Source organism: Pedobacter sp. GW460-11-11-14-TSB4, assembly GCF_059423705.1.
Map to the genome: position 1 here is coordinate 115344 of NZ_JBWKYI010000013.1, position 45600 is coordinate 160943.

35 protein-coding genes (1 of these 35 cut by a window edge) are annotated in these 45600 nt (G+C 39.6%); 6 read left to right on the top strand and 29 right to left on the bottom strand.

Annotation, left to right across the window (positions count from 1 at the left end):
• The 19 genes from AC07YT_RS14645 to AC07YT_RS14735 all read right to left on the bottom strand — a co-directional run.
• Positions 1-61, bottom strand: partial view of a YdeI/OmpD-associated family protein gene (locus tag AC07YT_RS14645; protein ID WP_086544703.1) — the 5' end (the start) only. 533 nt of this gene lie to the left of the window's left edge; the window shows 61 of its 594 coding nt (coding positions 1-61); its start codon is at positions 59-61; its stop codon lies beyond the left edge, outside the window.
• A gap of 140 nt (positions 62-201) precedes the next feature.
• On the bottom strand, positions 202-669 hold the full coding sequence (locus AC07YT_RS14650; protein WP_086544702.1) for a putative immunity protein: 468 nt from the start codon (positions 667-669) through the stop codon (positions 202-204).
• 29 nt (positions 670-698) lie between these two features.
• Positions 699-3182 (bottom strand): mechanosensitive ion channel family protein, encoded by a 2484-nt coding sequence (locus tag AC07YT_RS14655; protein WP_494945381.1) that lies wholly within the window; start codon positions 3180-3182, stop codon positions 699-701.
• Between the two features lie 74 nt (positions 3183-3256).
• Positions 3257-4993, bottom strand: a complete 1737-nt coding sequence (locus AC07YT_RS14660; RefSeq protein ID WP_086544701.1) for a peptidase associated/transthyretin-like domain-containing protein — start codon at positions 4991-4993, stop codon at positions 3257-3259.
• Positions 4993-5952: a FecR family protein gene (locus tag AC07YT_RS14665; protein ID WP_086544700.1), complete on the bottom strand. Its 960-nt coding sequence runs from the start codon at positions 5950-5952 to the stop codon at positions 4993-4995. The genes AC07YT_RS14660 and AC07YT_RS14665 overlap by 1 nt, the downstream gene beginning before the upstream one ends.
• Before the next feature lie 9 nt (positions 5953-5961).
• On the bottom strand, positions 5962-6564 hold the full coding sequence (locus AC07YT_RS14670) for an RNA polymerase sigma-70 factor (protein WP_494945382.1): 603 nt from the start codon (positions 6562-6564) through the stop codon (positions 5962-5964).
• 125 nt (positions 6565-6689) lie between these two features.
• The gene (locus AC07YT_RS14675) at positions 6690-7784 is read right to left on the bottom strand and encodes a hypothetical protein (RefSeq protein WP_086544698.1); all 1095 of its coding nucleotides are present in this window, start codon (positions 7782-7784) and stop codon (positions 6690-6692) included.
• A 181-nt stretch (positions 7785-7965) separates the two neighbouring features.
• Complete coding sequence (locus tag AC07YT_RS14680; protein WP_086544697.1) at positions 7966-8787, bottom strand: alpha/beta fold hydrolase; 822 nt, start codon at positions 8785-8787, stop codon at positions 7966-7968.
• 158 nt (positions 8788-8945) lie between these two features.
• The gene (locus AC07YT_RS14685; RefSeq protein ID WP_086544696.1) at positions 8946-9740 is read right to left on the bottom strand and encodes an SDR family NAD(P)-dependent oxidoreductase; all 795 of its coding nucleotides are present in this window, start codon (positions 9738-9740) and stop codon (positions 8946-8948) included.
• 203 nt (positions 9741-9943) lie between these two features.
• Complete coding sequence (locus tag AC07YT_RS14690) at positions 9944-10294, bottom strand: hypothetical protein (protein ID WP_145954176.1); 351 nt, start codon at positions 10292-10294, stop codon at positions 9944-9946.
• A gap of 90 nt (positions 10295-10384) precedes the next feature.
• Complete coding sequence (locus AC07YT_RS14695; protein WP_086544694.1) at positions 10385-11515, bottom strand: histidine kinase; 1131 nt, start codon at positions 11513-11515, stop codon at positions 10385-10387.
• Positions 11516-11520: 5 nt separating this feature from the next.
• On the bottom strand, positions 11521-11769 hold the full coding sequence (locus AC07YT_RS14700; protein WP_086544693.1) for a hypothetical protein: 249 nt from the start codon (positions 11767-11769) through the stop codon (positions 11521-11523).
• Between the two features lie 150 nt (positions 11770-11919).
• Entirely contained in the window at positions 11920-12990 is a 1071-nt protein-coding gene (locus AC07YT_RS14705; RefSeq protein ID WP_086544692.1) for a porin, read from the bottom strand.
• Between the two features lie 160 nt (positions 12991-13150).
• On the bottom strand, positions 13151-13711 hold the full coding sequence (locus tag AC07YT_RS14710; protein ID WP_086544691.1) for a K(+)-transporting ATPase subunit C: 561 nt from the start codon (positions 13709-13711) through the stop codon (positions 13151-13153).
• An 84-nt stretch (positions 13712-13795) separates the two neighbouring features.
• The gene (gene kdpB / locus AC07YT_RS14715) at positions 13796-15823 is read right to left on the bottom strand and encodes a potassium-transporting ATPase subunit KdpB (RefSeq protein WP_086544690.1); all 2028 of its coding nucleotides are present in this window, start codon (positions 15821-15823) and stop codon (positions 13796-13798) included.
• A gap of 88 nt (positions 15824-15911) precedes the next feature.
• Complete coding sequence (gene kdpA, locus AC07YT_RS14720; protein WP_086544689.1) at positions 15912-17624, bottom strand: potassium-transporting ATPase subunit KdpA; 1713 nt, start codon at positions 17622-17624, stop codon at positions 15912-15914.
• Positions 17625-17663: 39 nt separating this feature from the next.
• A complete protein-coding gene (locus AC07YT_RS14725; RefSeq protein ID WP_082035969.1) occupies positions 17664-17741 on the bottom strand; it encodes a potassium-transporting ATPase subunit F in 78 nt (25 codons plus the stop codon).
• A gap of 640 nt (positions 17742-18381) precedes the next feature.
• Positions 18382-19482, bottom strand: a complete 1101-nt coding sequence (locus tag AC07YT_RS14730; protein ID WP_086544688.1) for a M20/M25/M40 family metallo-hydrolase — start codon at positions 19480-19482, stop codon at positions 18382-18384.
• Between the two features lie 19 nt (positions 19483-19501).
• Complete coding sequence (locus tag AC07YT_RS14735; protein ID WP_086544687.1) at positions 19502-20107, bottom strand: N-acetyltransferase; 606 nt, start codon at positions 20105-20107, stop codon at positions 19502-19504.
• A 261-nt stretch (positions 20108-20368) separates the two neighbouring features.
• Here AC07YT_RS14735 and AC07YT_RS14740 point away from each other — a divergent pair, with 261 nt between their 5' ends.
• The gene (locus tag AC07YT_RS14740) at positions 20369-20566 is read left to right on the top strand and encodes a hypothetical protein (RefSeq protein ID WP_145954175.1); all 198 of its coding nucleotides are present in this window, start codon (positions 20369-20371) and stop codon (positions 20564-20566) included.
• A 93-nt stretch (positions 20567-20659) separates the two neighbouring features.
• Entirely contained in the window at positions 20660-21301 is a 642-nt protein-coding gene (locus AC07YT_RS14745; protein ID WP_145954174.1) for a Crp/Fnr family transcriptional regulator, read from the top strand.
• A gap of 92 nt (positions 21302-21393) precedes the next feature.
• On the opposite strand, the gene AC07YT_RS14750 is transcribed toward AC07YT_RS14745, so the two are convergent.
• The 9 genes from AC07YT_RS14750 to AC07YT_RS14790 all read right to left on the bottom strand — a co-directional run bounded on the left by AC07YT_RS14750 (position 21394) and on the right by AC07YT_RS14790 (position 38722).
• Positions 21394-22881, bottom strand: coding sequence for a redoxin domain-containing protein (locus AC07YT_RS14750; protein WP_086544684.1), 1488 nt, complete (start codon positions 22879-22881; stop codon positions 21394-21396).
• 4 nt (positions 22882-22885) lie between these two features.
• A complete protein-coding gene (locus tag AC07YT_RS14755; RefSeq protein WP_086544683.1) occupies positions 22886-24007 on the bottom strand; it encodes a TlpA disulfide reductase family protein in 1122 nt (373 codons plus the stop codon).
• A gap of 39 nt (positions 24008-24046) precedes the next feature.
• Positions 24047-25423 (bottom strand): RagB/SusD family nutrient uptake outer membrane protein, encoded by a 1377-nt coding sequence (locus AC07YT_RS14760; protein WP_086544682.1) that lies wholly within the window; start codon positions 25421-25423, stop codon positions 24047-24049.
• An 11-nt stretch (positions 25424-25434) separates the two neighbouring features.
• A complete protein-coding gene (locus AC07YT_RS14765; RefSeq protein ID WP_086544681.1) occupies positions 25435-28818 on the bottom strand; it encodes a SusC/RagA family TonB-linked outer membrane protein in 3384 nt (1127 codons plus the stop codon).
• A 181-nt stretch (positions 28819-28999) separates the two neighbouring features.
• On the bottom strand, positions 29000-29992 hold the full coding sequence (locus tag AC07YT_RS14770; protein WP_086544680.1) for a FecR family protein: 993 nt from the start codon (positions 29990-29992) through the stop codon (positions 29000-29002).
• A 157-nt stretch (positions 29993-30149) separates the two neighbouring features.
• Positions 30150-30746 carry an RNA polymerase sigma factor gene (locus tag AC07YT_RS14775; RefSeq protein WP_086544679.1) on the bottom strand — a complete coding sequence of 199 codons (597 nt, stop codon included), beginning with the start codon at positions 30744-30746 and terminating at the stop codon, positions 30150-30152.
• A gap of 710 nt (positions 30747-31456) precedes the next feature.
• Entirely contained in the window at positions 31457-33859 is a 2403-nt protein-coding gene (locus tag AC07YT_RS14780) for a hypothetical protein (RefSeq protein ID WP_145954173.1), read from the bottom strand.
• A 47-nt stretch (positions 33860-33906) separates the two neighbouring features.
• Positions 33907-35643 carry a RagB/SusD family nutrient uptake outer membrane protein gene (locus AC07YT_RS14785; RefSeq protein WP_086544677.1) on the bottom strand — a complete coding sequence of 579 codons (1737 nt, stop codon included), beginning with the start codon at positions 35641-35643 and terminating at the stop codon, positions 33907-33909.
• Between the two features lie 10 nt (positions 35644-35653).
• The gene (locus AC07YT_RS14790) at positions 35654-38722 is read right to left on the bottom strand and encodes a SusC/RagA family TonB-linked outer membrane protein (protein WP_086544676.1); all 3069 of its coding nucleotides are present in this window, start codon (positions 38720-38722) and stop codon (positions 35654-35656) included.
• A 176-nt stretch (positions 38723-38898) separates the two neighbouring features.
• Here AC07YT_RS14790 and AC07YT_RS14795 point away from each other — a divergent pair, with 176 nt between their 5' ends.
• The 4 genes from AC07YT_RS14795 to AC07YT_RS14810 all read left to right on the top strand — a co-directional run bounded on the left by AC07YT_RS14795 (position 38899) and on the right by AC07YT_RS14810 (position 43215).
• Positions 38899-40200 carry a hypothetical protein gene (locus AC07YT_RS14795; protein WP_086544675.1) on the top strand — a complete coding sequence of 434 codons (1302 nt, stop codon included), beginning with the start codon at positions 38899-38901 and terminating at the stop codon, positions 40198-40200.
• 118 nt (positions 40201-40318) lie between these two features.
• Positions 40319-41503 carry a glycosyltransferase family 87 protein gene (locus AC07YT_RS14800; protein ID WP_086544674.1) on the top strand — a complete coding sequence of 395 codons (1185 nt, stop codon included), beginning with the start codon at positions 40319-40321 and terminating at the stop codon, positions 41501-41503.
• Positions 41500-42432 carry a glycosyltransferase family 2 protein gene (locus AC07YT_RS14805; protein WP_086544673.1) on the top strand — a complete coding sequence of 311 codons (933 nt, stop codon included), beginning with the start codon at positions 41500-41502 and terminating at the stop codon, positions 42430-42432. Before AC07YT_RS14800 ends, AC07YT_RS14805 begins: the two co-directional genes overlap by 4 nt.
• Positions 42433-43215 carry a polysaccharide deacetylase family protein gene (locus tag AC07YT_RS14810; RefSeq protein WP_086544672.1) on the top strand — a complete coding sequence of 261 codons (783 nt, stop codon included), beginning with the start codon at positions 42433-42435 and terminating at the stop codon, positions 43213-43215.
• A gap of 24 nt (positions 43216-43239) precedes the next feature.
• Here the strand turns inward: AC07YT_RS14810 and AC07YT_RS14815 are convergent, their stop codons facing one another.
• On the bottom strand, positions 43240-45006 hold the full coding sequence (locus tag AC07YT_RS14815; RefSeq protein WP_494945384.1) for a S8 family peptidase: 1767 nt from the start codon (positions 45004-45006) through the stop codon (positions 43240-43242).
• Positions 45007-45600: the final 594 nt, after the last annotated feature.

Here is a 45600-nt window from a genome sequence, read left to right on the forward strand (position 1 = left end):
GCCATTCATTAATGCTGCCCGGGCAAAAAGTTTCTATATCTTTTCCTTTGTTTTCTACCATTTCGCAATCAATAAAATAATTTTGATGAAACAGATTGCCCTTAAATTATTTTAAATGATGGGACAAATTTAGCAGCCTCAGTGACAACCCTATGTCAGTGTGGATTTTAATTTTTTAAAAAATTTTGGATAATACCTGATTTAAGCTTCAGCTAAAACATGCTTTAACGTTTCCAATTGCCAGGTACGTTCGGCTTTTATCCGGTTTAAATCATTTTGGAAAGCCAGGCCAATGGTTTTAATGGCATAATCAGCGCATACCATAGCATGTTCTCTCATGTGCCCAACAGCTACTGCCTGACCAGCAGTTCTAATCGCATTTGTCATTACTGCTGTGCTACTTGTGCGGGCAAGCGCATGAATTTTGAAACCAGCCTGTCTAACCTCATGAACACTTGCTTTTCCCGCTTGCCAACGTTTATTTATTTCGAATCCGGTTTCAATAATGGATAAATTTATATTTTCGTCCGGCACAAAGGTTAATACATTTTTGGCACAGCTGATTGCCCACTTTGCTAAAGCCACCTGATCTGTTTTCTCGTAAAGGTGATCAATTTCAGCCCTCAGTTCCCGATCATCAACTATTTTAATTTTCGATATGGTTGCCATAAATTTTTAAGGTATTAAACCATTCTTTATTAAGCCTGAGGCAGCTCGCCTTCTTTGTCTGGATAATGCAGGTGTACATCCTGACGTGGAAAAGGAATGGAAATATTATTGGCTTTAAAGGCTTCCGAAATGGCCACAATCAGGTCGCTTCGGGTGGCATTCGCCTCACGGATGTGTTTCGCCCAGAAATAAATTCTTAAATCGATGGTACTCGAGCCAAACTGTTCGTACTGTATTACCGGGCCAGGGTTTTTGTTAATCCGCTGCTCTGCATCTAAAACTTCGCCGATTACACGTCTGCATTTCTCCAGATCGGCATCATAGGCAATTCCCAATGTTATCGATACCCTCTTCCGGTTTCCGGCCAGCGACCAATTAACGAGATGTGAATTTAAAAGATCGCCATTAGGCATCACTACATCTGCCCCATCCCAGGTAGAGATTACGCTGCTTCTGAAACCAATTGATTTCATTGTTCCTCCCTGGCCATCAACATCTACAATATCGCCCACATTTACCGGTTTTTCAAAAGCAATGATCAGACCACTCACCAGGTTATTCACCAGCGTTTGCAAGCCAAAACCAATACCAACACCAAGTGCGCCAAGTACGATGGTAATCCGATCCATCGGGATACCTGCCGCTGCAATGGCTAAAAATAAGCCAATGCCCAGGATAAAAATCCTAATCAATAAAATCCAGCTGCCCAGTCCGCGTTTTTTTTGCTTGCTATCTTTATCAACCGCTAAATGCTCATCAGATGCGAAGAAAGAAACGATTTTAGATACCAATACCGAAATAGCCATAATGGCCACAAACAATACTAAACCATTAATACTAAAGGTATAATTACCGAGTGTTCTGTCCTGGCTAAAGAAATTACCAAGTGGTTTTGCCAGATATTCGAAAGCAGGAAAGTTCCTCCCCATTAAAATGAGCCAGCCAAATACCAGCAACGCATAAAGTAGTAATGGCGCTTGTTTTCCTACGCGCTCAAAATTAAGATAGAAAAGCTTTTTGTCCTGAACGGTATATACATCGAATGCCAGTAATAAACCTTCATTAATAAACCTGACTACCCATAAAAAAAGAATAGCGACAACCACATTAAGATAACCGCCGATAAAAAGTGTTTTTGCCAGGTTATAGCGACCAAATATATCGGCCAGAACGGCAAAGATTTCGAGGATGACCATAAAACTGATAGAATAGGTAATCCATTTTTCTCTGAGTTCCTGTTGCTTTTTCTGGAGGAGTATGATAAGCCCTGACACTACGCCTGTAACAGCGGCAATTAATATCAACCAGCGTTCTGTTCTGGAAGCCTGTAAAATCAAATTATCAGCCGAAGCCAAAATAAAAAACAGCACCATAACAGCCCAAACACGGAGCCAGTACTTAGAAATATATCCTTTAAAAATGATGGTTAGGCAAACGCACGAGATTAACCAGAAAATAACACTGAGGATAAACGGAGGCGATATAAAAATAAATTGAAAAAGACTGAGCACCAGTAGTATTGCAGATGCCAGCGGGTAGCGCAATACAAGCTGACCTTCAAAATCTGCTTTTAAAAGTTCCCTTGCGGTATAGATCCGTTTCAATGAACGCAGGTAAATAAACGAAATGGCTGTCAGCAAAACCAAGATGAGTAGTTTGCCTGAATTATTTTCGGAATAAAAGTTTAGCGTGAGCAGACCTTTTATTTTGGAGAAACTTAAAATTTCGCCAAATGGCCTGTAAAAACCCACGGGTTGCCAAATATTACCGAAATCCCGTCCAAGGACATTGTAAGCCATTTTACGTTGATAAATATCGATTTCATCCAGGCTGACCTGAAGGCTCGACACTTCTAAATTAATCTGGTTCAGAAGTGTCTGAATATTTCCGCTGGCCTGCTTAAGGGCTGTATCAATGGGTGCTATTTCATAGGCAACTACGGCGATTTTTTTTAGGTATCCCGCCAATTCCAGAGAATCTGCTGGAAACTTAAATAACGCAGGCACGCTCGAAAGAGAATCTAAACGATAACGGAAATTATCAAGTTCCTGTTGCCGCAAATCAAGACTTGTTTTCCTTACTTTGGCTTTATTAAGCAGTTCATTTATAATTTTTGAAGTAGCAGTAAGGTTTCTAAAAGTTTGCGAGGTTCCTTTATTGGTAAAAACACCATCTCCGGCAAGCATAAAATCTGCCTTGATCTGCTCCAATTCAGTTTTTGTCCCTACAGTATCCACACTGGTTTTCAGATACATTTTTGCCTTTTGCATAACTGTTCTGATTTCATCGAAGATTTTGGTCTGCACAAGTGTAGCTTTATCGGCATCGAAGTCACTTTTACTCTTGATAGCCGACCTACGGCCAAACTCCTGCATTTTGGCCACAAAACCTTTTTTTGTAGTATCGGTTAATGCACCAAGAGGTGAACTGTCTTGTTTTTGAGCCCGAACGGCAAAACAGATCAGCAGGAAAATACCTGTCAACAGATAAAAACGATAAATTTTCAAAGGCATAAATAAAATGAACTTAATCAATATTACAGAAAATGCCCCATAATTCAAACAGCGAAACCAGTAAAATACTGTTCCTACAATGAAACCGTAAGGCCGAAGTTCCAGCCTAGCCAACCTTGAGTGCCATTTTTAAAGCGACGATGCCAGGCAGGAGCCACTTCTTTTTGATCTGTTTCACCAGGAATTGCCTCGCCCTTTACGTAATACGAATAAGCTGGTCCGGCAAAAAAAGCAAGCCTCGACAAAACATTAAACTGCAGGTGTGTTTGTAGCCTGTATAGGGTATTTGCTTCTTCAACACGGCCAGGATATATCGATTGGATGGTGCCCTCAGCGGCCACGGAGAAGCGTTTGTTTAAGATAAAGTCATGACCAAGGCCTAATCCAAAAGTAAATAGCCGGGCAGTATCTGAAAAATTTTTACCCGCAATTAATAAGGTGTATAGATTGGCATTTCCGGTTTTAAAAGCGATGTTGGTATTGATTAGCTCATTGCTATACACGGTTATTTTACGGTAGCCATTATCGGATAAGTTGATTAAACCGATACTAACCCCTGAGGAGGAATCAGCCAGGTTAACCACGCCAAGCTGAAAACCATCCATGTTTTGAGCATGGTTAACCAATCCGGAAAGCTGCATACCCTTTAAACGCCCCGAGGTTTTATTCAATACCCCTGCCAGCTGAACGCCAGTGGTATTCTTACTCACATTAATCAATCCGGCTACCTGCGCTCCTTTAACATCTTTACCTGCGATGTTGCCTGCCCCGGCCAATTGCAAACCCCTGACATTACTTTCTACTCTGTTTAACAAACCAGCCACCTGTACTCCATCCATATTGAGGTTTACATCATTGTATGCCCCCGACAACTGCGTACCTTTTACCGATCCGCCTACGACATTGAACAAACCTGCCATTTGAATCTTTTTAATATCCCCTTTGGTTAAGTTAAACACACCAGCGATTTCAAAACCATTTGTTCCGGCGGTATAACCACCAAGGATATTTAACGATGCTTTGTTCACAACACTGGAGCTCATACTACCGTGCGAGCTTAAGCCAGGCGTAAACGATGCCTGAAAAGGCGTCTGCGCTAAAAAATCGGGGATATTCAGGTTTTGGATGCGTTGCTTTGATGAAAGCAAAAAACGCCATATTCCCCTTCCGCCAAAAGTATTGGAGAAAAATGCACCTTTCTCTTTATCCGGATCTTCGTATTTTCCGGGTTTTATATTGATATCAGCCAAAAAAACCAGGGCGGTATCGCGATAGGTTTCTTTACTTGCCGTTAAAATGACACCACTGTGCTCGCCTCTAAAACGTAATGTAAAATAACCACTGTTATCTGTAAGCGCAGCCTGAAGCAGTTTTTTTTCGTAAACACTGGCCTGCTTCACTTTATTCCCTGTCCTGGTATCAACCACATAACCGCTTATTGCATATTCATTGTCGCCATTAGCAATATGTTCCGCTTCTATGGTTAAATGATTTACAGCATAGCGTAAAATAATATATTCGGCATTTTCTTTATAATCTACCTTACCATCAAACAGATGATCTAAAACCTCACGCACCGGCACATTTCTCACATTCAGGTTCACCAGACTATCCTGCCTGAACAGCACACCATTATAAGAAAAATAAAATCCGCCGGCTTTGCTTAACATCTGCAAAACATTGCCAACCTTTTCTTGCTTAACATTCAGGCTTACTCCTTTTGACAAATTCCGTCTGTAATCGACCGTAGTAACCTGCGCGCTACAATAGCCCGAAATAAAGAGCAATAAAATAATTAGTCTTGTCTTCATTATTTTTTATCAGACAACAAAATGGTGTTGCCGTTACGGGATAACTGTAAATTTAAGGTTTGGCAGATAATGTAAAGGTTCTGGTTGATCGATCCCATTTTTAATGTGGTATTGATGGTTAAGCCCTTAATCTTTTCATCCAAAGTGATGTTGCTTCCATAGGCCTCATTCAAGGCATTTACCAGTTTGGATAAAGCAATGTTATTCGCCTGGAACAAGTTGCTGCGGTAATAGTTGTAAAGCTGATCGGTACTTTGTTCTTTTACCAGTTTACGGGTATTGCCATTAATGATAATTTTCTCGCCTTTATAAAGTTTAATCACATCATTGGCCAGACAAACCTTCACAATGCCGGTTTCTACATTAATTTCAGTATCCTCTTTAAGATGTTTAATGTTGAATGAGGTACCCACTACTTCTACACTTATCTTTTCGATATCGATTACAAAAGGATGTGTTTTATCTTTCGCTACATCAAAAAACACATCACCCTGTTCTAATTTCAGTTTTCTGTTGTTTTTAAAGTTAGCGACATAACTTATTCTGGTATTCTTGTTTAAGGTAAGTGCTGATCCATCAGGTAAGGTTTCCGTACGAACCTGAGCGGTAGCGGTGAGTTCAGTATATTTTCCCGGACCATATAAACTGTAGGCGATCCATCCGCCCAGGGCAATAAACAATACCGCAGCAATCCTTAGCCACACTTTACCGGCATTTAAGGGCCTGATGTTTTCCTTCTGTGGTTTTAAATCTGCTCTTCTCGCCTTAAAACTTGTCCATGCCTGCTCTTCGTCCCTCTTGTTTTCGTTTTTTAGGGTGTTGCTTACCTGCCAGATGGTTTCCAGCTCCGAGAAATGTTTTTTGTTGGCTTCGGCAGCATTTAACCACTTTTCTACCTTTTCGTTTTCTTCTTCAGTACTTTCTTTTAGAAGAACCTTTATCAATAATTCATCAGTCATGCGCTTCTTCTAATTAAAAAAATCATTATAATACCATAATCCAAGTAAAATAAACACCAGAAAATCAGCCAGTTTTAATCTTAAAATCCTTAACGCTTTTCCCATTTGATTTTCTACCGTTTTGATTGATAAACCTAAATGATCGGCAATTTCGCGGTATTTCAATTCTTCGAACCTGCTCATTTGAAAAATGGTGCGGCATTGCTCGGGCAAATGGTTCAAGGCATCTCTTAAATGCTGCTGCAGCTCAGTAAATTCTACTTTTGCAGCGGCAGGTTCATGTTCTGTATTCATGCTGTGTACCGTAAATTCCTGATATTTGCTTTTGGTTTTTTCCTGTTTAATGTAGTTTAAACTATCGTTGTAAACACATTTGTAGAGATATGCTTTTATAGATTGTATTTTAAGGCTTTCCCTTTTTTCCCAAAACTTTAAGAACATTCCCTGAACAATTTCTTCTGCAACATCTTCATCTTTTAAAATCACCTGAGCATAAGCGTGCAGCGCATGGTAATGCGTTTTGAACAAATGCTCAAATGCGGCATCATCATGGTATTGATCTGTAATTCCGGAAGCTACTGCTGTTAATTCCACGGGTTTAATTGTAGTCAAATATATGTTTATTAATTTTTGAATTTTGAATAAGGGAATGACTGAAGGATGGAATGATAGCATAACCGAATGTTAACTCGTGCACCAATTCAATCATTCAAATCTCACTCATTCAATCATTTATCTTAAAAACTAATTGCCAAACCACCTGTATAACCTAAAAACAGGGCATGTAAAGTATTGTCTTTTCTGTCCCAACTTTTTACGTAGTGTTTCTGTAAGGTTTTTCCTTCTTCTGTATTGGTTGATACAAAATTGAACGACGGACCCGCAAATATTTCTAAATTAGGACCTATCCTAAGTGAAGGCAATAATTGAAAGGTAGATTTGAAATAATTGCCCCGTTTAAAGTTTTGCAATGAGCCGGCGGTAAGTTCTGCATTTAACCTAAAGTGTTCTGACTGAAAAAAATGAGCCCCTAAACCGGCTTCGAAAGCGTAAACTTCTTCTTTATTCTTAAAATTATAACCTGCACCAATAATACCATACAATACTTTCCCACCCGATCTGAATGTGGCCATCGTAGTTAAATTCTGGTTGGTGGTTAAGGCTATACTTTTCTCGCCATTTTTAACAATATTGATAATCCCAATCGGATAATCGCTGCTATCGGCCACGTTAATAAAACCCGCAAGCTGTACGCCTTTCACTTTCTTAGCCACATTGATAAAACCTGCAATTTGCGATCCTTTTACATCACCCGCTTTATTCATAAAACCTCCAACCTGTACGGCTGAAACATTTTTCGAAGTCCAGTTCATAAAACCTGCCAGCTGAGCACCACTGTTTTCTTTTGAGATATTGGCGAAACCTGCAATTGCAGCCCCATTTCCACCACCATAAGTATTGATAAAACCCGCAAATTGTGCCCCACTTGCTTGTCCACCAATGTGGTTAGAAAAACCTGCAAACTGTGTTCCGCTTGCATTTTTACGCACAATATTAGAGAGCCCTGCGAAGGAGAGCCCTTTTTCTGCTGCTGAAACACCAACCAATGCATTTAAAGAAAATACATTTGTATCCAGCGCCGCGTGGGTTCCGTTCGTACTTACAGGATATACCAAACCAATATTTACTTTATTTTTTTTGCCTTCTTGTGCAAAACCATTTAATCCCGTGCTTAATAGTATGGCTAAACCTAATGCTTTAATACCAGATGCTTTTTTGAAACTGATGCTGGCGGAAAAGCTGTTTTTAATTTTTGTCGAAGTTGTATTCATTTCTGTCTAATTTTAAAATGAGACAACCAATACAGCACTTACCCCTACGTGCCGCAAAAAAAATATTTCCGTACCCATCAATACCTTTGCTGATTCGCACATGAAACCAGCTTAAAGCGAAATAAAAAAGCCTTGAAAATACATTTCAAGGCTTCTGTTTTAATTGGAAAATTATTTCGGTTTATGATTTGATAAAAGCCAACAGGTCTTTATTTATGGTTGCCGCTTCGGTGGTTGGCATGCCATGAGGAAAACCAGGATAAGAGATCAATGTTCCATTTTTTAAGAGTTTTACGGCTTTTGCCCCTGTAAGCGGGAAAGGAACAATCTGATCGTCTTCGCCATGCATCACCAATACTGGAACATCTACACTTTTAAGGTCTTCAGTAAAATCAGTTTCCGAAAAAGCTTTAATACAATCATAATGTGCTTTTACACCACCCATCATGCCCTGACGCCACCAGTTATCTCTAACGCCCTGCGATATTTTTGCGCCTTCGCGGTTATATCCATAAAAGGGTATGGTAAAATCCTGAAAATATTGCGGTCTGTTAAAAGCTGTACCTTCACGTATTTCATCAAATACAGCAAGTGGAATACCATCAGGATTATTTTCGTTCTGCACCATTATGGGTGTAACCGCACTAATTAACACAGCTTTCGCTACACGGCCTTTTCCGTATTTTGCTACATAACGAATCACTTCTCCGCCACCGGTAGAGTGGCCAATGTGTATGGCATCTTTTAAATCAAGTGCCTGGGTAAGCTCAGCCACATCCGCGGCATAAGTATCCATTTCATGCCCTTCAGCCGTTTGACTGGATCTTCCATGCCCGCGGCGATCGTGTGCAATAACCCTGTAACCCTGTTTAAGGAAAAACATCATCTGTCCATCCCAATCATCACCAGATAATGGCCAACCGTGGTGAAAAAAAAGTGGTTGTCCGGTTCCCCAGTCTTTGTAATAAATTTCGGTTCCGTCTTTTACTGTAATCTTACTCATTGCTTTTGATTTTAGTAGTTAAAAAATTCTGGATTTGCACGTTAAAATGATTCTTGAATGAGTCACCCCATGAAAACTGAGGCGTAATATTAAAACCTAAAAATAATAAATTAAAAGCTCATTAGCCTAATATGATCCCGTAAATCATCCCTAACCGATTACAATATCGATCTTACTAAGCCGCCTTCTACCCTAATGGCAGCGCCATTGGTTCCGGAGGCTAATGGACTTACATAAAAAGTAACGGCGTTTGCAATTTCACTCACATCAAGAAAGCGTTGCAGTAATGAAGTAGGCCTCATGTTCTTAAAGAAATGGGCTTCTACCTCAGCGATGGAGATGTTTCCATTTTTGGCTAAATCTTCAATAAAACCACCAACGCCTTTTGATTTGGTAGGCCCGGGCAAAATTGAATTGACGGTTACCGCCGTACCCTGGGTTAATTCTGCCAGGCCACGGCTAACCGCCAGCTGTGCAGTTTTAGTCATACCATAGTGGATCATTTCATCCGGAATAAACACGGCCGATTCGCTGGAAATAAAAATAATCCTGCCCCAGTTTTTCTTTAACATTTTAGGAAAAAGCTGTCGCGATAACCTGATTCCGCTCATCACATTGACTTCGAAAAACCTAAACCAATCTTCATCACTAATTTCTTCAAAAGCTTTAGGTTCAAAAATGCCCGCATTATTAATCAGGATATCGATCTCCGGAAGCTGAGCAATCAGGTTGCTTACTTCATCTGCTTTCGAAAAATCGGCGGCTATGCCTGAAATAAATTCGTTTCCGGCAATACCTTGCAACGATTTCACGGCATCATCTACACTGCTTTGCGACCGCCCATTGATGATTACTTTTACCCCTTCTTTTAATAAACTTTCGGCAATTGCAAACCCGATACCTGCTGTAGAGCCACTTATAAAAGCTGTTTTATTCTTTAACTGTAAATCCATTTTTTGATTTTTAAATAATGTTTACGATAAAATTTCAATTGCCCTATGGGTTATACAAACTGAACAATTTTCTGGCTAAAAAGTGTCATAGAAATATGCTAAAAATGAAGCCAGGCAAGGGTAAAAGTAAATTTCTGCAGTACGTTGATGATTTTACGATCAGCATTAGGTTTGTTCAATAAATGGTTTCATCAATTCACCTTTTACTTTAGGGTTTTAAGCTGAGTAGCCAATATTACCCCTCCGAGCGCAGCTGTGAGAAAAACGCCTTCTAAAATCAATAACCTTTTTTTCTTTTTAAAACCGCGGTAAAAGGTATGGGCTGCAATAACGCCCAGGCCAACAAACTCGATACGCTGTTGTACCCTTTTAGACGAATCTTTGTTTTTAATCAGCGCAATGCACAGTAATTCATCAATTAAACTAATGTTTTTAGAAACACCCTTCCTAATCTGAGCCTTACTTGCCGAAGCACCTAGTTTCCTGGCCGCACTTTGCAATCCAGTAGTGGTAATCTCATTAATCAAACGTGTTTGAGTATCTTTTTTTTCCATATCGCTTTCCATAAGTTCTATTATTTCAACCCCGCATAAAGGGATATGGTTTTGATTAATTTGAGAATGATGTAACCAGCCCTTATTATTTTAAGAAAGGATAACCAGGTCGATATCTTTCATCGCCAGATTCTTCAGCAAACCATTAAAAACTGCGGTACGCAGGATGACCTGAAAAATATTAAGATGGGGTTTGCCGATGCAAATGGTGGTAATTTCCTTTTCGGTAGCCACATCGATAATGGTTTTGGTGATGCCATTACTTTTTACTTTGATCACTTCGGCCCCGAGTTCGGTAGCCAGTTTAAAATGATTGATCAGATGACGTTGTTTATCAAGTTTTATGCGTTCCATGCTTTCACTATCGCTCTGCACATACAATACAATCCATGGCGATCGGTAATAGGAAGCCAATCTTGCTGTTTTCCGGATTACTACCCCTGCGGTTTCGGCGTTAGAAGAAATGCAGGCTAAAAAACGTTCAGGCCGGAGTTTAATTGATTTTGGAATTTCGGTCTGGATTTTCCGTTCTACCTGGTGCACCACCTCTTTTAAGGCCAGTTCGCGCAATTGAAGGATTTTATCAGATTGGAAAAAATTGCCGAGTGCCCTTTCGATTTTTGATTGATCGTAAATTTTGCCTTCTTTAAGGCGGGTAACCAATTCGTCTGCTGTAAGGTCGATGTTTACGATTTCATCAGCTATCTCCAGTATCTTATCCGGAATACGTTCGGTAACCGCTATTCCGGTAATCTGTTCAATTTCTTCATTAATGCTTTCCAGGTGCTGGATATTTACGGCCGAAATGACGCTGATTCCTGCCTCGAGCAAATCGAAAACATCCTGCCAACGTTTGGTGTTTTTGCTGCCTTCGGCATTGCTATGGGCCAGTTCATCAACAATAACAATCTCAGGATGGCGGTTCATGATCCCCTTGAGATCCATTTCCTCTATTTCTTTGCCCCTATAGAAGATTTTCCGTCGCGGAATAATGGGAAGACCAGCAACAAGCGCTTCTGTTTCTGCTCTTTTGTGGGTTTCAACATAACCGATGCAAATGTCTACACCATTCCGCAGTAAGGCATGCGATTCCTGGAGCATACGGTAAGTTTTGCCCACACCGGCACTCATGCCAATATAAATCTTGAGCTTTCCACGCCTGGATTTTTTAACCAGATCCAAAAAGTGCCTGACCGATTCTTCTTTTTGTTCTTCTTCCATGATCTTTACCAGGTAACGGTCATTATTCTTTTTTCTATCAATATGGTAACGGCGATCACCATCATAAGCGTAAACAATACCAACATAAATTTAAGTGAAATCTTCCTGGAAAGCAGCTTGTTCTGCTTTTCTGTTGCATAACTTCTTTTGATTTTGCTACTCCTGCTGTTTTTCAAAGCACTAAGCTTTCTGATCATCAACGTGCCCAGTATAGCCAAAAAAATGCTGAACAGGATTTCTATGTATGGATGCATTGTTTTAATATTAAGAGTATTTAAAATATCAGTCGTCATCTCGACTGAAGCGCAGCTGAATGGAGAGATCTGCATTAGATTTAGCTTTGCTGAGCACTTCGTGGTTCTCGACTACGCGGTGCTCCGCTCGAAATGACGAACTGACTCTTCCTAAAACGATACGGCGATACTGGCCGTAAGGGTGGCATTGGCATTTACCGCTGCTGCATCCCTTGCAAAGATTTTGTCCTTGCTATCGTAGGCTTTTCCTTCTATCCTGATCACCGCATTTGATATTGGTGCATAATCAAGGTTTAACGAATAGCCTTTTGTCTTGAAGCCATTGGGCGTTCCGGTAGCGACAAAGATTCCATTTTTATCTTCATAATATTCGAATCTTCCGGCAACAGCCCATTTCGGAGCAAATTTATATTGCAGGATTGCAACAGGTGAGATCACCTCGTTTTTATCATCACTTCCTTTTTGTTTTTGCTGCGTTCCGTAATCAAATCCAACAGTTACGCCAAATTTATCGGTAAGCTGGAAGATACCATAAACATTGTGGTAAAATCTGTTTACCCTAACCGAATCAATGCCTTCCGTTCCAAGATAATTGCTGTAGTTTACGGTGATCTTATCTGTTGGTTTCCAGCTCAGCTGAAGTCCGCCTGCAGGTTTATCATTTCCATTCTGGCGGGTAATGCGCTGCCACCCGTTGAGGTAAAGTGCTGTTGCTGTAAATTTGCCATCTTTAGTTCCATAGCTAATTTTCGCACCCGATTCGTAATAAGGGGTGTTCTCTGAAGAGATATTTCTGGTGAGTACCCAGCAGTCTTTTGAAACTGCACCTTCAAAACCGATGTGTGAAGAAAAGATTCCGGCATCAATCCAAAGGTTTTCCGATTTCGATAATTTCAGGCCTGCATTGGCTTCAAAAATATTTTTTAATACGCCTGGCTCCGCAGCAAGGTTTGCATTGGCATAGCTTCCGGCCATTACCGCTAAATTGGCGCGGATATTTCCACTATCGTAGGCCGCTTTAATAAAACCAAGATTTAAATTTACCTCGTTCGCACGGTTGTGCGAATAAATAAAACCCGGGCGGTTATGATCGGCAGGTTTGTTAAAATCATATCCGTAATAGGCCTCAAGGTAACCGCTTACTTTAATTTTAGGTTCTTCCTGTGCTTTCGCGAAGAATGTAGTGGTAACTGCAGCGGCTAGTAATAATAATTTTTTCATCTGTATTTTCTATTTATTTTATCTGATTGTTTTTATTGGGTAAAGCCTGGCGTGATCGTCATCTCGACTGAAGTGCAACGGAATGGAGAGATCTCATTAAATGAATTTTCAAAGATCTCTCCACTACGGTCGAGATGACGTTTTCTCGCTAAACCACTAATTAAAGTTCATCAAGGGCAAGGTTTAGTTTCAACACATTTACCGATGATGGACCGAACATGCCCATAAAGGGTTTTAGGGTATTCATGGCAATTAGTTCTTTTACTTTTTTCTCCTCTATTTTCCTTGCCTTAGCCACTCTTGCCACCTGCAGGGCAGCACCCTGTTCAGAAATATTTGGATCAAGCCCGCTTCCTGATGCAGTAACCATATCGGCAGGGATATCTGATTTTTTGATGCCCGGATTGTATTTCAATAAAGTATCGATACGCGACTGCACCTCTTTTAAATAATCAGGATTAGACGGGCCTTTGTTAGAACCTGCAGAACCTGCTGCATTGTAAGCCACTGCTGATGGCCTTCCCCAGAAATATTCTGGTTTGGTAAAAGATTGACCCAGCAGCGCATAACCAACTGTTTTACCATTTTTGGTGATTTTTTCTCCTCCACCGTTTCCTTTAGACATTTTACCGATAAAGGCCACACTGATGGGATATACTACGCATAACAGTACCAACAGTACAAGGGTTAAGCGGATGGATTGAATGATATACTTTTTCATTTTATTTTTATTTTTATTGTCATCCAGAGCCTGTCGAAGTACTTTTGTTATTGTGTTTCGACAAACTCAACGTGACAGGATTCTTTACACAAATAAGCCAACCAATAAATCGATTATTTTAATGCCTATAAATGGAGCAACTACCCCACCAATGCCATATATGAATAGATTCCTGCGTAATAAAGCGGTTGCACCGATCGGTTTATAAGCCACACCTTTCAGGGCCAGCGGGATCAGGATCGGAATAATGATGGCATTAAAAATCACGGCCGACATGATGGCCGATTCTGGTGAATGCAGTCCCATAATATTCAGGCTTTGCAAGGCAGGAATTGAAGCGATAAATAAAGCCGGAACGATGGCAAAATACTTAGCTACATCATTCGCAATGGAAAAAGTAGTCAGCGTACCTCGTGTAATGAGCAGTTGTTTACCGATTTCTACAATCTCGATGAGTTTAGTAGGGTCGTTATCTAAATCGACCATATTACCGGCCTCTTTTGCAGCCTGTGTTCCACTGTTCATGGCTACACCAACATCGGCTTGGGCCAAGGCGGGCGCATCGTTAGTACCATCCCCCATCATGGCAACCAGCTTGCCCAGCGCCTGTTCATCCTTGATGTAGTTCATTTTATCCTCTGGTTTGGCCTCAGCGATAAAATCGTCCACACCTGCTTTCTCCGCAATATATTTAGCCGTTAAAGGATTATCACCGGTAACCATTACGGTTTTTACACCCATTTTCCTGAGGCGTTCGAAACGCTCGCTAATTCCAGGTTTAATGATATCCTGCAATTCGATTACGCCAAGGGCTTTCTCATTTTCAGATACCACAAGTGGTGTTCCTCCATTGGTAGCAATGGCCTTTACATGGTTTTCGATATCGGAAGGGAAAATATTCCCAGCTTTCTCGACAATATTCCTGATCGAATCGAAAGCACCTTTTCTAATCCTTCTTCCGTCGGCCGTATCTAAACCGCTTGAGCGGGTTTCGGCGGTAAATTTGATGAAAGTAGATCCCTGTGGTGTTCCGGTAGATTTAATGCCCTGCTCAGCGGCTAACTCGATGATTGATTTCCCCTCAGGGGTTTCATCGGCTAATGAGCTCAGTAAGCAGGCATCGGTAAAAGCTTTAATGTTTACGCCAGCAGTTGGATAAAAATTAGTGGCTTTACGGTTACCAATCGTAATGGTTCCGGTTTTATCTAAAAGCAGTACATCAATATCGCCTGCAGTTTCTACGGCTTTACCCGATTTGGTGATTACGTTAGCTCTCAATGCCCTGTCCATTCCGGCGATACCAATCGCTGATAGTAATCCACCAATAGTGGTTGGAATTAAACAAACGAAAAGAGAGATCAGTGCCGCAATGGTAATTGGTGTATTGGCATAATCGGCAAATGGTTTTAAGGTTACGCAAACAATAATGAATACCAGCGTAAAACTGGCCAGCAAAATGGTTAAGGCGATCTCGTTTGGTGTTTTCTGACGCGATGCACCTTCAACCAAAGCAATCATCTTATCTAAAAAACTATCGCCGGGAGCAGTGCTCACCTGAACCTTGATCTCATCAGATAAAACTTTTGTTCCACCGGTTACCGATGATTTATCACCTCCAGATTCACGGATTACAGGGGCAGATTCCCCGGTAATGGCCGATTCGTCGATAGTAGCAATACCTTCGATGATCTCTCCATCAGTTGGGATGGTGTCTCCTGCTTCGCAAATAAACACATCGCCTTTTTTTAACTGGTTGGACGAACGGATTTCGATAGTTCCGTTGGCCAAAAGCACTTTTGCTGGTGTTTCCTCTCTTGTTTTACGGAGACTATCGGCCTGTGCCTTACCTCTTGCCTCAGCAATGGCTTCGGCAAAATTTGCAAACAGCACGGTAAGCAATAAAACTAAAAAGATGAAGAAATTATATAATGGCGATCCTTGTCCGTTATGGTTGAAAGAATACACTGTAACATATGCCATAACCAGTGTTCCAATCTCAACGGTAAACATAACCGGGTTGCGAACCATTACCCGTGGATCGAGTTTGATGAAAGATTGTTTTAGCGCGGTCTGCACCAGGGCAGGTTCGAACAATTTATTATTGGGTTTCATATTATTTATTTATGTGTAATGGAAGATGTGTGAAGGATGATGGAGGGCTTAATACTCATTTTCCATCATCCCTCTTACCTTTCCCATCTTAGTGAGTAAAATATTCTGCCAAGGGGCCTAAAGCCAGAGCAGGGAAATAAGAAAGTGCATTTAACACGATGATTACCGCGAAAGTCATTAGGGCAAAGGTCTTAGTATCTGTTTTAAGTGTACCTGCAGATTCAGGAATGAATTTTTTAGCGCCTAATAATCCAGCAATCGCAACAGGTCCGATAATCGGCAGGAAACGACCAAGGAAAATCACAATACCGGTAGATAAGTTCCAGAAAATATTGTTATCGCCCAATCCTTCAAACCCCGATCCGTTGTTGGCATTAGATGAAGTCATTTCATACAACATCTCAGAGAAACCGTGAAAACCAGGATTATTGAGCCAGTTTTTTGGCTGTACCGCCCAGGCGGCGTCGCCATGACTGGTAAAAATGTAACTGGCAATTGCAGTTCCGGCGAGGATTAAAAACGGACTCAACAGCGTAATAATGGCTGCAATTTTGATCTCCCGGGCTTCAACCTTATGTCCAAGAAACTCCGGCGTTCTGCCCACCATCAAGCCTGAAATAAATACAGCAACTATCAGATAAATAAAGTAATTCAATAAACCTACACCACAACCGCCGTAAAAGGAGTTGATCATCATGGCCAATAATTGCCATAACCCTGTTAAAGGCATCGTACTGTCGTGCATTCCGTTTACCGATCCGGTAGAGATTACCGTGGTAAGTGTACTCCAATAGGCGGTGGCTGCAGGTCCGAAACGTACTTCTTTACCTTCCATTGCGCCGGTAGTTTGCGAGATACCCATTTTGGCCAGGGCCGGATTTCCGCCCAATTCTGAACTTAAAGTGGGTAAAAGCAGCATGAACAAACCAATGGTCATTACGCCAAAAATGGTCCAGGCTAGTTTTTTCCTGCGGATAAAATAACCAAAGGCGATGATCATCGCTAAAGGGATAATCGTTTGCGCCATCATTTCCACCATGTTGGTTAAGTAGCTTGGGTTTTCAAAAGGATGTGCTGAATTAGCCCCAAAATAACCACCACCATTTGTACCTAAATGTTTAATGGCAATCATTTGAGCTGCTGGTCCTCTCGAAACATGAACAGTATCGCCTTGCAGCGAAATAAACTGATCTTTACCCTCATAACTTGCAGGTGTGCCGTTAAAAGTTAAAATTAAGGCAACTACAAGTGATAATGGCAATAATAAACGGGTGATTGATTTGACAAAGAATTCCCAGAAGTTGCCCAGTTCGGTAGTTGTTTTATCTCTAAAGGCTTTAAAAAGGACTACCGCAGCGGCGATACCGGTTGCCGCACTTACAAACTGAAGAAACATCAGTACGTATTGCTGGGTGAGGTAACTTACGCCACTCTCGCCTGAGTAGTGCTGAAGGTTACAGTTCGCAACAAAACTGATAATCGTGTTAAAGGCCAGATCCGGAGTCATCCCGGGATTTCCATCCGGATTGAATGGAAGTTTATCCTGGAAGATGAGTACAAAAAAGCCGTAAAACAACCATAGTATATTAATGGTAAGCAGTGCTTTTAACTGCTGTTTCCAGTTCATCTGTTCTTTAATGTTAATTCCGGAAAGCTTGTAAATACCCGTTTCCAATGGTCTTAAAAAATCTGTCCAGACTTTTTCTCCTGCAAAAACCTTAGCCAGGTATTTACCCAATGGTATTGCGATGACCAGGGTGAGCAGGAATGTGGCAATAATGCCTGTTAATTCAGTGTTCATTTTTTGATTTGTTAATTGCGCTCCCTAAAGGAGACAGGATTAAAATTTTTCGGGTTTGATCAGCACGTAGATCATATAGATAAATACGGCGATGGCGATAATGAATAATGCGATCATAATGTTAGATTTTTTCGAACCAGTCGATTGATTTGTAAGTAGCCCAGCAGAGCAGGATGAGGATTAAAAAAATTAGTATTGTCATGATTGTAATGATTTTGTATACCCTTAGCCAACTCTTGTACCATAAAAGAGAAAATACAGTCAATCAATTGATTTACAATTAATTACATACATAAGATATTATTATAGAAAAATCAGGCATTAAAAAACCCTTCCATTTTGGAAAGGTTTTTTTCATTGTGGGAAAACTGAATTCGTCATTGCGAGGAGGAACGACAGCCCGTCCCGACCTTTCGGGGAAGCAATCTTTAAGAGTTTGAAAATAGCAATCGTTGTAAGATTGCTAAACCCTGGTCTTAGCGTCTCGCTAAGACCTCAACATGTAATCCATATTTTCTGAATCTCCGTGGCAAAAAAACAAAAGTCTTAGCGCGACGCTAAGACTAGTAAAGACGCTAAGACTAAATAGGGCGAGTCGTCACCCTGAACTTGTTTCAGGGTCTTTTATGCAAGATTAGATCTCTCCATTTTACTGCGTTTCAGTCGAGATGACGATCCTTTTAGAGAGGGGGGTAGCAAAAAAGTTAGTCTTAGCGCGACGCTAAGACTAGTAGACTAGATCCGTTCAGGATGACAATCACAGCTTCAGCCCTTCAAGCAAACTAATGTAAATATCAATCCCCTCTTCTATTTCTTCAATACCGATAAATTCATCGGCGGTATGAGAACGTGCAGAATTACCTGGCCCCATTTTAACCGATGGCATATCCAGCCAGCCCTGATCTGAGCTTGTTGGCGAAAGGTAAGTTTTCCTGCCTAGTGACAGTCCGCTTACTACCACCGGATGTAACATATCGATAAATGATGGTTTTAATACATTTGGCCGCACCGTAAAATGGCATGAGGTATGGTTAATAATGGTATTTACGATTTCTCTTTCGTTATAGTTATGATCGAAACGGATATCTACCGTAAAGCTGCACTCGGCCGGAACAATATTGTGTTGGATACCCGCCCTGATCTCAGTTACCGTCATTTTCACAGGCTGCGGTTGATCATCCATGATGGGAAACAGATAACTTTTAAACCAGTCGATATCTTTAAGCGCATGGTAAATGGCATTATCACCTTCTTCCCTTGCTGCATGACCTGAGCGACCTTTCGAAACGCAGTCGATTACCATCGAGCCTTTTTCGGCAATGGCCATGTGCATGCCTGTAGGTTCGCCTACAATGGCAAAAGATATTTCTTTTAGATCAGGTAATATGCTGCGGATACCCAATTCTCCTGAGGTTTCTTCTTCGGCAGTTGCCGCCAGACAAAGGTTAAACGAAAGGTCTTTTCGTTCAAAGAAGTACAGGAAGGTGGCGGTTAAAGCAACCAGCGGTCCTCCGGCATCGTTACTACCCAACCCGTATATTTTTTCTTCCTCTATAATCGGACTGAAAGGATCTCTGGTATATTGTTCATTAGGCCTAACGGTATCGTGGTGAGAGTTTAACAGAATGGTTGGCTTTGAAGCGTCCATATATTTATTGTAACACCAGATGTTGTTGTGTTTCCTAAAAGTATTAATGCCCTGAAGGTTTAAAAAAGTTTCGATCTGATCGGCGGTCAGCATTTCATCGCCACTGATGGAAGGAATAGAGATTAATGAGGAAAGGAGTTCGAGTGATTCCTGATAGAGGTGGTTAAGATCAGGACCTTCGGTAAGTTTTATTTTACTGATCGTATTCATAACAATGTGTTTAGTCGTTTTAAGAATAAGTGATTTCCTGGTAGATCTCAGCATGCTGATAAACTACGGGCTGTGCATCAGAAAAGTATTCAGGATCGAAAAGCATCGCGGTACAGAGACAATTGCATTTTTTCTTGCGTGTTAAAATGTCGTAGTTCACACAGCTTTTGCAACCTTCCCAGAAATGCTCATCATGGGTGATCTCGGCAAAACTTACCGGAAGAAAACCAAGTTTGGCATTCATCCGCATAATTGCAGGGCCAGAGGTAATGCTAAAGATTTTTGAATGAGGATACAATCTTCTCGACATTTTGAAGATTCTGTTTTTGATGGACCTGGCTACCCCTGAATTTCGGAATTTCGGTGCAACAATAAGTCCTGAGTTGGAAACGAAGCGTTCATCTTCCCAGGTTTCGAGGTAGGAAAAACCTACCCACTCGCCTGTATTGGTTAAGGCAATAACCGCCTTGCCGGCAGCCATTTTCTCAATTACCGATGCTAAGGTTCTTTTGGCAATGCCTGAACCCCTTGCAATGGCAGATTGTTCTGTTTCCTGTATAATTTCTTCTGCGTAATGTGCATCGTCCTGATCGGCAATGCGCACAAAAATGATGTGGTTATCCATTATGATTTAAATTTCATGCCAGGCCAATCACAAAGGAAATGCCCCAAACCAGTATGAATACCTAAATAGCAGTTTAAACAATCATAGGGGCCATTATTTTTTTTCTTCGGGGACCACATAGGATTGGTACCTTACCAAAATGGAAGGATTAATTTCATTATGGCAATCTATCGCCCCATTTTGCCATCCGGCGCATTAATCATACTAAAAAACTTTGTTGCTGCATTAAACGTATGTCCATTAAAATTAAACAGACATACCATGAGGAAAGGCACGATAATACAAATCGATCAATCGGTTGGCCTTGGATTTATACGAGATGAAAATGAACAGGAAATCGCATTTTGTCTAGCAACCCTTAATGAAAATATTAATATCGGCGACCTGGTAGAATTTAAAATCGAAAAAATGATACATGGGCTTACCGCAACCAATCTTCATGTATTATTACTTATTTAAATGCAAGTTTTCAGATTATTTTGTATATTATGAAATAGCAAGTGGTTATTTATCTTAAAAAGATCCCTCTCTGAACCTAAAGTTTATAACATTATGCTCAATTCTAGCACCAGTTCTTTTGTACGGCCACTTATCCAGTATATGGAACAATACCATAAGCTTTCTGGCGGCCTTATTGCCCAGTACGAAAAACATTGCACATTGGTAAGCATTAGGAAGAATAAACACATTGTTTCTCCTGTTGATAGTAATGCAGCACTTTACTTTGTAAATAGTGGTATTGTTCGCGGTTTTGTAAAAGATGGTACTAAAGATATTACCACCTGGTTTTGCTTTGGGAATAATATTGTAGGGGCTATCCGCCATCCTGATTTACAAGCTAAGCACTCTGTAGAATATTTACAGGCCCTGGAAGATTGTGAACTGACCCGCATTCCCTATACATTAATCGATTATGCATATGCCCATTTCGAAGAAGCCAATATTATAGGAAGGAAATTGCTGGCGGTACACTATTATGCGGCATCTGAAAGATCGATACTGGCCAGAATACCCAATGCATTGCGGCGGTACCAAAAGCTGGCAGAGAGCAGAAAAGTAGACTTAAACAAAATACCGCTTCGTTATCTGGCAAGCTATTTAGGAATGAGATTGGAAACCTTAAGCAGGATCAGAAGCAAAGCGCTGCATAAAACCGAAAAGCGCGACATTCAGGTATCCATAGAAAATGGTTAAATCCAATAATTTAAATTGGAATCAAAATCCTTCAAAAAAAGAAACCCCGTACAGTTGTTTGTACAGGGTTAAAAATCAGGTAAATTAAAGGTTTAACCTTTTTTTATCATATCAATCATCATCGAAATTTCGTCTACTGCAGCTTCATTGCTACCATCAAAACCCATAAGGTTAAATCTGATGTTTCCCGCAGGATCAATCACGAATTTGGAAGGAATTCCCGACACTTTATAATCGGTAACCACCTTGTTCACTTTCGAATCAGGATCTTTGATATCCATTAGCACCTCGAAACTATATTTTTGCGCGTTAATATAATCGCTGGCATCCTGAGTGGGTGTGGCTGTTTTTTCCCAGGTATGAATAAATAAAAATTTCACGTTTGGATCTTCCTTATATTTATTAACAGCCATTTGCATGGCAGGAAAAGAAGCCTTACATGGCCCACACCAGGTAGCCCAAAAATCAAGGATGACCACCTTACCCTTTAAACTGCTGAGGGTAACTTTATTTCCTTTAATATCGGTTAAAGTAAAATCTACGGCAGGTTTATTGATAATTTCCTTATTTAGCTTTTGCTGTAGATTGGCCAGAATCCCTTTCCTGATTTCAGCGGCATAGGCATCAAAACCAGCATCACTGCCCTTTACCTTGATGTAAAGTGTTTTAAAGGTGTTACTCATTTCATCATTGGCTTTGCCCGATTTTACAGCCTCTTCCAATTTAGCATAGGCCTCCTGGTTTTTATTTAAGGCCATTAATATTTTGGCGTATTGGAAATTCGATCTCGGAGAAACTGTTTTTGGATTTTTAGCAGCCAGATCAGCATATACCAGCGCTTCGTTATACTTTTTTTGCTCATAAAGAATACCTGCATAGGTCATGGTTAAACCTGGGTAACCCGATGCGGCAAATTTCGATGAGTTTTCGTCAGGCAATTTACCATCATAATAAACTTTGGCACTTTCCATCGCTTTTTTATAGTATACCGCTGCATTTTTTAAATCGCCGGTTTTGTAAAAGGTTTCAGCGATACCACCATATCCATTTCCTTTCCAAAAGTCTACCTGAAGTTTACTGATGTATTCAATGGCCTTTGCTGCATTTTTCTCTTTTGCATATTCAGAAGCGATAGCCGATACCGCATAATCGTACACAATCAATTCTTCTCCAGAACCTGAAACCGGAAATTTTTTAATCCAGATTTTATAGGCATTTTCTTTATCCACTGCCGTCTTCTCATCATAAATTTTGCTGGCTTCCTGTCCCCTCGCCCTTGCGCCTTTAGGGAATTTTTGCAACTCCACCTGAACCAGCGAATCGGAAGCTTTTACATTTTTCAAACGGTAATAGTAGTTAATGGCCAGGTCAACATCTTTTTCCTGATCCGCAGCGGCTAGCTTTTGCAATTTGGCTGCCAGCAGTGCTTTATCGGCAGGTTCTTTCGAGGCCACCAGTTTGTCTAGATATATCCTGGTTGTATCAACAGCTTTGGTCTGCGCTTTTAAACCACTCATACTTCCTAAAATGATGAGAGAAAGTAATCCTAACATTTTTTTATTCATATTTAATGTGCTCATGTGATTAATCTTTAAATAGGTTTGATAATGTATTGTTCAATTCTTCTCCACGTAAATCTTTTGCAAGCACTTTTCCATCCTTATCCAATAAAAAGCTAGCGGGAACCGATTTTACGCCATATAATGCTGCAGCAGTATTCGACCAGCCTTTAAGTTCAGAAACATGTTTCCAGGTTAAACCGTCATCATTAATTGCTTTCAGCCAGGCTTCTTTTTTGCTATGTAACGATACCCCTAAAATTTCGAAGCCTTTATCATGGTATTTTTTGTAGGCTGCCACCACATTCGGATTTTCTTTACGGCAGGGGCCGCACCAGCTAGCCCAAAAATCGACTAAAACATATTTCCCGCGCAGTGCCGAAAGTTTAAGTGGTTTTCCATCCACATCATTCATTACAAAATCGGGAGCCAGTTTTCCCGGAGCAGTTTTATTGGTTAATGCTAAACTGGCTTCAATGGCTTTTCCATAATATGAAGCCTTAACTGCCGGATCAAATAACGCATACATGGCTGCTGCCTGTTCCGGATATGGATAATTAATAAAGCGGTCTTCCACAATTGCAGCAACTGCTACTGAAGAGGCGTGTGCCTTTACATAAGTTCTTACTGCATTTTGATTAAGTACATCCAGTGCTTTAAATTCATCATCAAATGATTTTCGCTGTTCCGGACTTAAGGTTACTTTACCTTTTTGATTTGCACTATCCAAACGGCGGTAAATATCACCAGCTTTTGATGTTATCGATTTCCATGGACCATTATAAAAACCAAAATAAATATCAGTTTCAGGCGAACCGGTTACTTTGGCCATAAACAACGAATCCTTGTCGCCAACTATTGAAATGCTTTTATTTTCTAAAAAGAAGTTTTTTTGTTGCTTCCCTCCCTTAAGTTTTAAGGTATACATTTTAACCTCCGGTACTGTACCACTAAAGGCAAAACCCCCATTGGTAATAACAGCAGAATCTTTAATTTCCTGATCTCCAATATTGTGCAAAAGATAAATTAATCCTTTATCTATCCCTTTTATCTTACCCGTTAACTTATATCCTCTTTGTGGACTAAAAGCAGTTGCAACCAAGATAACTAAGGCAGCTGTTGCTATTAATTTCATTGTCTTTTTCATGATTGATATCGTTATGGGAGCCAAACCGGCTCCCGATAATTAATTTTGATAACCTGGATTTTGTGTTAACGAAGGATTAACAAGAATCTGTGTCTGCGGAATTGGAAATAAAATGGAAGTTGATTTCCAGGTTGGTTTTAATGAGCTAATTACTGCATTTGCACGACCAGTTCTTTTTAAATCTAACCAGCGATGTCCCCACTCGCCAAAAAGCTCTACTTTTCGTTCCTGTTCAATAGCCGTTAACATTTGTGACTGATCTAAAGCCGCACTTACACCTGCTAATCCTGCTCTGGTTCTCACCATATCGATATCAGTTTTTGCTCCTGAAAGATTGTTTTGCTGTGCGCGGGCCTCTGCACGGATTAAATAAAGCTCCGCAAACCTTAAAGCAACATTATACTCGTTGCCACTGCCTGTTCCGAATTTATACTTGCTGATGCCATAGTAGGTTTTTCCTGAAATGGTTTTTGGTGTAGCCCAGGCAGTTCTTCGTAAATCAGTAATGGATTCAAAACTTTGATATGTTGCATCTGCCAGTGAAAATGCCGGAACTACTGTTGCTGTTGTCACATAAACGCCACCATAAATCGAAACACCTGTTGTATTTGCAACTTGCCAGATAATTTCATTGCTATTATTTACAAAGGCAGCATCAGGCGTTGGTAAGCTATAAACACCGGCACTAATTACCTGAGTAGCCTGAGCCTCTGCATTAACATAATCTTTTTGATAAAGGTAAACACGTGCCAAAAGAGTGGTTGCGGCATACTTATTAATTCGCGCCCTAAATGTTCCGGTATAGGCAGGAGGCAATAAACTTTGTGCATCGGTTAAATCTTTCACAATCTGTGCATAAACCTGAGCTGAGGCTGTTCTGGGTAAGGTTGCATTTTCGAAAGCTGAATAATCATCCTTTAACGGTAAGGGTACATCGCCATATAAGTTTACCAGATAAAAATAGGCAAGGGCTCGCATAAATTTTGCTTCGCCCAATAACTGGTTTTTAACACCCGGGGTTAAACTTGTTGAAGCGGTTAGGCCACTAATTGCATTATTGCAATTTTTAACAAAACCATAATACGATGCCCAAAAGTTGGCTACCGTACTATTCGTGTTGGTTAATGCATTATTTGCAAATTCCTGCAGAACAGCATCAGTAGAATTATACTGAAGATCATCTGCAGACAGGCCTGAAAGTATAGTTGAATTTAAAATAATACCTGTTGCCGATGTACCGGAAGAATATAAGCCCAATATGGTACTCTGTGCAGATGCATCTGTTTTAAATGCATCCTCAAATAAAATTTGTGTCGGCGGAGCACCCAATTCTACGAATTTTTTACAGGATGAAACAGTTAAAACTGTTCCGATCATTAACATTTTATAAAAGAAATTTTTATATATTTTTTTCATGATTTTATCAGTTAAAATGAACAGTTAATACCAAAAACAATTGTTCTTAACGGAGGCAAAACCTGACCAATTGTACCGGTACCTAAGCCTGAAGGTCCGCCTTGAACGGTGGTTTCGGTATCAAGAATATATTTGTTTTTCGACCAGGTATAGAGGTTCTGTCCCTGAACAAACACACTGCAACCAGACATCTTGATATGCTTAAGCCATTCGGCTGGTAACGAATACGATAAATTAACCGATCTGAGTTTTAAATAAGAAGCATCTCCGTAAACCGCATCAGACGATGTATAATTGTTGTATGAGGCATAAATGGCTGTACCTGGCGTAGCAGAAGCACCTGGAATATCACTGCTGGTGTTGGTAGGCGACCACCTGCCGGCCCAATAATTATTCTGGTTTACCAATGCACCTGGCCTGGTATTTAAAATCTTGGTTACGCCAAAACGGTGGTTAAACTGAAAAAATATACCCAGCTCGAAATTTTTGTAAGTAAACGTGTTGTTAAATCCTCCAAAGAATGGCGTACCCAAATCAGCTACGTAACGATCATTTGTCGTAATACTTCCATCCCCATCTCTATCTTCAAACATGGCGGTTCCATTGGCTGGATTTACACCCAGGTAATGGTAAAGACGGATCAGATTAATGGATTCACCAACTACATAAGTTGAAGCATAAAACGACTTATCAAGACTTGGAAAATCTAATAATTTGTTATCGGTGAAGGTAATGTTTGCCGAAGTTTTCCACGAAAAATTGCTTGATACGATATTTGTTGAGTTAAGCTCCAATTCTAAACCTTTATTCTGAATAGACGCCGGAAGGTTGGTGGTATAACTGTTGTATCCGCTTTGTGTTGGCAAGGCATTAAATGTAATCTGATCTGATGATCGGTTTCTGTAATAATTGGCCGTAAATGAAATACGATCCTTTAGGAAACCCAAATCAATGGCAAATTCTAATTTTTTAGTCGTTTCCCATTTAATATCTTCATTTGGAAGTGTTGCTATACTCGTAGCCGCATTTCCCAGATAAGCTGTAGTGCTCGAGTATAAAGGCAGATAAATAAAGTTAGAAATCTGATCGTTACCTGTTGTTCCGTAACTTCCCCTCAATTTACCGAAGCTAAGAAAGGGTAGGTTATCTTTTACAAAATCTTCCTGAGAGAATACCCAGCCTGCACCAACTGCTCCGAAATTACCAAAACGGTTAACCGGACCAAATCTTGAAGAACCATCTCTTCTAAATGTAGCATTGAAAAGGTATTTTTCTTTCCATTCGTAATTTAGTTTGGCAAAAACAGCATCATATTTATACTTAATAATATTGTTGTACAATACCGTAGTGGTACCTGCAGCTCCTAATGTGCCCAATAGCGCCTCGTTACTATAGTTGGTTCCGGAAAGATAAAGCCCATTTGAGGTATTTTGCTGAAAACTTGTTCCGATAAGCGCGGTTAATGTGCCCTCCCCAATGTTTTTTACATAATCTAAAGTGGGTTCCACAATCCAGTTCTGGGCGTTAAGGTTGGTAAAATTGGCAGAACTTGTTGGGTTGTTGGCCGGATTTTGAGATGATGCAGGTGTAGTGGCAACCTGCTCGAGCCTGGTATTGGTATAACCAAAATTAGTTTTAGCCGTTAAACCTGGAAAAATGGTATATTTAAGATTGGCATTGGCGATTAAATTATTCGTTACCCCGTTATATCTTCTTAATAAACTGGCCAAAGGATTTGTAAAACCAGTAGCCCAGAATAATTTACCCGCGGCATCATAAAGTGGCAGATTTGGCGGCAGATTATATACCGATGATACATCAGAGGTTGGTATGTTGGTATTATCGTTACTATAGCTCACCGAAAATGAAGCATTGAATTTCTTATTTAGAGAGCTATGATCTAAGTTTAGTCTCGACGAGAATCTTTTATCGCTATTGTCGCCTAAAAAAACGGTACTTTCTCTGCGGTATGCCGAGTTAAAGAAAAAACGGGTTTGCTCGTTACCACCCGACATTGATCCTTGAACATCGGTAATGTGGCCCCGGTTTCCAATGAGCAGTTTTTGAAAATCGGTAGAATTGTTCTGGTCCCAAACGGTTAAATCTGGCGCATTGGTAGCCGTAGGGGTAACACCATCGTTTTTAAAAGCTTCTTTTCTTAACGCCAGGTATTGCTGCAAATCTAACGTAGGTATAAAGCGGTTGAGCTCAGTAAAACCTGAACTAAAATTTACACCAACTTTTACTTTTCCCGATTTTCCTTTTTTAGTCGTAATTAAAACTACGCCATTTGCACCTCTTGATCCATAAATTGAAGTCGCATCAGCATCTTTCAAAATATCGATACGCTCAATATCAGAAGGGTTGATCATACTAAAAGGACTTACACCTCCACTGGCCCCCGACGTTCCAAAAGCATTTAAGTTATCTGTTGCAGGCGAGCCTCCATTAAAATTGGTAAACGGGACACCATCAATCACATACAAGGGAATCCCTCCAGAGCTAAGCGAATTCTGGCCCCTGATCTGCACCTGAACGGCTCCACCCGGAACACCATTATTCTGCGCAATCAATACGCCCGACATTCTGCCAGATAGTGCAGCTAATGGATTACCAACAGGTTGTTTTTCAAGCTCTTTTGCCGTAATAGAAGCAATAGATCCTGTACTCGTTTTTCTGGTTGTTGTACCGTAACCAATAATCTGCACCTCATTCAGGCTACCTACCGAAGGTTTCATTACAATCTTGTACGAATTTTCTGCGCCAATCACCTGTTCTGTATTCTGATAGCCGATACAGGTAAAAAGAAGCACTTTGGTTCCTTCATCGGGAAGATTAATTCCAAACTGGCCGTTTCTGTCAGTCGCTGTACTTGCCTTATTGTTTTGTTTCAGTATTATTGATACACCGGGAATGGGAACGCCATCCTCATCTACTACAATACCTGAAATCCGGATATCAACCGGCAGAGCTTTAACTTCCGGTTTTATCGATGAAATTAAAATCCTGTTATTTAACTGGGTTATTTTAAAACGTTTGGAGTTAAACAGCACATCAAGCAGTTCCTGAACGGTACGTTTTTGAACCGGGATATTGATTTCCTTTAATTCTTTAAGATCGGTATTTCTATAAATAAAGATAAAAGGTGTTTGCTTTTGAATTTTTTCAATAGCAGAAAATACACTCTCATGATTTAATCCAAGTATAACTTCTGTATTGGCGATCGATTGACCTTTGGTATAAGAAGCAAAGATTAATGAAGAGGTGGTAAAGGTTATTATAGCTAGTACAAAGCTTAAACGCATAATCTGACGAATTAGATATCGTGATTTTTTAGAAGCGAAAAATTTCTTACAGGGATTCCCGCCCTCTGCTGATTGTGCAGAAAATTTCATAATTTTAAATGTTTTAAATGATGCCTAAATTGTTTAATACATCCTGTTCCAATTCCAGCTGGAACAGTGCAAATTTTATCTCTCTGTCTCGCAAGGACAGGGAGATTTTTTCATCAAATGTGGAAATAGTAGAGTTCTTTCATGTAGTTTGGTTTGTTTGGTTTTAGTTGATATTGATTATTTAATTATTGCAATCCTTACCCGAAATAAAAATCTCATTGGCCTTGGTTGCGTATGTTGCATTATTAAAAGAAGTTATTACCTGCAAAATCTCCTCTAAACTTTCTCCTTTCTGAAAAGTTGTGGTAAAGCGACAGTTTTTACCATGATCATCTACAAAAGTAATTTTGGTTCCGAAGCGTTTAGCCAATACTTCAATAGCATCCTTCATCGTGATGTCTTCAAAGAAAATATCTTTTGCCTGCCAGTCTACAACCTCTTGCGAGATCACTTTGGTCAAACTTGGCATTTTTCTTTTCTCATCAAAGGTGAGCTGTTGATTAGGCGTAAGTACCCCTAATAGTGTTTGATGATCCTGTACACTTACTTTTCCACGGGTTACCGTGATCACAACTTTCTGCCCCTCAATAGCTTTAATATTAAAAGCAGTACCTAAAACGGTTGTTTTCACTTTTCCCGCATAAACAATAAATGGCTTAGCCTGATCATGAACGATATCAAAATAGCCTTCACCTTTTAGGGTAACCTCTCTGGTATTTCCATCAAAATGTTTGGGATACAGCAACACTGCCCCATTGTTTAATATCACGGTACTCCCATCTGGTAATACAATTTTTTTATGCTCCGTTTCTGCCACCACATTAAGTACTGCTACATTAGCTTTAGCCGTTATTTTTTGCGTTGAAGGCTTTAAAAAATAAAAAGTAGAAAAACCGGCAATCAATAATACAGCAGCCCAACCTATCCAGGCAAAATTTAATTTAAATGACTTTTTTTCTTCCTCACCAACAATTTCATTAAAAATTGTATTGGCCTTACTTTCTGCTATAGTTTCGTTCGATTGGAATAAATCCCAATCTTTTTCCATGAAGCGTTTTTCAAATTCAACATTGTTTGAGGCGTTAAGATGATTAAATAAAACGCTCTTTTCTTCTTCTGAGATAGTATTTTGAGCATACTTCTCCAGAAGTTCACTTATTTCTTCATTTTTCATACAAATGGCGATATAGAAAAGATATTATTATGTTCGTTTTAAAGGTTGACGTTTGAAAAGCATAAAAAGGGGTAGTCAAAAAATATTTTTTTTTAAAATATTTTAAAACTCCAACCACATTTAAAAGAAAAGCGATATAAAACAGGAATGGATTACATTATTTTAGCAATCCGATAAAAACGAAAGATATAAGTGGTATGGTATTATTTTTATCTACCATGGTTCGTAATGTTTTTAGGGCTTCTCTTAAATGAACCTTAACAGTAGCGGGCGCAATATGGAGTATTTCTGCAACTTCTTTTTGTTTCATACCTTCAATATGGCACATCCGGTAAACCAGTCCTTGCTGTTTGGGTAGTTTATCCAGTAATTGATCAACATAACTTTCCGCATCTTTTCGCATAATGGTATCTTCGGTTCCGGTGTCCTGTTCCATCCAAACCACTTTTTGCAAGTCTGTTGTTTTATTTTCAGCGGCAATAGCCCGAAGGGAGTCTAAAGTAAGATTAACAGCTATTCTTCGAATGTATCCACCAAAGTTTTCAATTGTGCCCAGACTTTCTCTCTTTAACCAGATTTTAAGGAAGGTTTCCTGAACGACCTCTTCAGCTCTTTCTTTAGATTTCAGGTACCGGTTGGCGTATGAAAAAACTTTATTTTTATAAGCATCAAAGATCAAGCGAAAGGCCTGTTGATCGCCAACAGCTATTTTGAGCATTAAATCTCGTTCCTCTCCCAATTCCTTAATTTGCATATACTAATATAATATTTTCAAAGCAGGTTTTCCAGGTTGATGAAGCATTTTTGGCTTGCAAAAAGGTAACCTGCAATGGTTTCAGTTACATCTTCTATTTGAAGCTATAATTTCGGTAAGACTACAAAAAAATCTGATTATTTATACCAATCAGGATGCAATTTGACAATAAAACCCTAAATACAGCACTTTAAATTAAATAAAACAGGATTTATTTACATCATTGCTCAAATGCAACCAAAATTCAACCAATCAGGAAACAGGAAAGCTGTTTTAATTGCGTGAAGTAATAAGAATTAAAAATGATGGCGGTTAAAACGTAAAAAAGCCACAATGAACACATCGTGGCTTTTATTAATCAACTAAACCTTATAAATACTAACCAAATATTTATAGTTCAAAAGTACATCAGGTATATTAATTGCAAATCAAGTAAGGGTTAAATGAAAGAGAAGAATTTATCATTATCGAAAAAGCGATCAAATTAAATCAAGTACAAGGGCTAGAACGCCCTTGTATTGATTGCGCTATCATCCCTAAACGACGCTCACTAGATATCCCTAATATCCAATTGGTGTGCAATTATAAGTGCTCTCCATCATAATTCATAATTTAAGCTTATCCAGTACCTATCCAAAAATATGTACACATAAAACCCTAATAATCAGAATAATAAAAACACTTGATATATACTGCAATTCTAATCTTTATTACCAATAAGTAAACGTTACCGTCGATTGGCAGTCTTTATTTGCAGTTGCCCTTATCCAGTGTGCACTAAAACCATCAGGGAATGTATAATTAATGGTTTCTCCGGCTTTTAGCGTAAAGGTTTTATAAGGGTAAAAGCCTGTTAAATCGAAATCAACTTCAAGTGTAATTTTCACCTCTTTATCGGCGGTAATGCTTACTTTTTTCTGGTCATAGCCAGTCATTAAATAAGGTAATGAAGGATCATTTGCTTGAACAGTGGTATTTTTCCATACGCCTCCTTTACCTGTTGGCTTGCCCATTTTCCATAAATCATCAATTCCTCCATACCATAGGCCATTATCCTGGTCGCCAAAATAATGTCCGTCTGCCTGTGCACCTTTCTTGGTTCCACTCAATACCAATAAACCTCTCCAGGTACAAAAGTCTGTTATTTTTTTATGGTGTGTGGTAACCGGACGAATGGCATTAAAGCCCGATTCGCGGCCCACCTCATAAAAAGTACCTTGCACGTTTAACATAAATCGCTCTGATTCCACTTCCCGTTTATCCCGATAAGGGAAAAGTTCATAGTCATCAGATCCTTTTGGCAAACGGAAAGTTCCGGTTTTATCTTTGATGATAATCGATGCCTCATCAACCTCATAACTTTTTTTAAGGGCCAGAAGTTTCTCCATTTGTGCGGTACTATCGTCAGTAGTGTTTAAAAACGACAATTTCTCGTTCACTTCCTGATATTGTTTTTTGCCATTTGAGATGTTTAAAACCTGAAGGTTTTTATTGTAACCCGAAGGACGGATCAGGCTCTCATTAACCGGCGTTTTTTCGCTTATCCCGGCTAAACTATTAAACATATTGTCTTTACTTTCGTGCATTTTACCTGTAAAATGAAAAAACGCGGAAGCATTACAATCTTTGTTTGCCTTAAAACGAACCCACGTTGCCTTAAAATCAGCAGGAAAGATAAAATACTGGTAGGCATTGGCTGCAAGCGTTATGGTTTTATAATCTTCCCATTTGTTATTGCCTGCTTTATCGATCTGGATGGTGAAACTAACGGCCTGATTTGATTTTTGAGAAAGGTGCAATACCTTTTTATTAAAACCACTGATCAAAAAAGCATCAGAAGGTGTATTTGCCTTCACCTGGTCATTATCCCAGGGGCCACCCCAACCTGTTGCACCACCCCAGTTCTTAAGATCGCTCCATTGCCCGAACCACAGATTAGACTGGGACCTACCGGCCATGGGGTTTTCCAGCACAGTTGTTTCATCAGTAGCGATTACAATCTGATTATTCCAGCTGCAAAAATCGGGAATATAGCGCAAATGACTGTTTACCGCTTGAATACCACCACTGTTTGCCCGTGAAAATGTTTTAGGAAAATCGTACATCATACCGTGCATATCCATCAGCATTTTACCGTTGCCAACCTCACGAATGCGCGGCCACTCGGTATACCAGCCTCCTCTATGATCGTAAGTGTGGGCAGCTTTGGGTAAACGATAAGTATACCATTGCCCTCCATCTAATAATTTCAGCATCACGGAACGTTTATCCCAGCCAATGCTCCACAAAGGGCTTTTATCCGATGGCGAGCCATAAATACCACCCGGACCTGTAACATCAGTAAACTGTCTGCGTTCGATAATTTTCCATGTTTTGCCATCCCAGCTAGCCAATACGCCCTTTTCCTCCTCATTTTTTGGTAAGTCTCCGGCTTCAAGCATGTCTTTTGTAAGCTTAAAAACGGCTTCCTCTCCATTGTTGGCAACCACCAGTTGTTTCTGCGCAGTATAAGCGCCTTTACCATGCCAACCTGGAACGGGTTTGTTAAATAGTTTTTTTACGGCCAATGTGTGTACATTGGTTTCGTACAACATCCCTTCCATATCGTAAAAATAAACCATATTGGCCGGATCACTCAGGTGGCGTGTGGTTGCGGTCATCCTGCCCGGCATCACCGAGAATGGAATAACCCTCACTTTTCCCTTATCATCGATAAAATAGTTACTGGTAATTAACTGGTTCGATTCTTTGTGGATCATCCGGTTTGCTGGTGTGCCGCCAATGCTTTCCGGATGGATGGTCACATTAAGGTTATTGTCGATACTGTACAACTTATCAGAACTTCCTTTGGGCATGTGTGGCGAGTAGGTTACCATCCAAAGTTTACCAGCCCAGGGCGTAATGGCACCAATGCCGTTTTCGCCCCCGTCGCCATAACTTTTGGTTGCTCCCTGTTTTAACCAGTTTTGCTTCTCCCAGTTTTCGTTAAATGTGGCTAAATGCGGGTAAATCCCACTCACCTGTAAAGGTTTTTGTTGTGCATGTGCCAAATGGGCCGTGAAGATGGCAGCACTTATTAAAGTGCTACATTTTAATATCAGGTTTTTTTTCATGTGCATGGTTAAAGCAGCCGAAAGGGTTTACTTCCGGCTGTGATCTGTTAGTAATTCGGGTTTTGTGTTAATTTTGGATTCGCCCTTACCTCAACAGCTGGTAATGGCCATAGGTATTGTTTCGATTTATCAAAGTTGCGTTGGAATAAAACTTTAACATCTGCGCCAAAACCACTATAATCGGCAATACCATCGTCATCTATTGGTGTAACGCCCGGGAAAGGCCATTTCGCTCTGTTTTGGTTTACCGGATCTGGTAAGCCAATAACAGGACGTGTGAGTGCTTTTTCTGCTAATTTCCATCTAATCAGATCCATGTAACGCAGGCCTTCAAAAGCAAACTCAACCCTACGCTCTCTTCTTAGCACATTTTTTAGTTGTGTTAAATCTAAAGTAGTAATCGCCGGGTAAGAGGCTGTTTGGCTAACAGGTACACCATAAGCCCTGGCCCTAACCTTGTTAATGGCATCAAGTACTGTAGCATCAGCCTGTCCCAATTCAATTTTTGCCTCCGCATAAGTAAGTAGTATTTCTGCAAAACGAATGATGATGGCATCATTATCTTCTTTATGTGTGTCAGACCAGTTTTGAGCTACACCTTTTTTAAATACAAAACCGGTGAAACTTGCAAAAGGTGCCACAGCGCGCGTATCATTATTAGTTACTTTGCGACCTAACTTATTGCTCCATACCTGTGCAGAATCGGGGTGTGGGTTATAATTATAGCCTAACCAATAACTCGTCCGCGGCACTACTGTTGAAGGGGAATTATTATAAAATGGAACTATCGTAGCAATTAATCGTGGATCGCGGTTTGTGAAAGGATCTAGTGGATTGTACAAAGGAGACTCATCAATTGGTTTCCCATCTGTACATTCGAACGCATCTACTAATTCGCGGGTTGGCAAAGTAGCACCAAAACCGCCAGCGTTACGTGTTAAAATATCATCCGGCACACTAAATACCTGTTGTGTTTGATCTCTGGGTATGCTGAATATAATTTCTGCACTCTGTTCCCCAGCTAATTGGAAAAGGTTATCATAAGAAGCATTCAAAGTATAAGCTCCAACTCCTGTTAAATTCATAACTGCTAATGATGCTGTTCTGGCCGTTTCCCAATCAGCCATGTATAAAGCAGTACGAGCCTCTAAGGCTAATGCAGCACCTTTGGTTAATCTTTTTACGGCAGTACCATAAGTTTGAGGGAGATTTTGTGCGGCAAACTCATATTCTCCTTTTAAAAAAGTATAAATATCAGCTTTACTGGTTTTATTTACATTTTTGGCCTCTTCTATGGTTAGCGTTTTGGTATTTAAAGGCACATCGCCAAAGTGGGTTATTAATTTGGTATATTGATATGCCCTGATCAATCGCATTTCTGCTTCCAATCTGGTGATAATGGCCGCAGGCGTATTTGCTGCTGCCCGGTCTTTATTTTCCAAAAAGGTATTTACCCTCGCAATGGCTTTATAACAGTTTAAATAGTAGGTTTGTACATTGGCATTATCAGAAGCCAGGCTACCTGCTATAACAGGATTACCGCCTGATCCTCCTCTATAAAAACAATTATCGGAGAAAAATTCTTCCCATGTACCGGTAGCTGTCTTAGCTGAGGTCCAAAAATCTATCCGATATAAATCATTCACCGCCAGTTCCAGTTCATTTTGGTTCGTATAAAAGCTACCCGTAGCCGGGCTAGATGGATCTGATAAATCAAGTTTTTTGCATGACGATGCCGTAACAAAGCCTATAGCCAAAAATGTATATATAATGGTCTTATTCATTTTGTATAGATTAAAATTTAACACTTATACCACTTAAAAATGTAGTAACGATAGGATAACTTGCATTGCCTGATTCAGGATCGGCATATTTAGGATATTTACTACTGGTTAAGAAATCGTTAGCAGAAATATACAAGCGCACTGATTTAAGCCCTAATTTTTGAAAAACATTATATTTATCGAAAGTATAACCAAGCGTAATATTTTTTAACCTGAAATAAGAACCATCGAACAACCAAAAATCTGATGAAGCGTAGTTATTCGTGGCATTAGTATTGGTTAACCTGGGCAAAGTTGCCGCCAGGTTTTGCTCAGTCGTATTGCTTTTACTCCAAAAATTGCCTTCTAGATAGGTTGGAAAATTACCAAACTGTTCCTGGAAAGGCCGAACGATATCATTGTTCAATCGGCTCAATTTTTTGCCAACTCCCTGGAAAGTAATACCAAAATCAAAGCCTTTATAACCTAAATTTATATTACCACCGTATTGGTAACGAGGCAACGATCCGCCCAATAACACTCTATCGTTAGCGTTAATTATTCCATTGCCATCTATATCTTGATAGCCAATATCGCCAGCAGTTACAGCAGCACTGGTTTTTGCGGTACCTGCTATCGGGGCAGTTTGGTATATACCGGTACTCAAATAACCATACCATTCGTTAAACTGGCTTCCCTCCATGTTAACTAAAGTACTGCCGCTTTCCTGGCGTGTACCACTCATGTTTTTTATATTACTTTTAGCATCAGAAATATTAAAACTGGCGCTATAAGTAAAATCGTTAATTTTATCTTTCCAGTTTAGGCCCAATTCCCAACCGCTTACATCGAGTATGCCCGCATTTTGTTGTGGCTTATCGTAGCCCATGTTTAATGGAATGTCCAACTGCAATAAAATATCTTTAGTGCTTTTTTTGAAATAATCAGCAGTAACGTTTAATCTATTGTTTAAAAACGTAGCATCTAACCCCACATCTGTCGAACGGGTTGTTTCCCATCTAATATCATTTACTGCATAAACTGTCTGGCTTCCAGAACTTAACGGAACTAACACACCGTTTTGGTAGAATAAAACATTTCGAAGATCGATATTGGCCTGGTAGGGATAATAGACTTGGACATCATTGTTATTTCGATCAATTATGCGTTGGTTTCCAACCTCGCCGTATGATGCCCGCAGTTTTAAGAAATTAATCCATTTTGCTTCTTTTATAAAGTTTTCTTCTGAAAGCACCCAGCCTGCTGAGAAGGAGGGATAGGTTGCACTTCTAAAACCTGGGGCAAACCTTGAAGACTGATCTAACCTTAAATTAGCCTGAAAAAGATACTTGCCCATAAAATCATAACCCACACGGCCAAATACCGAATGTAAACTTTCCTCGGTTGCACCGCCAGCATTATCACGTAATGCAGTTGAACCGACTGTTAAATAGGGAAAATCTAACAAAGGGAAGCCATCTCTGCTTGCGCTAAGTGATTCAGCATTAGAATAAATGCTTTCGTAACCTGCAAGAGCGCTAAAATTATGCTTGTTGTTAAAAGTTTTGGTGTAATTAGCTAAAAACTGTCCGGTAATTTGATAAATTTCATCTCTATCTTCATCTAAAGTGGTAAGTGATGTATTGCTTGCCGCACTCGGGCTACCATCGGGATTGGTATAAGCGATTTTCTTTGAAAATGCCTTACTCTTGTTAAAGTCGAAGGTTGGCGCAACAATCGCAGTCAATGTTAAATGATCTATCGGTTTAAAGTTTAAGGCTAATCTTGCTTGAAGCTGGTTAGATTTTGAGGTCGTTGTGCCCCCTTCATTTAACTGTGCTAAGGGGTTTCTTCCGTCTTTGGCAAGGGCATAAGCGCCATTTGTATAATAAGCGGCATATACCGGAGGCATCACCCTGGCTTCGTAAATGGGCGTTTGCCCACTAAAAGGATTAGTAACTGGAGAAAGGTTATTTAAACGCCGAAAGGCTAAATCTGCAGTTGCACTAAATTTATTACTGATTTTAATGTCGTTGTTTACCCTAAATTGATAGCGTTCGTAATTATAGTTGTCATAAAATGCCCCTACATCCTGATAACCCAGCGAAACTTTTGTTTTTAACTTTTCTGTTCCAGAGGTAAATACCAAATCATGTTGCTTTCTTGGTGCATACTTATTGGTCATAATTAAGTCCTGCCAATCAGTATCAGCAAAAGGAAATTTATCCGGAGTGGCTGATCTGTTTTTATCGAAATTGTCGATCGCATCCTGTGCATATGGACCTGTTGCGGCACCATCATTAACGGCCTGTTCGTTAAAGTAGCGCATGTATTTTGGTGAATTTACATATTCAGGCAGGGCTGTTGGTTTTTGCAAAGCATACTCAAAATTGTAATCTATACTCGAAGCCCCCGTGGCACCACGCTTAGTCGTAATTAAAATTACACCTGCAGCACCCCTGGAACCGTATATTGCGGCTGAAGCTGCATCCTTTAGTACACTCAATGATTCAATATCATTTGGGTTAACCAAATCCATACTGCTCACAGGTATTCCATCAACAACCACTAAAGGACCGTTGGTATTAAGCGTAGTTACCCCTCTGATTTGTACCGTAGCGCCAGCGCCGGGTGCCGAATTGTTCCGCGTAACACTTACACCAGGAACTGCCCCCTGCAAAGCCTCTGATACTTGCAAAGTTTGACGGTTTGTAATGTCTTGTCCGCTAACCGTTGCTATTGCACCTGTTAAATCTTTTTTCTTCTGCGTACCATAACCTACAACTACTACATCATTTAAGTTTTTGATATCGGTAGCTAAACTAATGGTCATATTCGTTCCTGTAATTGAAACAGTTTGTTCCTGATATCCGATATAGCTAACCAACAGTTTATTGGTACCAGTCGGAACGTTTAAGCTAAATTGCCCGTTTGCATCAGTGGTTGTACCTGTTTTTGTACCCGGTATACTTACAGTTACACCTGTAAGGCTTTCTTTGGTACCTGCATCAATCACCTTCCCGGTAACCGACCTGGTTTGTGCTTTTAATGCATAACAGGTACACAAAAACAACACAAATAAGAGTAGTTTTTTTTTCATTAAATTTGGTTAGTTTTATAAAAAAATAGTTTGTTTTGCAGCAAATGGTTCTGAACCTGTGATTTGCTTTTATAAACTTAGGCAATGATTTATATCACAAAACATTAACCGTCTATACAAATGTTTACCAATATTATTGACAGCACAACAAGCTAAAAACCAGACAATTACCCCAAATGAACAATGAGTTTGTACAAGCCGAAAATTCTGTTTTTTTTAAGCAGCTGGATATTTGCTGTAAAAAAGTAGCGCAAGAAGTTGGCGAAAAAAACATTTCGGACTGGAAGAACAGTGATTACATCAGATTGAGTAGCCTGCTTCACCGGAAAACAAAGGTTCATTTAAGTGAAAACACCCTTAAACGCATATTTGGAAAACTTAAAACGCCTGTGCGCTATTATCCACAAAAAGCCACAAGGGATGCTTTGGCTCAATTTATTGGTTACCGGGATTGGTACGAATTTGAACTGTTGCATCCTGTAAGTGAAAAGGATGTATCGACCCTTAATTCTACAACTCCTGATGCTCAACCAAAAGAAGTACCTGGTAAAAAGAAAAACCACATATACCTGGTGTTGTTACTGATTATTACCATATCCACTATCGGCTTTTTCTACTTTATTCATAACAATGATGAGCTAACTAATGTAAAGCTGAACTGTTTAAATCCTGAAGGAAAAAGTCCGCATTCTGCAATCTTTAAGTTGGCTGTTAAAGGTAATCTGCCTGACGATTCATCTACTTTTTTCATCGACTTTGGAGATGGCAAAACCAAAAGATCAGCAACTACAAATGCAGCAGTAAACCATTATTATGAAACACCCGGAAGATATTTCCCGGTACTATACCACAAAAATACACCGATAGATACGGCCTATGTATATCTTCAAAGCAAAGGATGGGATGTTATTGCCACCATGTTGTACGATACGACAAGGGTATACCCGATTTTAAAGAAAATTGCTCATGAAAGTGACTATCAGATAACCGCTAAAGAACTATCAACGGCAGGTGTTGATACTAACAAAACCTTTTTTGTATCATATAGTAATGTGAGACCCACAAATATCAGTGCTGATAATTTCGAATTCAATGCAGATATTATCACTTCAGCAGAACGGGCCGGAGTACGCTGCTCGCAAGTTGATATTGCAGTTTTTGGTGATAGAGACAGTCATAACCTGAGTATAATGAAACCCGAATGTACGGCTTGGAGCTCATATAAATTTTCGGAAATGGCGAGAAGGGGAGAAAAGGATGATTTAAGACAGCTTGGATATGATCTTACCGGAGGTGGCAAGGTTAAACTCCGCATCAGGAATCAACATGTGTCACTTATTATCAATAATAAAGAGATCTTTAAAACTCAATATAACCATGCTGTTGGAAAATTAATGGGTTTTAAAATCATGTTTGCAGGCATTGGTTCTTTTAAAAACTTAAGTCTTTACGACCTGAAAACCAATGAAAGGTTTTAATCAATTCACAAGTACAGGTATAATTGTATTGTCCCCGGTCGTAATTCAATCGCTAAACCAAAGCTTTTAAAAGAATAGATGATTCTGCAAACTCATAAAATGGTTATATTGCGGCAAAATGAACAGTTTAAAAAACGCTAATCTTACTAAACTTTGGTCATTTCTCTTAAAAAAGGAATGTGTTATTGTCATCTATCTGCTGTTAGCAATAGTTGCTGGATTTAAGCAGTATCATCACCACGCTTATAACAATTACCTGATATTCAAGTATGTTTACTGGCATACCACAGATCTTCAAAATTTATATCATAATTATCCCGAATACCTAGATAGCAACCATTACGGCCCTGTATTTTCGATTTTTATTGCTCCATTTGCCCTATTACCTGATGGTTTTGGCTGTATCCTTTGGAATATGGCCAATGTATCAATATTGCTCTGGGGAATTTACAGTCTTCCAATTTCGTTAAACAAAAGGACTATTATTGCCTGGATATGTGCACATGAGGCCTTAACTGCACTCTTCAGTTTTCAGTTTAACATTGCACTGACGGGATTAATATTGCTCAGTTTCTCTTACCTGATTAAAAAGAAAGAAGTACAATCGGCTTTTTTTATTGCCATCGGCACATTGGTAAAACTTTACGGGATTGTTGGACTGGCATTTTTCTTCTTCACTAAAAATAAGTTAAAATTTATCATAGGCTGCCTCATTGCTTTTACGGTATTGTTCGCTTTGCCCATGGTGATTTCGTCTCCCGCATTTGTAATTCAATCCTATCGAGACTGGTATCATTCCCTTGCTCATAAAAACGACCTAAATGCATCATTAACTTCTTTTCAGGATATTTCTCTGATGGGAATTGTAAGAAGGGCAACAGGAGATATCAGCATTCCGAACGCGCCGTTTTTACTGGTTGGCCTCATCCTGTTTGGTTTACCTTATTTACGGATTAAACAATATAAACATATTGGCTTTAGGTTAATGTTACTGGCCTCTACACTTATTTTTACGGTTATATTTAGCAGTGGTTCTGAATCGCCAACCTATATTATTGCTTTTGCAGGTGTTGCCGTTTGGTTTATGGTGCAGCAAAATCCTAAAAAAGGATGGATAATAGCCTTATTTATTTTTGCTTTTATCTTAACCAGCCTCTCGCCAACCGATATTTTTCCAAGGCCGGTTAAAGAATTTATTCGTCTATATTCGCTTAAAGCCCTACCTTGCGTGATCATTTGGTTAACCATAATTTATCAAATGATGAAAGAAGATTTTGAGTCTTATCTGATTGCCGATAAATGAATAAACTAGTTTCTATAGTAATCCCTGCTTACAACGAAGCCGATAATATTTTTGTAATAGCCGAAAGTATTAAAAAAGTTTTTTCGACCATCAATTATGATTATGAAATTATCCTGGTGGATGATGGAAGTGCCGATCATACCCTCGAAAAAATAAAGGATTATGCCTCAACAGCAAATAATATATTTTTCCTCGAGTTTTCGAAAAACTTTGGTCACCAGTTGGCGGTTAAAGCGGGCATGGACCATGCTTTTGGCGATTGTGTAATTTCTATGGACTGCGATATGCAGCATCCTCCCGAGTTGATTCCGGAAATGTTACAGAAATGGCAGGAAGGTTTCGAAGTGGTATACACCATCAGAGAAGAAGATAAAAATCTATCTAAAGGAAAAAGAAGCTCCTCAAACTTATTCTATAAAACCTTAAACTGGTTATCGGATATTGACCTGGAACCAGGCGCAGCCGATTTCCGCTTACTTGATCAAAAAGTGGTGAGTGTTTTTAGAAATTTTCATGAAAACGAGCCATTTTTACGTGGTTTGGTCAAATGGCTTGGTTTTAAGCAGTTTGCTATTCGGTATAATCCGGCCGCACGTTTTTCGGGAAATAGTAAATATACCTTCAAAAAGATGTTGAGGCTGGCACTGCATGGTGTTACCTCTTTCAGCATAAAACCATTGTATTCGGCCGTTTATCTGGGTTTCATTCTGTCGTTTGCCTCTGTACTGTATATTCCCTACATTATTTACGCTTTTGTCAATCACGTAGAGGTTTCAGGCTGGGCATCAGTAATTATGACCATTGTCTTTTTTGGAGGGCTCCAGCTCATTATCCTGGGCATTATAGGTATTTATGTAGGTAAAATGTTTATGCAATCAAAAAACCGCCCTAATTATATTATCCGTTCAACCAATATTCAGCAAAAATAAATGGTATTGTTAAGTTTTGATATCGAAGAGTTTGATATGCCTTTTGAATATGGAAAAGAAATTTCTTTTGAAGATCAGATTGCCATTTCGAGAGCGGGTACAATCGCCATTTTAGATATTTTGGAAAAATACGAAGTTAAAGCCACTTTTTTCTGTACCGTTACCTTTGCCGAAAATATTCCCGATCTGATTAAACGGATTACCGAAACAGGACACGAACTTGCCTCACACGGTTATTATCATTCAGATTTTAAACCCGAACATTTACTGCAATCCAAATTAAAGCTCGAAGAACTTTCGGGCAGAGAAATTACCGGTTACCGCATGGCCAGGATGATGCCAGTTGACGAAAGGGAAATTGAAAAAGCCGGGTATGCTTATAACACGTCCATTAATCCAACCTATTTGCCTGGGCGGTACAACAATTTGAACATTTCCAGAACACACTTCATTAAAAACAATGTGTTACAAATTCCGGCGTCGGTAAGCCCATTAATTAGGTTCCCGCTGTTTTGGTTGTCGTTTCACAATCTGCCTTTAACTCTTTATAAAACACTAGCCAGCTGGACTTATAAAAAAGATAAATACCTTAATATTTATTTTCACCCCTGGGAATTTACCGATTTAGAAGATTTTGATCGCTTTGGTTTTCCAGGTTACGTCAGAAAAAATACAGGTACAAAAATGGTAAAACGCATGGAAGATCTTATTTCGTGGATGAAGGCTAAAAAATATCCCTTTGGCACTTTTCAGGAGTTTATCCGTACAATTTCTGCAAACTGAAAACTGTAAACTGTAAACTGATAACTATTTATACGTTTCAGCTAATTTTAGGGCATTATAGGCATTAACAATACCTCCGCTTACACATATTTCGCTGAAAAGCGTTCTAACATTCTCCCCCCTTTCATTTTTGTATTTTACTTTGTGCGCTACCTTCGAAACAGATTTCATGATTATTGCTCTTACCTGTGCTGGTTTTAATTCCGGGTAGTAGCTTAAAATTAGTGCTGCTAAGCCAGCCACAACAGGCGAGGCCATACTCGTTCCATCAGCCTCCTCATATTTGTTATCAGGAATGGTTGAGTTAATTAAAAATCCAGGGGCAAAAACATCTACATTATATTTGCCATAATTAGAAAAATCGGCTTTCAGATTGTCATCATCTTTATAGGCACTTGCACCTACTTCGATCCAGTTACTGGCATGAGGCAGCTTAAATTTTGCGGAGTCGATGGGTACAGGTTTTACTAATGCAGATCGGTCATAAGATGGCCTCATACCCATGCCATTATTTTGTGTCATGGGTCTGGGTGGAGTAAAGTCTGGTTTGCTGGGTTTTTTATTCGCTTCTTTATAAGCTTCAGCCTCTTTACTGTCAAAAAACTTATTAGGGTAATTCTCTTCCAGATCGTTATTTTGGTTATCGTTTCCGGCTGCGTGTACCAGTAATACCCCTTTTAGTTCCGCGTATTTTACTGCCGAGTCTACTGCTTTTTTATCCCACTTGTAGCTTTTACCAAAACTCATGTTGATTACTTTAGCACCATTATCAACCGCGTACCTGATGCCGTTGGCCACATCCTTATCACGTTCATCTCCTGTGGGTACCACCCTGATGGCCATGATACTTACATGATTGGCTACGCCCAAAATACCTGTGGAATTTGTACGATCTGCTCCAATAATTCCGGATACGTGTGTACCGTGAAAAGGATCAGGGCCTTTTACATCATTGTTTCCATAATCTTTTTGGTAAGAATTACTGTAATCATCGCCCACCAGTTCTGCACGCCTATCATATTTGGGGTTTAAGTTATACTTCAGCATTGCATCGTATTGCTTGTAACCTTCCTTTATGCTCTTATAAAATTTCTCAAAACTACCATCTTCCTTAGCACCCTTTCTGATGATTGTTTTTACCTGCTCTTCCGTTTCATCATCAGGTTTATATTGATCAATATCCTCCATGGTCGGGATTTCTTTTTTATTGATTTTCGCCACAGAATCTAAAACCTTGTTGATGGCAATCAGAACAGAAAAAGTATTGCTGGCATCTTCGTATTTCTTACCGAAATCGCCAACCATTTTCTTATACAGTTTAAATTCTTCTTTTTGGGCACTGTCTAAAGGAGTTAAATTGGTTGTTGATTGATATTTTGGAGTATAAATCCTTAACAGGCGCACCAATTCTAAATTGTCAAACTCTAGATTGCCTTTCTTAGAACCAATAAAATTCCAGCCATGGATATCATCGATATAGCCATTACCATCATCGTCTATTCCATTTCCCGGGATTTCTTTTTTATTCGTCCATAAAACAGATTGTAAGTCAGGGTGATTGGTATCTACCCCACCATCAATTACTGCTACAATAATATTTTGCTTAGGTTTTTTATCTTTTAAAAGCTCGCGATAAGCTTTCTCCGTACTGATACCAAAATATCCGTTTTCTAATAAATCTAAATTAAACCAATTGGCAGGGAGTTGTACATTTTTACTTTGAGCAAAAACGCCAAAGTTTATACATAAAATAAAAGCAAGAAAGGTTAATTTCTTCAGGTTCACATTCATCATCATAATATGTACGTAATACTACAATAATACGGTTTTATTACCTTGAGGCTGAAAGATTTTACATTTTTTAACATGCGTAGAATAATCATTTTTGAATAGCTATCGTTCAGCATAATCAGATCATTAATTTTCTGATGATCTGGAGCGCAATTCCTGCACCATGTAGGCCGGGTCCTGTCCTGCTGTGCGCTGCAATCCTTTTGGAAATCCCTTATGATAAACAATCTACCGCTGCCCAAAAGGGATTTTCGCTGCCATCAGGGCTATTCAACCTGGGATGGAGCTATAACAAAGAAGATGGCATACATTCAGCGGAGATCAGCGTAATCTGCGGGAACAAACTTAAACTACCTTAACTCCTTAATGGTGGAATAAACCCTGTAATAATTTCTTTTACCATTAAGGCATTTAGGACATTAAGAAATAGCACGTTCAGGACCTTAACTTTCTTAACTGCTTAATGGTAATTGAGAGTAAAAGGTTTACAAAAGCTTATAAACCAAGAAAACCCTTCAACATTGCTGTTAAAGGGTTTCTTTTAAGATTTGGCACCGACCTACTCTCCCACGTGTTACCGCAGTACCATCGGCT

Coding starts and splice junctions, on each gene's coding strand:
- AC07YT_RS14650 (WP_086544702.1), bottom strand. CDS start 669: ATGGCAACCATATCGAAAATTAAAATAGTTGATGATCGGGAACTGAGG.
- AC07YT_RS14655 (WP_494945381.1), bottom strand. CDS start 3,182: ATGCCTTTGAAAATTTATCGTTTTTATCTGTTGACAGGTATTTTCCTG.
- AC07YT_RS14660 (WP_086544701.1), bottom strand. CDS start 4,993: ATGAAGACAAGACTAATTATTTTATTGCTCTTTATTTCGGGCTATTGT.
- AC07YT_RS14665 (WP_086544700.1), bottom strand. CDS start 5,952: ATGACTGATGAATTATTGATAAAGGTTCTTCTAAAAGAAAGTACTGAA.
- AC07YT_RS14675 (WP_086544698.1), bottom strand. CDS start 7,784: ATGAATACAACTTCGACAAAAATTAAAAACAGCTTTTCCGCCAGCATC.
- AC07YT_RS14680 (WP_086544697.1), bottom strand. CDS start 8,787: ATGAGTAAGATTACAGTAAAAGACGGAACCGAAATTTATTACAAAGAC.
- AC07YT_RS14685 (WP_086544696.1), bottom strand. CDS start 9,740: ATGGATTTACAGTTAAAGAATAAAACAGCTTTTATAAGTGGCTCTACA.
- AC07YT_RS14690 (WP_145954176.1), bottom strand. CDS start 10,294: ATGGAAAAAAAAGATACTCAAACACGTTTGATTAATGAGATTACCACT.
- AC07YT_RS14695 (WP_086544694.1), bottom strand. CDS start 11,515: ATGGAAGAAGAACAAAAAGAAGAATCGGTCAGGCACTTTTTGGATCTG.
- AC07YT_RS14700 (WP_086544693.1), bottom strand. CDS start 11,769: ATGCATCCATACATAGAAATCCTGTTCAGCATTTTTTTGGCTATACTG.
- AC07YT_RS14705 (WP_086544692.1), bottom strand. CDS start 12,990: ATGAAAAAATTATTATTACTAGCCGCTGCAGTTACCACTACATTCTTC.
- AC07YT_RS14710 (WP_086544691.1), bottom strand. CDS start 13,711: ATGAAAAAGTATATCATTCAATCCATCCGCTTAACCCTTGTACTGTTG.
- kdpB (WP_086544690.1), bottom strand. CDS start 15,823: ATGAAACCCAATAATAAATTGTTCGAACCTGCCCTGGTGCAGACCGCG.
- kdpA (WP_086544689.1), bottom strand. CDS start 17,624: ATGAACACTGAATTAACAGGCATTATTGCCACATTCCTGCTCACCCTG.
- AC07YT_RS14725 (WP_082035969.1), bottom strand. CDS start 17,741: ATGATCGCATTATTCATTATCGCCATCGCCGTATTTATCTATATGATC.
- AC07YT_RS14730 (WP_086544688.1), bottom strand. CDS start 19,482: ATGAATACGATCAGTAAAATAAAACTTACCGAAGGTCCTGATCTTAAC.
- AC07YT_RS14735 (WP_086544687.1), bottom strand. CDS start 20,107: ATGGATAACCACATCATTTTTGTGCGCATTGCCGATCAGGACGATGCA.
- AC07YT_RS14740 (WP_145954175.1), top strand. CDS start 20,369: ATGAGGAAAGGCACGATAATACAAATCGATCAATCGGTTGGCCTTGGA.
- AC07YT_RS14745 (WP_145954174.1), top strand. CDS start 20,660: ATGCTCAATTCTAGCACCAGTTCTTTTGTACGGCCACTTATCCAGTAT.
- AC07YT_RS14750 (WP_086544684.1), bottom strand. CDS start 22,881: ATGAGCACATTAAATATGAATAAAAAAATGTTAGGATTACTTTCTCTC.
- AC07YT_RS14755 (WP_086544683.1), bottom strand. CDS start 24,007: ATGAAAAAGACAATGAAATTAATAGCAACAGCTGCCTTAGTTATCTTG.
- AC07YT_RS14760 (WP_086544682.1), bottom strand. CDS start 25,423: ATGAAAAAAATATATAAAAATTTCTTTTATAAAATGTTAATGATCGGA.
- AC07YT_RS14765 (WP_086544681.1), bottom strand. CDS start 28,818: ATGAAATTTTCTGCACAATCAGCAGAGGGCGGGAATCCCTGTAAGAAA.
- AC07YT_RS14770 (WP_086544680.1), bottom strand. CDS start 29,992: ATGAAAAATGAAGAAATAAGTGAACTTCTGGAGAAGTATGCTCAAAAT.
- AC07YT_RS14775 (WP_086544679.1), bottom strand. CDS start 30,746: ATGCAAATTAAGGAATTGGGAGAGGAACGAGATTTAATGCTCAAAATA.
- AC07YT_RS14780 (WP_145954173.1), bottom strand. CDS start 33,859: ATGAAAAAAAACCTGATATTAAAATGTAGCACTTTAATAAGTGCTGCC.
- AC07YT_RS14785 (WP_086544677.1), bottom strand. CDS start 35,643: ATGAATAAGACCATTATATATACATTTTTGGCTATAGGCTTTGTTACG.
- AC07YT_RS14790 (WP_086544676.1), bottom strand. CDS start 38,722: ATGAAAAAAAAACTACTCTTATTTGTGTTGTTTTTGTGTACCTGTTAT.
- AC07YT_RS14795 (WP_086544675.1), top strand. CDS start 38,899: ATGAACAATGAGTTTGTACAAGCCGAAAATTCTGTTTTTTTTAAGCAG.
- AC07YT_RS14800 (WP_086544674.1), top strand. CDS start 40,319: ATGAACAGTTTAAAAAACGCTAATCTTACTAAACTTTGGTCATTTCTC.
- AC07YT_RS14805 (WP_086544673.1), top strand. CDS start 41,500: ATGAATAAACTAGTTTCTATAGTAATCCCTGCTTACAACGAAGCCGAT.
- AC07YT_RS14810 (WP_086544672.1), top strand. CDS start 42,433: ATGGTATTGTTAAGTTTTGATATCGAAGAGTTTGATATGCCTTTTGAA.
- AC07YT_RS14815 (WP_494945384.1), bottom strand. CDS start 45,006: ATGAATGTGAACCTGAAGAAATTAACCTTTCTTGCTTTTATTTTATGT.